Genomic DNA, 56,456 nt, shown 5'->3' with positions numbered 1-56,456 from the left:
CAGCCGGTGAACATGATCAGCACTGCGCCCGCAATCACGGCGGCCGACCCCAGCAGATCGCTCAGCACTTCCAGGTAGGCCGAGCGCACGTTCAGGCTGCCTTCCTGCCCGCCGGCCAGAATGCGCGCGCTCAGCAGGTTGACTGCCAGGCCTAGCACCGCCACCACCAGCATCGGCGTGGTCTGCACGGCGACCGGCTCGCGCAGTCGCTGCACCGCTTCATACAGGATGTAGATGCCCACGGCCAGCAGCGCGGCGGCGTTGATGGCGGCCGCCAGAATCTCGGTGCGGCGGTAGCCGAAGGTGCGCTGCCGGTCGGCGGGGCGCTGCCCGGCCTTGACCGCCAGCAGCGACAGTGCCAGGGCTGCCGAGTCGGTCAGCATGTGCCCGGCGTCTGAGAGCAGCGCCAGACTGCCGGAAATAAAGGCGTAGGCAACTTCCACCACCAGAAAGAGGCTGGTCAGGCCCAGCGCCAGTCCCAGCTGCCGGGTGCTGGCTCCGGCGCCGTGGTTGTGGTCGTGGCTGCCGTGGGCGTGGGAGTGAGCGTGCTGCTCGTGCGGGTGGGGGTCGCTACCAGTCATGGTCAGGTCCAGCCTAGAGCATTGGCTGGCCGCCAGACTGGAACCGCCGACCGGAAAAAGTGCCGCTGAAAAGCCCCGGCAGGCACTCGGCTCAGAGGCCGGCCGACAGCCGCACGGCCAGCGACTCGGGCAGGTCGGCGGCGCGCAGGTCGCGCTGGGTGTGCTCGATGTCGTATGGCACTCGGAACACGTCCAGCGTTCGCAGGTCGCTGTCGTACACGCCGTAGGCGGCCCGGGGGTCGCCGTCGCGCGGCTGCCCCACGCTGCCAGGGTTCAGAATCACGCGGGCTTTGGGCGGCACCGGGTAACGCGTGCAGGGCTGACCTGGGGCCGCCGTGATGGGTTGGTGCCGCATCCACTCGCCTGCCGTGCCCTGCAGCGTGGCGTAGGCGGCCGGAATATGGGTATGCCCCACAAACGCCAGCGACCCGCCCCACTCGCGGAAACTGCGCCGGGCGGCGTCCAAGTCGGTGTATTCGTTCAGCGACAGCGGCGAACCGTGGCGCAGCCGCGCGCCCAGCGGTGCGTCTTCAATCACGTCTTTCCAGCCGCGCACGTAGCGCAGGTCGCGCTGGCCCAGCCGCCCGATCTGCCACACCAGCACCTGCGTGCCGGTGCCTACCGCCGCCGCCCGTTGCCCGTCCACCAGTTGCAGTAGGCCCAGGTCGTGATTGCCCAGCACGCACTGCGCCCGCAGGTCCTGCAGGCTTTCGAGCACCTCGCGCGGGTGCGGGCCGTAGCCCAGGGCGTCGCCTAGGCAGTATGTGGCCGAGTAGCGTGCCGCGTCTCGGTGAGCATGCTCCAGCACGGCGTCCAGTGCAGGCTTGTTGGCATGGATGTCGGAAAGCAGCAGGGCACGCACCCTGTCAGCTTAGCAACGCGGCCGCTGTTTTCGGTGCCGCTCTGCCCTAGACTGCGGCCTATGACCGTTCTGGACCGCGTAGAACAGACCCTGCAGACTCCTGCCGGGTCGAGCGAATGGGCTTTTTTCGAGCCCCGTTATCAGACCCTGCTGGAGCAGCCGCTGACGGCAGCGGACGTGCCCGGCTGGCTGCAGGCCTGGAGTGACGTGGCCGCCGAACTGGAAAGCGTGGGCAACCGCCTGAATGTCTATGCCGACCTGCACACCGACGACCCGGCCGCGCAGGAACGCCGCCGGAAGTTTCAGGCGGAAGTGCTGCCCCCCGCCCGGCGGCTGGAGCAGCAGCTCAAGCAGAAATGGCTGGCGGTGCCCGGCTATACTCCTGACCCTGACACCGAACTGCTGTACCGCCGCGTGCGCGACGCCGCCGACCTCTACCGTGAAGCGAACGTGGACCTGGACGTTGTTCACGCCGAACAGATCAGCCGCCACGGCCAGCTGACCGGCGGCCAGAAGGTGATGCTGGACGGCGAGGAACTGACCGTGCCCCAGACTTTCCAAAGGCTGGAAAGCCCCGACCGTGCCGAGCGCGAACGGGCCTGGCGGGCGCTGGCGCAGAGCGACCTGGCGCTGTCGCAGGACCTGAACCCACTGATGCTGGAGCTGCTGGGCACCCGCCGGCGCTTTGCTGCCAACGCCGACCTGCCCGACTTCCGCGCCTACCGCTGGCGCGAACTGGACCGGGTGGACTACACTCCGCAGCAGTGCCTGGATTTTCACCAGGCGGTGGCCGAAGAGGTGGTGCCGCTGGTGACCGAGCAGGTGCAGGCCGTGGCTGCTGCCTTGGGCCTGGATTCGGTGCGGCCCTGGGACTATAACCGCGGTAACCTGCCCGACCCGCAGGGCCGCCCACCCATGCGGCCTTTTTCCGGCAGCGCCGCGCTGGAAGACCTGGCGCAGCAGGCTTACGCCGGGCTGGACAGCGACCTGGCCGCCCGCTTCGGGCAGATGCGCGAAGCGGGTCTGCTGGACCTGGAATCGCGTCCCGGCAAGATGCCGCACGCCTACTGTGAGTACTTCCCGGCCACCAATCAGCCGTTCGTGCTGATGAACGTGGTGGGCAGCGCCGAGGATATCCGGGTGCTGTTTCACGAGGTGGGCCACGCTTTCCACGGCTTTTATTCCGGCGAGAGCCAGCCGCTGGTCTGGAACCGCTGGAGCCCCATCGAATTTGTGGAGATTCCTTCGATGGCAATGGAATTCCTGAGCCTTGACCACCTCGCGCATGCCCTCAGCCCGGACGAACTGCAGCGCTACCGCCAGCAGCTGCTACTGGGCGTGCTGACTTTCCTGCCCTGGGCCGCGCAGATGGACGCTTTCCAGCACTGGCTGTATGTGGACGCCCCGCAGGACGTGACGGCCGAGGACCTGAACGCCAAGTGGCTGGAGCTGGACCGCCTCTATCACCCTTTCGTGAACTGGGACGGTCTGGACGAAACGGTGCGGGCGCAGGGCTGGCACTACTACCACATCTTTCAGGTGCCGTTTTATTACATCGAGTACGCCATGTGTTACCTGGCGGCCGTCAGCATCTGGCGCGGGGCTCAGGCCGATCCGGCCGCCGCACTGGAGCGCTACAAGGCTGCGCTGCGCCTGGGCAGCACCCGCCCGGTGCCGGAGCTGTACGCGGCGGCCGGCGCCGAGTTCCGCTTCGACGCGGAATATATCGGCGGGCTGATGGGTTTCCTGCAAGAACAGCTGCGGGAAAGCTGAAGGGAAGGGGGCGGGCGGGGGAGAGCCACCGGGATGCTCTTGACTCGGCCCCTGGGGCCGACCTGACCCTTAGGGTGTCTCCAGAAGATCAGCTCCGGAGATGAGGCCCTATGACGACTCCACACCCCTCACCATCAGACCTGCTCAGCCTGGGCGAATTCTCGCGCCGCTCACGGCTCAGCCGCAAAGCCCTGCGCCTGTACGACACGCTGGACCTGTTGCCGCCCGCTTGGGTGGACGAGGCCAGCGGTTACCGCTACTACGCCCCCGGGCAACTGGAACGCGCCCGATTGATTGTCCGGCTGCGGCAGCTGAACCTGCCCCTGGCCGAGATCCGGCAGGTGGTAGACGCCCCGGCTGCCGCTCAGGCAGAGCAGCTGCGCGGGCTGTGGCAGCGAGAGCAGCAGGCTTTCGCCAGCCGCGAGGCTCTGGCGCAGTTCCTGATGGACACCCTCAGCGGAGAGACACCCATGACCTACGACATTCGAGTTCGCCGCGTGCCGGCCCAGCAACTGCTGACCGTGACCCGCCATGTTCTGGCTCCGGACCTGCCACAGGCCATCAGCGAGGGCTTTGCTGCCCTGCACCGCCACTTGACCGAGCACGGTGCTCAGCTGAGTGGCGCACCCCTGGTCATTTATCACGGTGAAGTGACCGAAGACAGCGACGGCCCGGCCGAAATCTGCTGGCCGTACCGGGGAGAGCTGCCGGCCCATCCTGACTTCATGCAGCGGCCCGAGCCGGCCTACACCGAGGCCTACGTCACCCTGACCCGCGCCCAGTTTCAGTTTCCTGAAATCCTGCAGGCCTACGCAGCCGTGCAGGCTTATGCCGAGGCACACGGCGAGCGCAGCCTGCAACCGACCCGCGAGGTGTATCCGCGTTACGGTGGCCGCGACTGGAGCGAACTGGAGCCGGGCGACCCTGCCGGCGAGGTGACCTGGCCGTTCGTCCCCACAACCTGATTCGCCAGCGCCTGATTTGTCGGCGCCTGACTCCCAGAGGCCAGGCAGGGAACCATGCTAGACGGACCTGCCTGGATATGTTATGTTATTTACATAAAAGGAGGCAGGAGAGATGCTGCATATTGAATTTACGACCGATCTGGGCGCCAAAGTCACGGTGGATGTCGAGCGGGCCGATCAGGTGATGGACATTCAGCGCCACTATGGCCGCCTGGGCTGGACCAGCGGCGAAGTGCCTTCTGGCGGCTACGTGTTTCCGCTGGATAACGAACCCGATTTCGACTGGTCGCTGATCGGTGCGCGGCCCTGGACCAACCCCGAGGGCGAGGTTATGGTGCTGCACCGCGGCCACGCTTACCGCCGCCGTGAGCTGGAAGCGGTGGACAGCCGCAAGCTGAAGCTACCGAAGGCCATCAAGTACAGCCGCGGCGCCCGCCCCACCGATCCCGAACACCTGCGCGAGAAAGCCGACGGCGAAATCGAGTACGTCACTCTGGCGATCTTCCGTGGGGGCAAGCGTCAGGACCGCTTTGCCGCGCCGCAGCCGGGCCAGGCCCAGGCCGGCGGGCAGCACGCTCCGCGCGGTGAAGGCCAGGGCCGCGCCACGGCGCCGGCGGGCCGCTACGAACCGCGCCCGCAGCCTGAAGGCCAGTCGGTGAGCCGCCCGCCGGCCCGCGCCGCTGCGGCACCGGCCAGCGAAGACACTCCGTTCTGAGCCTGCCCGGTTTTTAAGCTCTCTCAGTAGCCTGGCCCTGGTATCTATGCCAGGGCCAGTGCTTTCTAATTTTTCTCTGCTCCTGTTTAGCCTTGCGCGTCGGTGCCGGGCAATTCCTGCAGGGTGGTCACCTCGAAATTGCGCTGGCGGCCGCCATAGTGAAACGCGGCCAGGTAACCCACCACCTGCCCGCCGGCCCGCTCAGCCAGCCGGGCCAGCGCTGCGCTGGTGCCGCCCGAAGCCACCACGTCCTGCACAATCAACACCTTTTTGCCCTGCAGGTGCTGGGCGTGCCGGGCGTCCAGCCACAGCGTTTCGTTGACACCCAGGCTCATGCTGGGCACCTCCTGAATCAGCGGCTCCTGCATGTAGGTGCGGCGCTTTTTGCGGACCACCACATACGGCAGGCCCGAGCGGTCGCTGATCTCGTGCACCAGCGGCAGGGCGTTGGTCACCACCGTCAGCATGATTTCGGCCTGGGGGTTCAGCAGCGGCACCAGCGCCTCGGCGGCAGCTTTGGTGAATTCGCTGTCGCCCAGGAACTCGACCAGGGGCACCCGCTGCACCGCGCCGACCTGCACCGTGGGCAGCTCACGGGTTACGGAACCGACAGTCACTTGAATGGGAGTCATGCCTGCAGTCTAGGCGAGTGGGCTGGCCGGGGGAGGGGAGTAAATACCTCCGGCCTCCCGCCTCTCCCGCCTCCGGAAATTACAGCTGGGCGCCGGCGGCCTGGGCAGCGGCGCGCAGGGCGTCTGCCCGGTCGGTCTGTTCCCAGGGGAACTCGGGCCGGCCAAAGTGCCCGTAAGCGGCCGTCTGCGCGTAGATGGGCCGCTGCAGGTCCAGCTGACGGATGATGGCCTGCGGGCGGGCGTCGAATTCCTGCCAGACGATCTCGGCCAGTTGGTCGCCCGGCAGCACGCCGGTGCCGTAGGTGTCGATGCGCAGGCTGACCGGCTCAGCCCGGCCGATGGCGTAGGCGATTTCCACCAGGGCGCGGCGGGCCAGCCCGGCGGCCACGATGTTCTTGGCCACGTAGCGGGCGTAGTAGGCGGCCGAGCGGTCCACTTTGGTGGGGTCCTTGCCGCTGAAAGCACCGCCGCCGTGCGGCACCGCGCCGCCGTAGGTGTCCACGATGATCTTGCGGCCGGTCAGGCCGGTGTCGCCGTGCGGGCCACCGATCACGAATTTGCCGCTGGGATTGATAAAGAACTTGGTGTCCTCGTTCAGGTACTTGGCCGGAATCACCTGGCGAATCACGTGCTGTTCCAAGTCGCGCTCCAGCTGCTCGTTGGTCACGTCTTCGTCGTGCTGGGCGCTGATCACCACGGTGTCCACCAGGGTCAGGGTGGCCTCGTGCGGCTCGCCGTCGCGCACCACCGTCACCTGCGCTTTGGCGTCGGGGCGCAGGTAGGGCAGCTCACCGCTGCGGCGCAGTTCGGCCAGCCGGCGGGTCAGGCCGTGCGCCAGCGAAATGGGCAGCGGCATCAGTTCGGGGGTTTCGTCGGTGGCGTAGCCGAACATTAGGCCCTGGTCACCCGCGCCAATGCGCGATTCGGCGTTGGCAGGGTCCTGGCGTTCCGCGTCCGACATCTCGCGCCATTCCTCGGAGGTGTCTACGCCGCTGGCAATTTCGGGGCTCTGCTCGTGAATGGCGACCAGTACGGCGCTGTATTCGGCGTCGAAGCCGTAGGTGGCCTTGGTGTAGCCCACCCGCTGCACCGCTTCGCGCACGGTGCGCTGGATATCCACGTGGGCCTGCTCGGCCCGCACTTCACCGGCCACCACGGCCATGCCGGTGGTCACCAGGGTTTCGACCGCCACGCGGGAGGTGGCTTCCTGCCGCAGAAATTCGTCCAGAATGCTGTCCGAGATGAAGTCGGCCAGCTTGTCCGGGTGCCCTTCGGACACCGATTCGGAAGTATAAAATTTGCGCATCTTGACTCCTTGGCCGGCCCGGAGCCGCCGCTCACGGCGAGAATCCGGAAGAAGGCCGCTCGCCGGTTCGCAGCGTTTGCTTCTTCTGCCTGTAAGCTCCAGGCCGGCGCCGCCGCAGCCGCTGGGGCCGCAACGCATGCTAGGCAGCTTAGCTCAAGGCCCGCCGCGCCCGCCGAACGAAAAGCCCAGTTGGCGGGCGGCGCGGCGGGCCTCTTCTCTGCCCAGACCTCTCCGGCCTCCTGCGCCGGCAGCTGTACGGCCTGCCGGCGCGAAGTTGGCAACACGCGCCGGAACGCAGCATTAAAGTGAAGTAAAGATTTCCCGCTTCCTGCCTTCATCTTGCCCTTTGCCCCCCCGCCTGCTCCTTATCCCCACTTCCGAGGTACCTCTATGATCACCCCATCCTGGCCGACTCCACCTGTGACCTGTCGCCCGAACAGCTGCGTTTTTCCGGCATCCAGACCATGCCGATCCGCATTCATCACGGGGGTCAGGAGTTCGAGAACTCGGAACTGACGCCGCAGCAGATGCTGGACCGGGTGCGCGCCAGCGGCCAGCCGGCCGTGACCCACGCCCCCAACCACGAGGAGTACCTGGGGCTGTACCGCCGGGTGCTGGAGAACGCGGATTCGGCCATCCATATCACGACCAGCCGTGACCTGACCGGCACCTACGCGGCGGCGGTGCGGGCCGCCGGCGAACTGGGCGGCCGGGTGCAGGTGGTGGACTCGCGCTACGCGTCCTACGCGCTGGGTGCTCAGGCGCTGCGGGCCGCCCGCTGGGCCGATCAGGGCGCCGACGTGATGCAGATTGTCAGCCGCCTGGGCGAGCTGCAAAGCCAGATGCTGTTTCTCTTTGCGGTGGAGCGGCTGGAATTCCTGCGCATCAACGGCCGCATCGGCCCGGCGGCCGCCTTTGTGGGCAACCTGCTGGGCCTGAACCCTTTGATCGAACTGCGCAGCGGCCAGATGATGTCGGCCGGCCGCGCCCGCGGCCAGAAAGCTGTGCTGCGTGAACTGTCCAAATATGCGCTGGAACAGCAACAGACCCGCCAGGGCCCGGTAGAAGTCACCTGCGTCTACACGGCGGGCGGCGACCAGGGCGCGGCGCTGCTGCGCCAGGAGCTGACCTATCTGCACGCCCGCGACGGAGGGATACACCCGCTGGGCGCCGGGATCACCGCCAACGCCGGCCCGGCTTACGGCCTGCTGATGATGCCGGCCGAGTAAGCGGGAACGCAGAGAGCCAAAAGCACCGAGAACCCAGAGCACCGAGAATGCAGGCAGCGGCTGAAAGCCCAGGCAAGAAGCGCCGTTATACTGCCCGCGATGTCCCTCGACGCTGTTCTTCAGGCCACTGCCCACATCCAGTCATGGCTGGACGACCCGCCCGGCGAAGCGGTCGTCCGCCAGTGCATTGTCCTGCGGCTGCTGCAGGCGGCCGGGTTCGATATCTGGAACCCGGCCGAAGTGGTGCCTGAAGAGACCAATGTCACCGGCAACCGCGCCGACTTTCTGATTCGGCGCGGCGCGGGCAAGTTTGCGCTGGAAATCAAGGGCATGGGAATCACGGTGGGACCAAAGGAATACCAGCAGGCCGCCACCTACGCCGTGAATGAAGGCAGCCGCTGGGCCATCGTGACCAACGGCCGGGTGTGGGTGGTGATTGGCGAACATCTGCCCGGCAAGTGGGAAGACCGGGTGGCGCTGAAAATCGAAATGGGGGAAGGCGACAGCTTCGCCGCTGATTTTTTCACCCTGCTGGACGCTGAAGTCTGGGCGGCGGACGCTTTTGCCGCAGCGGTAGAGAAAGTCCGCAGCCAGCAACAACAGCGGCGTGATGAGGCGCGCATTCGCCGTGAGAAGCGGCCGGTGGTGGAGCAGACCCAGGCCGAATTTGAGATTGCCACTTTCGAGAAAGCCGCCGAGGCGGCGGTGAAGATGGGCCGGATCACGGAGGCTGAGCGGGATGTCTTGGTAGGCGACACAGGGGCTAATAAAGCTGGAAGGATGTCACTACCGAGCGGCGCTGACACGGTTTGTCTGTACTTTTCAGTCTCGGGTGCTCAGGCACAGGCTCGTTTCTGTTCCACTACAGGCCGTTTTACAGTACTGGCTGGCAGTCAAGCTGTCGCGCAGGCGCGGACATACGCTGAAGGGATCGAGAAAGCGCGCCAGAAACTCTTGCAAGGTGGAGTGCTGAAGCAGGAAGGCGACTTTCTGGTTTTTCAGCGAGACCATGAGTATCAAACGCCCAGCGGCGCAGCGGCAGCAATTGCTGGCGGCGCCCGAAACGGCTGGGAAGTCTGGAAAGACGCTGAAGGCCGCCCCGCTCAGCAGTACCGCCCCGTATGAACGCCGAGCGTCTCTCCAAGCGCCTCGCTTACCTGCTGCGCCACGCTCCGCACGAAGCGGGCCTGACCCTGGAGCGCGGCGGCTGGGTGCCACTGGCCCCGCTGCTGGCTTTCCTGAACGTGTCGCGCGCGCAGGTTGAGCAGGTGGTGCGGAACGATGCCAAGGGCCGCTACAGCCTCAGCCCAGACGGTCAGAAAATCCGCGCCAATCAGGGCCACAGCGTGCCGGTGGACCTGGGCCTGGAACCGCAGGTGCCGCCTGCCACGCTCTATCACGGCAGCTATCAGGGCGCGCGGGTGGGCATTGCCCGCCAGGGGCTGAAAGCCATGAACCGCCACCATGTCCACCTCAGCGCCGATACTGCTACGGCCCTCAGCGTGGGGCTGCGGCGCGGCTGGCCGCTGCTGTTTGCGGTGGACGCGGGCCGGATGCATGCGGCCGGGTTCACTTTTTACCGCTCGGACAACGGCGTGTGGCTGGTGGACGCCGTGCCGACCGAGTACCTGACCGAGCTGCCTGCGCCTGGGCAAAGTGGGCGGGGCTGACCATCTGTCAGCAGCCGCAGGGAGTAAGATGAAAAGCAGTTCAGGGCCCAGGCCCCGGAGAGACAACCGGAGGCCGTGCACGGACCAGGAACTGACCTCTTTCGGGGCGGGGTGAAATTCCCCACCGGCGGTAAGCCCTTTGGGGGCGCGGGCCGTCCCGCGTCCCCCGAGCGGAGCGAGCAAAAGCAATAGCTTTGGCTTTGGCTCCGCCCAGCAGGGTTCAGCCCGCGAAGCCTGCCGACTTTCCATAACCGGGTGGGCCCGACCCAGTGAGATTCTGGGGCCGACAGTGAAAGGGCCTTTGCCGGCCCTGCAGTCTGGATGGGAGAAAGGGGACACGCCTCAGCCCGCCAGACCCCGGCGGGCCGCGTAGCCGCTGTGAACAATGAACTGACAGGTCACCGCCGTTCTCCGCCCGGCGCGGACGCCCAGGACGAGGCCATGATGGCCCTGGCCCTGGCCGAAGCCCAGCGTGGTCTGGGCCGCACCAGTCCCAATCCGCCGGTGGGCTGCGTCATCGTGCAGCCGGGAGCGGGCGGCGCCGAAGTGGTCGGCCGGGGGTTTCATCCCCGGGCCGGCGAACCTCACGCCGAGGTCTTCGCGCTGCGTGACGCTGGCGAGCAGGCACATGGCGCCACCGCTTATGTGACGCTGGAACCGTGCAGCCACTACGGCCGCACCCCGCCCTGCGCCGACGCCCTGATTGCAGCCGGCGTGGCGCGGGTGGTGGTGGCGGCCGGCGACCCTAACCCGCAGGTAAACGGCCAGGGCATCGCCAAGTTACGGGCCGCCGGAATACCGGTGCAGACCGGCGTGCTGGAAGCCGAAGCTTTGCGCCAGCAGGCCGGTTTCCGCTCGCGCATTCTCAGGGGCCGCCCGCACGTCATCTACAAGTACGCCATGACGCTGGACGGCAAAGTGGCCGCCCTGGACGCCGCCGGCGGCAGTGAGGCCAACGGTGCCGTGACCGGCCCGGCTGCCCGCGCCCGCGTGATGGGGTGGCGCAACGAGTGCGACGCCATCGCGGTAGGCGTGGGCACTGCCCTGACCGACGACCCGCTGCTGACCACCCGCGGCGTTCCTGAGGGCCGCGACCCTCGCCCGGTGATTTTCGACCGTCAGGGTCGCCTGCCGCTGACCGCCCGCGCCTTGCAACCGCGCAATGGTGAGGGGGCCGTGGTCGTGACTGCGCCGGGCACCGATGCTGCCGCACTGGCCGCTGCCGGCGTGACAGTGCTGCCGGCGGACAGTCTGGAGGAAGCCCTGTGCGGCCTGGCCGACCTGGGCGTGTCCACCCTGCTGCTGGAAGGCGGGCCCACGCTGGCTTCAGCCTTTGCTGCCGCCGGCCTGATTGACGAGGTGCGCGCTTTTATCGCCCCCAAGCTGCTGGGCGCCGGCCTGCCCCCGCTGGCCGCGCCGCTGCGCCAGATGGCTGGGGCGCAGCCGCTGAACGTGTATAGCGTGGAGCAACTGGGCCAGGACATTCTCATTCAGGGCCTGATGGGCTGACTGCAAGGCAAAAGGAAGAGAGAGCAAAGATGTTTACCGGAATCATTACTCAGCTGGGCCGGGTGGCCCATTCCGAACAGAAAAACGGCGGGGTCAGCCTGCGCATCGCGCCGCAGCAGCCCTGGACCGACCTGGACTTGGGCGAGTCCATCGCCTGCAACGGCACCTGCCTGACCGTTACCGGCTGGGACGAAGGCACCTTCGGGGTGGACCTCAGCCAGGAAACGCTGGCGAAAACGGCCCCGCACTGGAACGCGGGCGACATTCTCAATCTGGAGCGGGCCATGCGCGCCGGCGACCGCTTCGGCGGGCATATCGTAAGCGGGCATGTGGACGGCGTCGGAGAAATCAGGTCGGTCAGCCCGGCCGAGGGCGCCTACGTGATGACGGTCCGTGCGCCCGAGTTTCTGGCCCCCTACCTGATGCCCAAGGGCAGCATCACCGTGGATGGCGTCAGCCTGACCATCGTGGACAGCGGCGGCCCCGCCGGCAGCCTGCCTGAGCTGCAGGACAACGAATTCACCCTCTGGCTGGTGCCGCACACTCTAGAAGTGACCACCCTACACGCCTGGGCGCCGGGCCGCCCCGTGAACCTGGAAGCCGACCAGATGGCGAAATATCTGGACCGACTGCTGGCCTTCCGTGAACAGCGCCGGGCCGCCCTCCCGCCCACCGACCCCCTCACCATGACCCCCCAGGAGAACGCCTGATGACTCAACTCGCCTCTATTCCCGAACTGCTTGAAGAACTGCGCGCCGGCCGCCCCATCGTGGTGGTAGACGACGAAAACCGCGAAAACGAGGGTGACCTGCTGATTCCGGCCGCAACCGCCACGCCGCAGTGGGTGAACTTCATGGCCCGCGAGGGCCGCGGCCTGATCTGCGTGACCCTGACCGGCGACCGCGCCGAGCGCCTGAACCTGCACCCGATGGTGGACAGCAGCACCGACCCCAACGGCACCGCCTTTACCGTCAGTGTGGACCACCGCTCCAACACCACCGGCATCAGCGCTTTTGACCGCTCGGCCACTGTCGCCGCGCTGCTGTCCGACGACTCGCAGCCGGCCGATTTCCGCCGCCCCGGGCACATCTTTCCGCTGGTGGCCCGCCCCGGCGGCGTACTGCGCCGCGCCGGCCACACCGAAGCCGCCTGCGACCTGGCGCGGCTGGCCGGCTTCGCGCCGGTGGGCGTAATCTGCGAAATCATGGGCGACGACGGCGAGATGTCTCGCCTGCCCGACCTGCTTGAGTTTGCCGAGCGGCATGAGCTGAAGATAGGCAGCATCGAGGCCCTGATCGCCTACCGCATGGAGAACGACCCCTTTATGCAGGTGGAAGCCGAGGCACAGCTGCCCACCCGGTATGGTGACTTCCGCATCGTGGGCTTCCGCGACAGCCTCAGCGGGGCCGAACACGTGGCGCTGGTGATGGGCGAGGTCACCCCCGAGCCACTGCTGGTGCGGGTCCACTCCGAGTGCCTGACCGGTGACGCTTTTCACTCGCTGCGCTGTGACTGCGGGCCGCAGCTGGACGCCGCCATGGCCGCCATCGCTGAAGAGGGCCGGGGCGTCATCGTCTACCTGCGTCAAGAAGGCCGCGGCATCGGCCTGCTGAACAAGATTCGCGCCTACGCCCTGCAGGACCAGGGCGACGACACGGTAGAAGCCAACCTGAAGCTAGGCTTCCCCGCCGATGCCCGCGACTTCGGTATCGGGGCGCAGATGCTGCACCTGCTGGGCGCCCAGCGGCTGCGGGTGATGACCAACAACCCCATGAAGCTGCATTCGCTGAGCGGCTTCGGGCTGGAAGTCAGCGAGCGGGTGCCGCTGCACGTGGGCGAGGCTCCCGAAAATGCCGGCTACCGCCAGACCAAGCGCGAGAAGATGGGGCACTTGGACTGAAGGCATTAAGGTTTGCTGATGAGCAAATGTGCTTGCGGTGAGCAAAAAATTAGTGTGCAATGTGCAGAGAGGAATTTTATGAAAAAAACCGTCTTCTTGATCTCTGCCCTGGCCCTGGCCATTACTTCTTGTGCTCCAAAGTACAATGCTGCAACAGAAAAGCCTGTTTCTGCTCTCGGCTGTACTGAGATCAAGACTGAATTGACTCAACTCCAGCGTATCCGTGCTGAAGCTGAAAGCAAATCTGGACTGAGCAAGGAAAATGTCGGCCTGACCTTGCTTTTCTGGCCGGCTGCTGCTCTCAACGAAATTGATAACCGTGATGTCATCCAGAAAGTAGACACGCGCACAGCGGAACTGGTTAAGGCTAACGCGGCTAAAAGCTGCCCCGACTTGAAGTGACCTAGAGAGGACCCTGGCCTCCACTCTTCATACCTGAAAGAGTGGAGGTCAGTGGTGCAATTCATAGCTCTTTACAGCACCGTATCCGAGGCGTTCCACTGCCCAGCGCTGCGCTTGCCTTCGCGGTCGGCGTGGCGCTTTTCCAGGTAGGCGATGATGGCGTCGGCCACGTCCACGCCGCTGCTGCGCTCGATGCCTTCCAGGCCCGGTGAGGAATTGACTTCCATCACCACCGGGCCATTTTTGCTGCGCAGCAGGTTCACGCCGGCCACGTCCAGCCCCATCACCCGGGCGGCCTGAATGGCGGTCGAGCATTCCTCCTCGCTGAGGCTGACCGGCAGCGCGGTGCCGCCCCGGTGCAGGTTGGAGCGGAACTCGCCCTCGGCAGCCTTGCGCATCATGCTGGCGACCACCTCGCCGCGTGGGCTGAGGGGCGCCAGCAGGCCCACCTGTTGCACCGGCAGGCGGTTGAGCCCGCGCTGCCACAGAATGGCCGCCAGCGCGGTGCCTACCAGTGTCATGAAAGCCAGGGCGCCCCAGCCGGGGGGCACGCCTGCTAGGGCCGGCGCGGCCGGCAGGGCAAACGGCAGCAGCAGTGTCCCGCCGATGGTAAGCTCCCAGGCCACCTGATCCAGTGGGCGGGCGCCGGGCGGCGGTCCCCAGCGGCTGAACAGTACGGTGCCCAGCGCGTTGGTCAGGGCGAAACCCAGCGGCAGCGCCAGCCCTAGCAGGCTGAGGTGCTCGCCCCCGCTCAGGCTGATCAGGGCCACACCGGCCAGCCCGGCGCCGGCCAGGGTCAGATTCAGTGGGGTGGGTTTCTGGCCCAGCAGCGGCCAGGCCAGCAGAATGACCAGCATGGCGCTACTGGCCCCCACCGTGGCTGCCACGCCGCCAGGCAGATGCAGGGCAGCGCCGTACAGCAACACGAAAAACAGCGCCTGGCGTAGCACCGCCAGCACGGTGATGCGGCCCCACCAGCCGGGCGGCGGCAGCCGGCGCGACAGGGCCAGCAGCACCAGCCCGGCCGGCAGGATTCGCAGCGTGCCCAGCAGGAGCGCGGGCAGCTCACTGACAAAAGTGGTGGTCAGCAGGTAGGTGGTCCCCCAGATCAGCGGCGCCAGGGCTGTCAGGAGCAGGTCGCGGTTCATAGAAGGGATTATGCGCCGTGCTGTGTGCAAGTCGGCAGTCACGCACCGCGCTACAGTGGAGCTATGTTCCGGCTGGTGATGGTGAACTTGGTGCTCGGTTGCTTGCTGGGCGCTGCCTTCCTGGCTACTCAGTCGGAGCCTGTGGAGCGTACTCGGCGCATCTGGGCGTAGGCCGGCACGGCGTTTGCGGCCCCCACGCCACAGCCAGTGCAGTTCCCGAACCTGCCACTTCCGGCAGAGTATCTACGGGAGAATTGCCGCGAATGCTTAGAGGCCCCAGCGTTTGCAGGCTCCAGCTACTCGCATGAGGAACGTCAGCTCACCATCTACACCAATACCCGCGACCCGCAGCAGCAACAGGCCGCTTACCGGGCAGCGCTGCGGTTCCGTGGCAAGGACTGGCAAGCTCAGGGCATGAATCTGGAGAGTCCTCATTTCGAGGTCAGGAAGTACAGTCTGCTGCAAAGGTTGCAGGTGCGTTACCTGGCAACCCAGGTGCTGGATCGGCTGGAGGAGGCAGAAACTCAGGTTGGATCATACGGTGAAGAGCAAGTGCCGCTCAAACAGTCGGCCAGCATCCCGCAGGCCCGCGCCTTTATGCGGAGCTACGGGATCCCGGATGAGATGGTGGGATTTGTCCAGGGAGAAGGGCTTTATCCCCTGGAGTATTTACACCCGACAATGGAAGCCGAAATCTTAGCGCCCCGCCTCATGGAGCGAGGCGAACAGATGCCGATACGTCTGAGGCTGCTGTTTGAACGCTCCTTGCCCTTCTGTTTTCCGGCGCCGGTGCCGCCCTGGCGTGTGGTACGGCTGGATACCGAAGAAGTGGTGCGCCTGCGCGCAGAAACGGTCAGCGAAACCTACAGATGCTCTGAATTTTTTGGCCCGCCCCCCACACCTCCCGGCGAATATCTGCTTCCAGAGAGTGGGCCTCTGTTATGGGACATGCGGGGAGATGACGGCCATCCTCTGGCTCCGGGGCGTTACGTACTGCAAATGGAAGCAGCCTATGCGCGGCCCGCCGATTTCCTCTTTGAAGTTGTCGGGCCCGGCGGCAAGACACCGCTCAAGCGGGCGCAGTCGCTCTGGCACAGCTGGTTCTACTAGAGCACTCGAAAGACGCATACCCTGTTCCGCCATGTATAGCCATGTGTAGTGGGTGGGAATATGGCGGAATGTCTGTCCGGCTCCGGCGCAGAATTCCGGCTCTGAGGGTGCCAGAGCCGGAACCTGCCATCACAGCACGCTCAGTTCGCTGCCTTCCAGGTGCTTTAGGTGCCCCGGCAGACCTCCCTCGTCGGCCTCCTGAAAGACCTGCTCGGCCTTGTAGCTGGAGCGGCTCAGCGGGCTGGCGACCACTTCCAAGAAGCCCAGGCTCAGGCCCTCGTCGCGGATTTCGTTGAACTCGGCCGGGGAGATGTAGCGCTCCACCGGCAGGTGGTGCTGGGTGGGGCGCAGGTACTGCCCGAAAGTCACCACGTCCACCCCGGCGGCGCGCAGGTCCTTCATCGCCTGGGTGACTTCCTCGCGGGTTTCGCCCAGGCCCAGCATGATGGAGGTTTTGGTGACCACGTCGGGTCGGTACTGTTTGGCGTGGCGCAGCACCTCGATGGTCTGCCAGTACCCGGCGCGGCGGTCGCGCACCGGGTGGGTCAGCCGCTCCACCGTTTCCAGGTTCTGGGCGTAGGTGTCCACGCCGGTGTCCAGCACCAGTTCCACGCAGGCCTTGTTGCCGCCGAAATCGGGGGTCAGGCTTTCTACGCGGGTGCCGGGGTTCAGCCGCTTGATGGCCGTGATGGTCTTGGCGAAGTGGTAGGCGCCGCCGTCGGGCAGGTCGTCGCGGTCCACCGAGGTCAGCACCACGTATTTCAGGCCCATCAGCTTCACGCTTTCAGCCACGCTCTGCGGCTCGTTCAGGTCCAGCAGGCCGCGCGGGTTGCCGGTGTCCACCGCGCAGAACTTGCAGGCGCGGGTGCAGATGTGGCCCATCAGCATGAAGGTGGCGGTGCCGCGCGACCAGCATTCCCCGATGTTGGGGCACATGGCTTCCTCGCAGACAGTGTGCAGCCCGTGTTCCTTCACGATAGAGCGCACCTCGCCGTACACGCCGCCGGTGGGCAGGCGCACTTTCAGCCACTCGGGCTTCTTGTCGCGGGTCTTGACACTGCCTTTGCGGTAGATGCCGTTCTTGATGAAGGTGGGTTCCTTCTGCTGGGGAGTAGCCGAGTTGGTGGCCGGGTCATTGGTTTGGGTCATTGCAAGGACTCCTTTTGGGCAGGCCCCTTCTGAGCGGGCCCCTGGGAGGAAGATTCTGGAGACGGGAAAGCGGCGGGCAGGCTGAAATCGTAGTCCTGAAAGGTAGCGTTGAAAGCGCGGATCAGGGCGTGTTTGGCTTCGTCCATCTTGGCGCTGCGCCCCAGGCCGCGCAAGTCGTATTCGCGCTGCACGCTGGTCATCTGGGTGTCGCTCAGGCCGCAGGGCACGATCAGGTCGAAGTGGTGCAGGTTGGTGCTCACATTCAGCCCGATGCCGTGCAGCGCCACGTTCCGCTTGACCGCCACGCCGATAGAAGCGATTTTCTGGTTGCGGCTCAGGCCGTTCACGTCGCGCGGCGAGACATACACGCCGGCGTAACCGGGATTGGGGCGGGCGTCGGCCAGGCCCAGCTCGGTCAGGGCCGCCACGGTGGCGGCTTCCAGCAGCCGCAGAAAGTCGCGCACCCGCCGCCCCACCGGAAAAATGGCGTAGGCCACCAGCTGCCCAGGGCCGTGGTAGGTCACGTCGCCGCCGCGCTCCACCTCCAGCACCTCGATGCCTTGCCCGGCCAGATACTCGCGTGTGACCACAATATTCTCGCCCTCGCGGGCCTTGCGGCCCAGCGTCAGCACCGGCGGGTGTTCCAGCAGCAGCAGCGTGGGCGTGCCGCCCGCCGCCACCTGTTCGTGCAGCTGATGTTGCAGGTCCCAGGCCTGGCGGTAGGGCACGGCGCCCAGGTCCAGCACGCCGAACGGCCGGCCCCCGGTGGGCGGCGGAGAGGTTACAGAAGTCAGGGTCACGCCTGGCATTCTAGGACCGCGCCGGGGCCGGGTTGGTAGCGCTGTCCAGCTTGACCGACAGCCTGGGATGGTGAAGCGGCTTAGGCCCAGTGGTGAATCGGGGCCGGCCTCCACTCCACTGGCCCCTGCCTCAACTGGTCAGACCTTCCGCGCAGTATCAAACCTCTTTTCTGGAAGCTGTACAAGAGGCTCAGGCAACGGGTAGCGGCCTAGGTGACACGCTGACGTGGAACATAGACGAAATCAGCGCCGACTTTGACCGCGTATTGCAGCATCTGACCCGCTTTGAGCCACCTGCCGAGCCACCTGCCGGCTTCGTCCACAGCGAGTACCGCTGGCTGGTCGAGGGTAAAACTTATCTGGGCCGCGTGTCTCTTCGCCATACGCTCAATGACCACTTGCGCGAGTCTGGTGGTCACATCGGCTACGAAATCCGGCCCAGCCAGCAGCGCAGAGGCTACGGAACACTGATCTTACGGCTGGCTCTGGAACGAGCGCGGGAGCTTGGGCTGGAGCGCGTGCTGGCGTACTGGAAGGCGAAGTCAGGGTGCCTCAGCAGAAAAAACCCATCCAGCGCTACTGGTTAACGCTCTGATGGGCCTGCCTGTCCCGGAGTGCGCTGGAGCCTGAAAACTAGAAGGCGGGCGGCACCACCGCTCCATAAAAAGTCCCCTGCCGCTATTTCAGCGGGGCAGGGGGGAGGGCCTAAAGGCCCTGGCGCCTCAGAGGTCGCAGCTCAGCTCGCGCTCGCCAGCCGCGCTAAGGGTCACGACCTTGAACTCGGTCTTGCCTTTGCGGTCCTTTTGCCAGGCCCAGATGCGGTTGTTTTCGTAACCGATCTTGTAGGTGTCGCCGTCCTCACGGGCGTCCTCGGCCAGGTCTTCTTTCCAGTCGTTGTAGATCGCCGTGCGCCGGGCCTTCAGCTGCTGGGTGTTCAGCTGCCGGCCGTAGCGTTCGGTGTCCAGGTCGTAGTCGGCGCGGCAGACTTTGCCAGTGTACTGGCGCGACAGGGCATTGGCTTCGCTGCGGACAGCGGCCGTCACGCTTTCGGCAGCGGCGCTGGACACGAGCAGGGCGGCGGCGGTCATTCCAAGGAGTTGCAGTTTCATGCCTCTCAGCATAAAAAAGTTGCAGTCCCGCGCTGATGCGGTGGCCTCGGCCTTTTCTTGCGCTCCTTCGCTGCCGCGCTTCCCCTTGAGCCTGGTCCTGTCCCCACGTATAGTAGGAAGGTCTGCCCCGCGTCGCGAGCGTGGGTGCGTTCTGTCAAGAATGTCTCGGCCTGCCGGGAGCGCTGCCCTTCCCCGGGCGTCCTACCGGCCGGAACACCCCAAATCCCACTTCAGAGACAGTCCGCTGACCCAAGAGGAGAGTTTTTATGACCAAAGTGAACCGTGGCGACATCCTGCGCGCCGTCGAGCAGCCCCACATCCGCCAGGGCCTGCCCAGCTTCCAGCCCGGCGATACCATCCGCGTCACCACCAAAGTGGTGGAAGGCAACCGCACCCGTAACCAGGCCTTTGACGGCGTGGTGATTGCCATCAACGGCTCGGGCAGCCGCAAGAGCTTTACCGTTCGCAAGATCTCCTTCGGTGAAGGCGTGGAGCGTGTCTTCCCCTTCTCCAGCCCCCGCCTGGACTCCATTCAGGTGCTGGAACGCGGTAAGGTGCGCCGCGCCAAGCTGTACTACCTGCGTGAACTGCGCGGTAAGGCCGCCCGCATCAAGTCCGACCGCAACCGCGTGATGAAGGACGCCGAAGTCGCCAAGGAAGAAAAGGCCAAGGCCGACGCCGCCGCCCGTGAAGCCGAAGCCCGCGCTCTGGAAGCCCGCGCCCAGGCCGAAGCTGAAGCTCAGGCTGCCGCCGAAGCCGAAGCCCGCGCTCAGGCCGAAGCCGAGCAGAACGCTCAGAACGACGACCAGAGCGGCGAAGCCGGTACCGACGCTCCGGCTGCCACCGATAACGAAGCCGCCGAGGCCGCTCCCGGTGAAGCTGGTGCCGAAGCCGCCGCCGACAAGGCCTGAAGCCCCTTCTGCCCTTTGCTGAAGATCCCGCCTCCTTCTGGGGGGGCGGGGTTTTCTTTTGGCGGGTAGGGCTGCGCCTGAAGCCCCCTGGTGCTTTCGCCCTTTAAACTCAGGGGTATGCGTGGATTTCAGCCTGTTTCGGAGCCGCACCGTCAGCACCCGGCCGCCGAGGTACAGTTGCCCCGGCGCGGCACCCGGCACTCGGCCGGCTACGACTTCGTGACGCCGGTGGACCTGACGGTTCTGCCTGGCGAACTGGTGCGGGTGGCCACCGATGTCAAGGCGTATATGCAGCCGGGCGAGGTGCTTCAGATTTACGTGCGGTCCAGCGCCGGTCTGCGGGGGCTGATGCTGGCCAACACGGTGGGGATTGTGGACGCCGACTATTATGGCAACCCGGACAACGACGGCAACATCGTGCTGGCGCTGCGGAACCTGGGCGCCGAGCCGTTCGAGGCCCACGCCGGCGACCGCATTGCCCAGGGCGTATTCATGCCGTACCTGCTGGCCGACGGCGACGACGGCTTCAGCAGCGGCGAAGTGCGGTCTGGCGGCTACGGACACACCGGCCGCTGACCCCCTCCAGTCAATAGACTGTCTGTTATGACATCACCTTCCCACCGCCGGCCTGCGGAGTTGCCGCTGCTGCTGGCTTTCGATCTGGACGGCACCCTGGTGCCAGAACTTGGCAACGAGGTGCCGGTGAAAACAGCCCAGGCGCTGCGGCGTCTGCACGGCCTGGGCGTGCACCTGGCCGTGATTACCGGGCGCGATCTGGTGCCGGAAGCTATTGCTCAGGCTGCTCCCTTCAGCGCCCTGGCCTCGCAGAACGGGGGCCGGGTGGTGATTGGAGGAGAGCTGCACACCTCGGCGAGCTTTACCCCCGAAGAACTGGAAGCCATCCTGGCCCACGAGCTGGAAGGGGCGCGGCTGATTCTGTATTCCGACGGCACTCTGTATCTGGACCCGCCTCCAGAAGGCCAGCTGCCCGGCTGGATTGCCACCCGTGGCTACCGGCCGCTGGCCGAGGCACGCGGGCAGGTGATTGAAAAAGTGGGCTTGCACCACGCAGGAGTAGCTGGGCACGCCGCGCGGCTGCGGGCTGGTCAGCCACAGCTGGTGCTGACCGGCGCTCAGCCACCTTACGAGCAGTACCTCACCGTGACGCCGAGCGGGGCACACAAGGGCGCGGCGCTGACCCGGATGGCAGAGGCGCTGAAGGTGCCGCTGTCCCGCACCGCCGTGTTTGGCGACACCGACAACGACATCGCCATGTTTGAAGTGGCCGGCTACGCGGTGCAGCTGGGCACCTTGCCGCTGCTGGCCCAGCATGCCAACGAGCAGCTGGCTGGACCGGCCGAGTTGGGAGCGTGGCTGGACCACCTGGCCGACAGCCTGGAGGCGCAGGCATGAGCGGGCGGCCACGTCCACAGGGACTGCCGCTGCTACTGGCTTTCGATTTCGACGGTACCCTGGTGCCCGACGGCGACCCACAGCTGCCGCCGGACCTGCCTGCGGCGCTGGGGCGACTGCAACAGCGCGGTGTTCGGCTGGCCGCCATTACCGGGCGTGACGTGTTGCCTCCCGGTATCGAAGACGCCATTTCTTTCGACGCGGTCGCCACCCAGAACGGCGGGCAGGTCACGGTGGGCGGTGAGGTGAAGCAGGTCCTCTACTTCAGCGACGAGGAACTGGCGGCAGTGCTGGACCACGCCATGCCCGGCGCACGGCTGGTGATGTTCTCGGGCGGGCAGATGTACGTGGACCTGCCAGAAGATCAGGTGCCCACTGCCCAGCAGCTGGCCCGTAGCCCCCGCCCCACCGCCGAGGTGCCGCGCGGGCGGGTACAGAAGGTGAACTTCTTTCATGAGGGTGTGGCCGCGCACGCCGCGCACCTGCGGCAGCATTGGCCGGATTTGACTGTGACCGGCGCCCAGCCACCCTACGGCCAGATGATGACGGTGACCCCCCGTGGGGCCCACAAGGGAGCCGGCATCACCCTGCTGGCCGAGGCGCTGGAAATCCCGCTGGCCCGCACAGTCGCCTTCGGGGACAGCGACAACGACATCGCCATGTTCAAGGTGGCCGGATACGTGGTGCAGTCGGGCACCCTGCCGCTGCTGCACGATTACGCCGACGAGAGCATTGCCGGGCCGCATGAGTTGGTAGCCTGGCTGGATAGCCTGCTGGTTGACCTCTGAACTTTTCTTTTTCGGCACAAAAAACCCCGCCACCTGGGCGGGGTTTTGCGTAAGCGCCAGCCGGGGGCTGGACACCTGGGCTGAAAAATTAGCGCTTGGAAAACTGGGGCGCGCGGCGGGCCTTCTTGAGGCCGTACTTCTTACGCTCGACTTCGCGGGCGTCGCGGGTCAGCAGGCCCTGGGGCTTGAGCTGGGTGCGGAAGTCAGGGTTGCTCTGCACCAGCGCGCGGGCGATGCCCAGCTTGATGGCGTCGATCTGACCGCTGGGGCCGCCGCCTTTGACAGTGATGACGGTGTCGTAGCGGCCGGCAGTGCCGGTTTCACGGAAGCCCTGCAGGGCCTGGAAAGCGCGCAGCACGCCCTGGAAGTAGCTCTGGAAATCCTTGCCATTCACCGTGATCTTGCCTTCGCCAGGGCGGAGGAACACGCGGGCCACGGCGCTCTTGCGGCGTCCGGTGCCGTAGAACTGCTCAGTCTTATCGGCCATTTTGAACCTCGATCACTTGGGGCTGTTGGGGGGCGTGGGGGTGCTTGTCACCGGCGTAGACCTTCAGGCGGCTGTGCATGGCACGGCCCTGACGGCCCTTGGGCAGCATGCCGTACACGGCACGTTCGATGACGCGTTCGGGGTGCTTGGCCAGCGCTTCACGGGCGGTTTCGGTCTTGAGGCCGCCCTGGTAACCGGTGTAGCGGGTGTACACCTTGTCGTCCAGCTTTTTGCCGGTCAGCACGACTTTGTCGGCGTTCAGTACGATCACGAAGTCGCCGTTGATCATGTTGGGGGTGAAGTCGGGGCGGTGCTTGCCGCGGATACGGCTTGCGACCAGCGTCGCCAGGCGGCCCAGGGGAACGCCGGCGGCGTCCACCACGACCCAGTTCTGCTCATCGTTTTTGGGGATGTAGGTTTTCACCTTGTACTCCAGTGCTTTAGGGGATTTCTGCGCTCCGGGCTTGCCGGATGGCAGATAGGGTTGGCGGTTGGTTTGCACGTCGCTAGCACTTCGGGGCAGAAGTGTCCAAGCGGGAAACCTCCGGGTGCCGGCCCGGCGTCTCGGCCCTACCAAGCGCGAAACACTAAAGGTGAGTCTATCAGGCCCTGGGGAGCGGGGCAAGGCGGGAGGCGGCGGCTGTTTTCCGGGCCACGCTCCCCGAAGGCGAGGCGGCCGACCATCGCTCCTAGGGCCCCCTGCTAGCATCGGGCAATGCCTGCTGGCCGCTCCAGAACGTCCAAAACGTCCAACCTGTCTCCGGCTCGGATTCCGGCGCAGACCCTCAAAGGCACCGGCAACGGCACCCTGCCGCCGATGCTGCAGCAGTACGTTTCCATGCGCGATGAGGTCCAGGAGGAGTTTCCCGGCGCGTTGCTGCTGTTTCAGGTGGGCGATTTTTACGAGACGTTCGGGGAAGACGCCGAGCGGGCCGCGCGGCTTTTGGGCCTGGCGCTGACCCACAAATCCAGCAAGGATTTCTCGACGCCGATGGCCGGGGTGCCGGTCCGCACGCTGGACAGCCAGATCGAGAAGTTGCTGGCGCAGGGGGTGCGGGTGGCGGTGGCCGATCAGGTGGAAGAACCCGGCTCCGGACTGGTGGCCCGCGAGGTGACGCAGCTGCTGACCCCCGGCACTCTGACCGACGCGCGCTGGCTGGGCGCCGACGAGAACTATCTGGCGGCGGTGGCGACCGGCGAAGGCTACGCCCTGAGCCTGCTGGACGTGTCTACCGGCGAGTTTCGCTGCGCCGCCTTTCATACCCGCACGGCGCTCTACGACGAGCTTTCGCGCTGGCGTACCCGCGAGGTTTTGCTGGCCCCGGAGCTCTCGGAGAATGGTGCCCTGCTGGCCGACTTTCAGAGCCGCTTTGCAGTGATGCTGTCGCCGGCCAATTTCGGGGAAGAGGCGGCCGCGGCCGAGTTGCAGGCAGTGCTGGGCGAGGTGCCGGGCACCCTGGATTCGCCGGCGCTGCGGCGGGCCTGCGGCGCGGTGCTGGGGTACGCCCGGCTGACGCAGCAGGGCCGGCTGGAGATGGTGCGCCGACTGACCCGCTTTCAGCCGGGGGCCCACATGGCGCTGCCCGACAGCACGCTGCGGGCGCTGGAAGTCTTTGCGCCCAATTCGCCGCAGGGCCTGAGCCTGATGGACGTGCTGAGCGACACCCGCACCGCCGGGGGCCGCCGCCGGCTGCGGGCCTGGCTGCGGGCGCCGCTGCTGGACGCTCTGAGCATTGCCGCCCGGCAGGACAGCGTGGAGACGCTGGTCCGGCAGCCTGACCTGCGGGCCGGCGTGCGGGCGCTGCTCTACCGCGCCCACGACCTGGAACGGCTGGCGGCGCGGGTGTCTACCCGCCGGGCCACCCCGCGTGAGGTAGCGGCGCTGGCCCGCACCCTGGAGTTGCTGCCCGAGGTGGCCGAGTTGCTGCGCCCGCAGTCTGCCGGGGCCCCGGGCGGCCTGCTGAGCGGCGTCCGCGCCCGGCTGGAAGCGCTCCCGGACGTGGTGCAGGCCATTCGCGGCGCGCTGGTAGACGAGCCGCCCATCCGCGCCGGCGAGGGCGGCCTGATCCGGGAAGGCTATAGCGCCGAGCTGGACGCCCTGCGTGCCGAAGCTCTGGCGCACCGCGCCTACCTGGCCGACCTGGAAGGCAGTGAGCGGGAGCGCACCGGCATTCCGAGCCTCAAGGTGGGTTTCAATCAGGTGTTTGGCTATTACCTGGAAGTGACCCGCGCCCAGCTGGACCGAGTGCCGCCCGATTATCACCAGGTGGCGACCCTCAAGGACCGGGCCCGCTTTACCCGCCCGGACCTGCGCGAGCGCGAGCGCGAGATTGCCCGGCTGGACGCGGCGGCGGCGGCGCTGGAGCTGCAGGTGTTTACCGAACTGCGGGCCACGCTGGCCCTGCACGCCGACGCCCTGGCCGAAGCGGCCGGCGCCCTGGCCGAGCTGGACGTGCTGGCGGCGCTGGCTGAGGTGGCTGCTGGGCGCGGCTGGGTGCGGCCACAGCTCAGCGAGGACGGCGCCCTGACGCTGACCCAGGCGCGGCACCCGGTGGTGGAATACGCGCTGGCCCAGGCGGGGCAGGCCGGCAGCTTCGTGCCCAACGACGCCGCGCTGGGCCAGGGCCGCCACATCCTGCTGCTGACCGGGCCCAACATGGCCGGCAAAAGCACCTACCTGCGCACGGTGGCCCTGACAGCGCTGCTGCATCAGATCGGCGCTTTCGTGCCGGCCGAGGCGGCGGCGCTGCCGGTCTACGACGCCGTTCACACCCGCATCGGGGCCAGTGACGACCTGGCGGGCGGGCGCTCCACCTTCATGGTGGAAATGTCCGAGCTGGCCGCCATCCTGCACGGGGCCACCTCCAGCAGCCTGGTGATTCTGGACGAGGTGGGGCGCGGCACTTCTACCCTGGACGGCCTCGCTATTGCCCAGGCGGCGCTGGAACACCTGCACCGCTGCGGGGCGCACACCCTGTTCGCCACGCACTATTTCGAGCTGACCCGGCTGGACGCCGAGCTGCCGGGGCTGGTCAACCTGCATGTGGCCGCCGAGGAAGAGGGCGGCAGCCTGACTTTCTTCCATCAGGTCATTCCCGGCGCGGCCCGCCAGAGTTACGGGGTGGAGGTGGCGCGGCTGGCCGGACTGCCCACGCAGGTGGTGGAGCGCAGCGCCGAACTGCTGGCCGCGCTGAGCGTGCAGGGCGACGATAAGGCCATCCGCCAGGAGCTGGCAACGTTGGACCTCAGTCGCCTGACGCCGCTGGAAGCGCTGGAGGTGCTGCACCGCTGGAAACGGGGAAGTGCGGCAGAGGAGAGCTGAGCCGCCGCCTGCGGCCGCTCCCGCCGTCAGCCCTGCATCATTTGCCCTGTTTATGCTGGGCAGCATGAACCTCCGCTCACCCTGGCCCCCGCTGCTGCTGACGCTGGCGCTGCTGGCGTCCTGTTTCGTGCCGGGGAGCGTGAGTAATCTGGCCGCCAAGCAGGGGCTGACTCTGCTGGGAGAGGTCGGCCAGGACGACCCTCATGAGTTTGTGACGAACGGCGTAGGGATATATGACTCTGGTGGGAGTGTTTATGTTCCCAGTCTGGTCAGCCATAAGACCATGCAGGATTTGCAGCGGGCGGCGCAGGCCTGGGATGTGGCCAACCCACCCGACCCGGCTGCCCCGCCCGATTTTCACACCAACCCCTACCGCGAGATGCTGGACACCGTGCAGCACGACGTCGACCAATTCGCCGGGGGTGACGTGGACCGGCTGGGCAACCTCTGGGACTACTTCTCCAGCTTCTGGTTCTTTCAGCGATAGGGCCTGGGTTTTTCCGGTCAGCTCGTTACGCAAATAACATACCCGCGCCACACTCCTCTTTGCCTTCTCGCGCTAGTCTGCCCTGGCTGATGCCTCAGGCCGACCACATCCGACTGCTGCCCCCCGAAGTCGCCCGCCAGATTGCGGCTGGCGAGGTGGTGTCGCGTCCGCTGGATGTGCTGCGCGAGCTGCTTGAAAATGCGCTGGACGCTGGCGCCACCCGCCTGGACATCGAAGTGGAAGGCGGCGGCCTGGGCCGGATGGCAGTGCGCGACAACGGGCGCGGCATTCCGGCAGATGAGGTGAGCCTGGCTCCGCTGCGGCACGCCACCTCCAAGCTGGAAGGCGGGCGGCTGGACGAGGTCGCCACCCTGGGCTTCCGGGGCGAGGCACTCTGGGCCGCCGCTCAGGCCGGCACGCTCACCCTGCTGACCCGCCCGGCCGGGCAGGTGGGTGCCGCACTGCTGACCGCCCACGGCGACGCGGTCGAGGTCAGCCGCGCTTCGGCGCCGGCCGGCACGTCGGCGGCGGTGCAGAACCTTTTTGCGGCGATGCCGGCCCGCCGGCAGGCACAGGCACCGGCAGCGGCCGAGGTGCGCGAGATGACGGCGCTGCTGGGCCGCTACGTGCTGCACCACCCGGAGCTGCACTGGCGCTTTAGCGTGGACGGCGAACTGCGGCTGACCCACGCGCCCGGCGACTTTCGCAGCGCGGTGGCAACCGTGTACGGCCCGGTCAGCGCCAACCGGGTGCTGTCGCTGGAGGCACCGGGGATTGCCGGGGCCGTGTCGCGGCCGGAACTGACCCGCGCCCGGCGCGACCGGCTGCACTTTGCGGTCAACGGCCGCCCGGTGCAGGCCCCGCCGGAACTGGAACAGGCGGTGCTGGACGGATACGCCGAACTGTTGCCACCCGGCGCGGCGCCGCTGGCAGTGCTGAATCTCAGCGTGCCGCCGGCCGCGCACAACCCCAACATTCACCCCAGCAAGCAGCAGGTGGCGCTGGCCGACTTGCCGCAGCTGGCCGCACAGGTACGCGGCGCGGTGGCCGCGGCACTGGCCGGAGTGCCGCATGTGCGGGCCCTGCCGGACCTGCGGGCCCTGCAAGAGAGTGGCCTGCCGGACCCTGCTTCGGCGCCGGAGGCCGCGGAAACGGCTCCAGGCCAGGCTCAGGGGGGCAAGGGCACTTTCCCCGATATGCGGCTGCTGGGCGTCTACGCGCAGCTGTACCTGCTGGCCGAGGCGGAAGGTGACCTGTGGGTCATTGACGGCCACGCAGCGCACGAGCGGGTGCTGTACGAGCAGTTACAGCGCGGAGTGGCCGAGCTGCCGCCTTTCGAGCTGCCGGCGCCCGAGCTGCTGCAACTGACCCCCGAGCAGGCCGCCCGGCTGGAAGAGCGGGCGGCGGCGCTGGCCGGTTGGGGGCTGGTGATCGAGCCGTTCGGGGCCGGGCCGGTGGGGGGGCGGCTGGCGCGGCTGCGTTCGCTGCCAGCGGCGCTGGCCGCCCTGCCGGTGGCTGACCTGCATGCCCGGGTGGTGGAGCTTGCCCTGGGTGACAGCGACGAGGACGTGCAGCGCACCCTGCTGGCGCGGCTGGCCTGCCTGCCCGCCCTGAAAGCCGGCCGCCTGGACGAGCAGAACGGGGCAGAGGTTCTGGCAGGGCTGTCCCGCTGCGCCCAGCCGTGGGCCTGCCCGCATGGCCGCCCCACGGTGATGCGCCTGAGCGAACGCGACCTGGCCCATACCTTCGGGCGGCGCAGCGCCCGCGACATCGCCCGTGGGCGCGACGCGGCCGAGCAGGAGCAGGGCCATCAGGGCCAAGAGTAAAGTTCATAATTCGCCCTCTGGCCCCTTGACCCTGACCGCCGCTCTGCCGGCTCCGGTTGCCCTCGCTGCCCTGCCCACTCTGACACTGGACACCGAAGGGCGCACCGGCCGCCTGAACCCACTGGGCGCTGTGGTGCGGTCCAGCCGGGTGCGCTGATGCGTGTCCTGGCTTCCCGTCCCCGCCTGCTGGCCTGGGCCGCGCTGGGCCTGCTGGTCGCGGCAGGGCTAGACCTGGTTGCCTGGCTTGACTTGAGCTCCTTTGGGCAGACACTAGGGCTGCTGGCCGGCATGCGGGAAGCATGGCGGGGGGAAAGAACGCAGGAGCGGGAGGCAGTGGCGGCCGGCTAAAAGCCGTAGTTCTCTGCCGCCTCTTTCGCCACTGCTGCCCCATTCGCCCCGCCCTGCACCAGCTCACCCGCTGCCGTGCGGCACAGCCAGTCCACCGCATACAGCCGCTGCCCACTGCCCGACGGCTTCAAAAAGACCAGCATGGGCGCAAACGGCCCCGCCGCCTGTCGTCCATCGTCAGGGTTGCCCTCGGCCCCACTGTCGTGAAAGCGCAGTTCGCCACCACTGAGCCGCCCTGCCGGGTCTTTGTACACCTTCAATACCCGGCCCATGGTCGCCCAACTCTTTGCCTCGGCATCAAAACTCTGGCGCTGCGGCTGAACCAGGGCGATGGCATCGGCGGCGGCTTCCAGCTTGGGCAGGGGCGCGTAAAGAGGAAGGTCAACCGCAGCAAAACTGGGCGGCGGCGGGCAGAGGCCGGATCTCGGCGCGGCGGCAGACTCTGGCTGCGGCGCGGGCGAGCAGGCCCAACATGGGGAGGAGCAGATACGGAAAGCGCATACCGTCAGCTTAAGTGCACCGGTTGACGTGGAAGTTAAGAGCCTACCTTCTTACATCATCCCTCATCAGCTTTTCATCATCAGGCTACCCTATCTTCCAGACATGCTCACCTCCTTGCTGCTTACTGGTCTGCTGGCTGCTGACCCTGCTCCGCCTTTCAACCGCGCCGTGACCTTGCTGAGTGCGGGCACCGATTACCGCCCCGTGTACGTGGACAGTCAGCGCGCTGTGGTGGAAGGCCAAGAGCGGCTGGTGTTGATTCCCCGCCAGGGTGCCATTCGCAGCGTGCCGGCCAGGGTGACTGGTGGGCCTACCCAGTTCCGTGCTACCCAGGTGCGGCCGTCTGGCCAGGTGCAGAGTGTGCGCCTCAACTTTGCGGGCTGCGGGGCCGAGGTCTGGAATGGAGCGGGCAAGGTGGCGGCCCTGCAGGGTAACTTCCGTAAGGCGCTGTCCTGTGATTTGCCGGGCGAGTATCTGTTCAGCCTGAACTTCAACCCTGTCGGCACCCGACTGGCAGCTGCGGACGGCGCGGCCCTGCGGCTGTGGGACGCGGGTACAGGCCAGTTGCTGAAACAGCAAAAGGGGCACTATGACAGCGTGCAGTTCCGTCCCGACGGCAACTTTCTGGTTGCTGCCGCCTCCACCACGACCGGCACAGGCCGGCAACTGGAACTGTGGCGCAGCGACCTGAGCCGCCGCATCTCTGCGCTGCAACTGCCACGTACCTGCTTGCAGGGGCTGTCGCGCGACTTTGCGCTGGACAACGAACGGGTCGCCCTCGCCTGCCAGGACGAGATCCGGGTCTGGAACTGGCGCAAAGGCAACGTGCAGACGCTCAGGCGCACCCGCCCCGGTGAGGTGCCAGAAGCCGCGCCGGTGCTGTACGGTGATTTTGTGGCCCACAGCGGCAATGGCGAGGGCGTGAGCCTGTGGAACCTGAAGACCGGCCAGCGGCTACTGCAAACAGGAGTGCCCCAGGGCAGGCAGGTCACCGATGTAGCGTTCGCGCCGGGCGGCTTTATGGCGGTGGCCCTCAGTGACGGCAGTGTGCAGACCTACGACGCCTACAAAGGCGGCAAATACCTCCGCACCCAGCAGATTTTCCCGAAATCGGACCGGATTCAGTGGCTACACCTCACTTTTAGCAGCAACTGGGGCCAAATGCTGGTGGTCGAAAGCCAGAGTGCCAGAGCGCGCGTGATTCAGTTGCCCGGCGGCTGACCCTGCCTTTCCACCACGGAGCGGCCTATGATTGCTACTCGCGCCGCACCCGTCAATCCTTAACCCTCTACACTGCCCCCCATGCCCCGCCCTCCCATGCTGCGCGACCAGAAGACCCCAGGCACGGCCCAACTGCTCAGGATTCTGTGGCGCACGCTGCCGGAGCTGTGGCGGTCCTCGCCGCTGCTGGTCAGCCTGCTGGCGCTGATGGCGCTGCTGGGCGGGCTGGTACCGGCCGTCACCCTGCTGATTTCCAAGTGGGCGGTGGACGGGGTCAGCCGTGCGGCGCAGGGCGGAGAAATAAATCTGGCGCTGCTGGCCGGGGCCTGGGCCGGGGCAGCACTGCTGGGCCAGCTGACCGGGGTGGCCCGGCAGGTGCTGCAAGGCTACGCCGCCGACCAGTTCACCGTGCAGACATCACGCCGCCTGATGGACAAGATGAACGACCTGGTGGGCCTGGAAGTGCTGGAAGACCCCCGCTTTCACGACGACATTCAGATTCTGCAGATGGGTGCCCCCAGAAGGCCACTGAACCTGACGGTGACGCTGCTTCAGCTGTTCGGGGTGGTGGTGGGCCTGTTCAGCGTGAGCGGAGTGCTGCTCACGGTGGGCTGGTGGGTGCCGTTCGTCGTCGTTCTGGGCATGGTGCCGCTGACCCTGACCCAGATGCGGCTGTACGAGCTGGGTTGGAGCATGACCATTCAGAACACCCAGGCCTCGCGCGAGCTGAACTACTTCCAGAAAGCCGCGCTGAACCACAACTTTGCCAAGGAAATCCGGCTATATGGCCTGATGCCTTACCTGACCCGCGAATACACCGAACGCACGCTGGCTTATCAGCAGACCATGCGCGGGGTGCGCAACCGGCAGCTGCTGGGGGTGCTGCCGGCGCAGCTGCTGGCGCTGGCGGTCACGGCGGGCGTGTTCGCTTACGCCGTGTGGCAGGCGCAGCAGGGCAACCTGACGCCCGGCGCGGTGGTGCTGGTGGTCGGGGCGCTGAGCCAGGTGCGTGGGCAGTTGCAGGAGCTGGCCGACAGCCTGGGCGTGGGCAGCGAGCATCTGCACTGGTTCGGCAAATACTACGAGTTTCTGGACGCGGTGCCGGCGGTGGCGGCCCCTGCGCGGTCCCAGCCCCTGCCACAGCGGCTGGACCTCACGCTGGAGAACGTGACTTTCGGCTATCAGGGCCACGCGCCGGTCATCGAGAACCTGACGCTGCATATTCCCGAAGGCCAGACGGTCGCGATTGTGGGCGAGAACGGCGCCGGCAAGTCCACCCTGATCAAGCTGCTGCTGCGCTTTTACGACCCCACTGCCGGGCGGGTGCTGCTGGGCGGCTCCGGCGAGCAGACAGACCTGCGCGACCTGGACCCGGAAGAATGGCGCGCGCAGGTGGCGGCGGTGTTTCAGGACTACGCCCGTTTCGAGTGGACCGTGCGCGAAAACGTGCTGCTGGGCCAGCAGGAAGACCCGGCCCGCTTGCGTTACGCCGCCGACGCCAGCGGCCTTACCGCCATGCTGCCCCGGCTGGAGGACGGCATGAACACCCGCATTGGGCAGGCCTACGGCGGGGTGGACCTCTCGGGCGGGCAGTGGCAGAAGCTGGTCACCGCCCGCGCCCTGTACCGCCGCGCCCGCGTGCTGATTCTGGACGAACCGACGGCGGCGCTGGACCCCCGCTCCGAGGCGGAAGTCTTTGACGCTTTTGCCGAGCTGGCTCAGGGTCACACCGCCCTGCTGGTCACGCACCGCTTGGGCAGCGTGCGGATGGCCGACCGCATCGTGGTGATGCGGGCCGGGCGGGTGATCGAGGACGGCACCCACGAGGAGCTGCTGGCACGCGGCGGCGAATACGCCGAGCTGTGGGCCCTGCAGGCGCAGCAGTACGGGGCCTGAAGCCGGCAGGCAGCGCAGGACCGGCGCCCGGGAGAGACATAAAAAAAGCCGCTCACTCGGAGCGGTTATGTTAAATACTTTAGCGCAGTATGCGGTATTCGTCAAGGCTATGCAGCCGATTGAATTTGGGCGAGGCAGGATAGCCGCTCAGCGGTTTCGGCGCCAGAAATTGTTGGGCAGGCGGTACTGCACGCCCACACTGAAGCGGTTGGTGTCGTCCCCGTTTTCGATGTTGAACGATACGGCTGTGCGGTCATTGATGTTGTAGGCGGTGCTGACGCTGGGGCGGAACCCGCGCGACTCGGAAAAGTCGAAGGGCGTGCTCACCTTAAAGGTAAAGCGGCCGTCTGGGGTGTTGTAGGTGGCGTCGATCAGGCCCGCGCCGGTCAGGTCCACCTGGTATTCCAGGTACAGCGTCTCGGTCAGCTGTGACCCGATGGTGAGGGTGGCGCCGCCCTCGCCCACCAGCGCCGGTGTGAAGCGCAGCACATCTACCCCCAGAGCGTCGGCCAGGTTGCGGCTCAGTTCGCCCAGCACGAACACGTTCAGCGCGGTGTTGAGTGCACTGGCGCCCAGGGAACCCAGGTTCTCGGGCAGGTTTTCCACGTTGGGCACGCCGGTCAGCACCAGAGCGTACAGCTGGGATTCGGTGTAAGGCTGCCCGGTCTGCGGGTTGTTGCAGGCGGCCGACTGCTCGGTGCAGCGCAGGGCCGTTTTTAGGTCCAGCTTGGCGGCGCCGCTTCCGTCTTCCAGGAAATTGCCCTGCACGTCCAGCGTGATGGGCACCGGGGCCCCGCCGCTCAGTGGCCGCACCCGGCCCTCAGCCAGCAGGGCAAAGGTGGGGTAGGGCGAGGTGCCGGGGAAGTCCACGTTTACGCTGCGCAGGTTGAATTCGTTGTCGCGCAGCAGCAGGGTGCCGCGCTGACCGCTCAGCTGCCCGGCCACCTGCGGGCGGGCGCCGGTGCCGCTCAGCCGCAGTGCCCCGGTCAGTTCGGCCTGCGCCAGGCTTTCTTGCAGCTGAATGCCGCCCGAGAACCGCACCGGGATGTCTTCCAGCACCAGCCGCTGCAGCAGCGGGAGCGCCGGGCGCGGCGGCACGGCGGCGCCGGCGCCGCTGCCCTCCTCGCCTTCGGGCTTGGGGAAAGTGGTGTACTGCTGCGGCAGCGGACTGACAAAGTTGTCGGCCGTGCCGCCCTGTCCGCCCGGCGCCGGGCTGCGTTCCGGACCCGGCACCAGGGCGTCCAGATTGCTGATGGCGTCCGGGCGGCCCAGAATGGCGCGGGTAAAATCGGCCGAACCGCTGACACGAATGGCGTCGTCGCCCACGTCCTGGCGCAGTGCCAGGCTGCCGTTCAGCGCCGACTCGCGCAGGTAGATGCTGCGCAGCGCCAGGTCGTAGTTGCTGGCCCGCACGCTCAGGTCCCAGTTGGGAATCAGCTGACCGCGCACTTCCAGGGTGCCCTGGCCGGTCACGGCGTTGCGGGTGACCGAGCGGGCGTCCAGCACCCAGCGGTCCGGGTCGGCGCGGTCCTGACTGAGGGTGCCCTGCACGTCCGGCAGGGTGCCCACGCCGCCGGGGGCCACCTGGCCGCGGTAGGTCAGCGCCGAGCCGCTCAGCTGGCCGCTGCGCCACTGGCCCTGGCCCTGCAGCGTGCCCTGCGAGACCAGGTCGCCGCCGGTGCGCACCGCGCCGCCCAGCGTCCACTGGCCCGACGGGTTCAGGCGGCCGCTCAGCTGCGGCACACTGACCAAAACGCCGCCCAGCGAGCCGCTCAGGTTGTGGGCTTCCAGCGTGCCTTCCGGCTGGCCGTACTGACCCACCACGGCGGCGGTCAGGCTGCCCTTGAGCCGGGGGCTCTGCTCGGCCAGGGCCGGAAACAGGGTCAGCAGCGGCGTGAAGGTGGTGTCGGTGAAATTGGCCTGCACATTTACGTTCTCGCGGGTGTACTGCCCGCGAATATCCCAGGTGCCGGCCCCGCCCAGCTGCACGTTGATGTTGCGCAGCTGACGGTTGGCGTAGTCCAGGCTGCCGGAGCCGGTCAGGGTTTCACTGCTGGCAGCCTTTTCGCTGGCGTTGTCGCTGCCTTTCTCGCCGCTGCCGCTGTCCTCACCGGCCGGCGGGTTGGGCAGCGTGGTCAGGCGAATCCGCTCGGCCACCACGGTGGCGCGGCCCGAGAGCGGATCGGCCACCGGCGCCTCGAAGCGGGCCACGCCGGTCACCCGGCCGTCGGCCAGGTTCTGGCCTGCCAGCGCGTTGGCGACCGAACCCAGCGGCAGGCCCTGCAGGTTGGCGTTGCCCGACAGCACCCCGCCGCTGAGGCCGGCGAACACGTCGGTGTCGCCCAGGTAGCCACGGATGCGCCAGTCGCCGCCCACCAGCACGCCCTCGAACCGGGTGGGCAGGGCTTCGCCGGCCAGATTCAGGTCGGCCGAACGCGCCACGAACTGCCCCGCGCCGTCGCGGATATCCAGCTCGCCGCTGATGGTGCCCCTGAGGTCCGGCACCAGATCCAGCTGCTGGAGGTCCACCCGGCTGAGGGTGCCGCTGAGGTTGTAACCGGCGCCGGTGTCGGTTACAGCAGTCAGCCCGCTCAGGGCCGGCAGCGCGGCGCCCAAGCTGCCCGAGCCATTCAGCGACGCTTCGCCGGCCACGCCGGTCAGGTCCAGACTGATGCGGAACTTCTGCCCGCTCAGGTCGGCCGTGCCGTTCAGCGCCAGGGTCTGTTCGGCCAGCTTGACCGGGTAGCCGCTGGACTTGACCTGCCCGCTCAGGCCGGCCGCGTCCGAACGCAGGTCGGCGCTGAGGGTGCCTTCATCCTGCCGCAGCTGGCCCTGCAGTCGGCCGAACCACTGCCCGCCTGGTTGCTGGGTGGCCGAGAGCGTGGCCTGGCCCTGGGCGCTGCCCTGGGTGCCCAGCCGGGCCTGGGCCTGGGCCGCCAGCCGGCCGCCGGCCAGCCGCAGGGTGCCGTTCACGTCGCCGGCCAGCGGCAGGTTGAGGGCGTCCACCCGCCAGGGCGACCGCAACCCCTCGATGCGGAAGGGGAGGGCCCCGCCGTCAGCATTGCTGCTGCCGCTGCCGTCGCTGCTCAGGTCCACACGGCCCTGGGCAGTCAGGCGGCCGGAGAGGCCCCGCCAGCGCAGCCCGGCCAGGTCCAGCCCCGGCAGGTCGGCGGTCACAGCTTGGCCCTGCCAGCTCAGCTGCCCGCGCCGCTCGCCGTCGCTGATGTCCAGCCGGCCATTCTCGCGGCTGACCGAGCCGCTGGCCTGCCAGCTGCCGCGCCCGGCCGACACGCCGACGTCCGGGTCGGCCAGTGGCCCACGCGGCGTCAGGCTGACCCGCATCCGGGGGCCATCCACCTGCGCGCTGCCGGTCCAGCGCCACACGCCGGCCGGGTCCGGGGCCACCTGCAGCTGCCCACTGCCCCGGGCCACCACGCCGTCGGAGAAGGTCAGGGTGGTGCCGGCGTTGGTGGCGTTCAGGGCGGCGCCAGCGCCCAGCAGGCCCAGGGGACCGTTCAGCCGTGGGCTGTTCCAGGGGCCGCTGACGGTTAGATTGGCCGGGGTGGTCAGCACCTCGGTGGCGCCCTCGTTGTCGCGGGCGGTGACGGTGCCGCTCCAGCCACTTGCCTGCGAACCCCGCACGTCCAGCGCGGCGCGGTAGCCCAGGCCTTCCAGGGCGCCGTTGGCGCTCAGGGCGTTGCCAGCGTAGTTTAGGCGCAGCTGCCCCGACAGGTTGCCGCTGGCAGTGGCGGTCAGGTCGGCGGTAAGCGGGCTAAGGTTCACCGGACCGCTGACCGCCAGCTGTGCCCCGGCCGCACTGGCAGTCAGGCCGCTAAGAGTCAGCCGCCCAGCGGCCAGGGTGCCCACCTGGCCGCTGCCGGCTGCTGGACCCTGCGCTGCATTCTGGGGCGCAGCTGCCTGGGTCAAGGTGCCGCTGAGGCCCTGCACCCCGTCTGCCAGCGAGCCGCCGAAAGTGCCACCCAGACCGCGCACCGTGACGCCGCCCAGGCTGACCTCGGGCGCGTTCAGGCTGCCCTGCACGGTCAGGGCGTTCAGCTCGCCGCCGGCATTCAGTTGCAGCCGGGCCTCGCCGCTGGCACCGGAAGTCGCCGCAAAGAAGGTCAGCGGGTTGATGTTAGCCTGGGCGCTCAGCTTGGGCAGCCAGCCCTCGCCGGGGCTCAGCTGCACCGTGCCGCTGCTGGCCTGTGCCGCCGCGCCCTGGGCAGACGAACCCTGGACAGACGAATTCTGGACAGATGAACTTTGGGTGGCGGGGCCGAACAGCGTGAACTGTCCGCCCTGCCCGCGCAGGGTGACCGGCCCGGCCAGCGCCGGCGACTGCAGCTGCACCTCGCCGCCCAGCGCCGGCCAGCGGCCCCGCAGGTTCAGGTTGGCGCTGGTGTCGCCCTGGCGCACCTGCCCGCTCAGCTCGGCGCTGAAGCTGCGGTGCGGCAGGTCAAAGTCACGCGCGCTCAGATTCAGCTGTCCGCTGCGTTCGCCCTTCAGGTCAACTTGTGCTTGGAGGCGCGGATCGTCCAGGCGGCCCAGCAGGTCCAGCCGGGCGTCCGCGTCGCCGCCGGCGGTCCAGAAGCGGCCTTCCAGCGCTGCGCGGTCCAGCGGGCCCCGCAGGGTGGCTGCGCCGTTCAGGCGGCCCGGGTTGAAGCTCTCGCCGCCGAACTGCGCCAGCGACACGTTCGCCACCTGCACATTCAGTCCCTGCGGCAGCGTGCCCCCGATCCGGAAGACCCCGCCCCCGTAGCCGCCGGCCAGCGCGGCGTCCAGCATCTTTTGCTGCGGCAGGTAACGCGCCCGGCCGTAGAGGGTAAAAGGCCCGGCGTCCCGCTGCTGGCCACTGATTTCCAGGCCGCTGGCTTCCAGCTGCTCGATGCCCGCGCCTCCGGCGGTCCGGCCACGCACGCTGAGGGTGCCCGACGCTTTGAGGGAGTCCAGGCCCCACTCGGGCGGCAGCAGCCGGGCCAGGCCCACCGGCTGTGCGTCCGGGCCGCTGCCCAGCCGGGCGTCGGCGGCATAGCGGCCGTCCGCCAGGGTGCCGGACGCTTCTATCCGGGGGCCGCTCAGGCGGAAGCGGCCGCCCTGCTGCGCATTCCAGCTGCCGCTGAGAGTGCTGTTCAGTTCGCCGGTCACGTCGTCCAGCCGGCCGCTCAGCCGGGCCTGCACGCTCTGCCAATCGGGGCCGCCCAGGTCGGCGCGGCCGGTCAGGCGCAGCTGGTCCGGGCGCTGCCACAGGGCGCCAATGTCCCAGCGGTCCAGCGCCACCCAGCCATCCGGGCGCAGCGGGGCCAGCGGCGCCAGTTGGGCTCGCAGCGAGGCGTCGCCTAGCCGGGCGGTCACGCTGAGGGGACCGGCGCCTGTGGCCTGTGCGCTGAGAGTTTCGCCGCGCAGGGTGCCGCGCACCTTCAGGTCGCCGCGCCAGCCCTGGGCGTTCCAGGCCAGCGGGCCGGTCAGGGCCAGGTCGTCTTCTTCGCGGCGGTAGCGGGCGTTCAGGTTCAGGTCGGCGCTTTGCAGGCCCAGCGGGGTGGGCTGGCCGACCACCTGCCCATTCAGCACGCCGCGCAGGGTGCCGCGCACTGCTGGCCCCGACAGCTGCGCCTGCCAACGCCCATCTTGCAGGGCAGCACTGACCCCGGTGCCGCCGATATTCAGTCCGCTGGGGTGCGCGCTGCCGCGTTCGCCGGCCAGCTGTCCGTTCAGCCGGGCGGTGGGGGCAGCGGGCGTGCCGCCCACTTTCAGGTCATAGCGGCCGGCCAGGTCGCCGCGCAGCTCGGCCGCGCCGCTCAGGTTCAGGCGCGGATAGGCCAGCCCGCTGAGGCTGGCGCTGCCCAGCTGCGCTGAGGTGGCGCGGGCCTGCTGTACCCGCAGTTCGCCGCCGGCAAAGGTGGCCGGCACATTTAGGGCCACGTCGTTCACCCGGCCGGTCACGTTCAGCCGGGCGCGGCCCAGGGTCCCGCCCACGCTGCCGCTGAGGTTTCCGCTCAGCCGGGGGTCCAGGGTGCGGGCGTCCGGCACCAGCAGCGAGCCGCTGACGCGCCAGTCCTGCCAGCGGCGGCGGGCGGCGCCGTCCAGGGTCAGGTCCAGCTGGGCGCCGCTTACCGTGCCGGCCACCGTGGCGCGGGCGGGGCGGCCGCTCCCAGCCAGCAGGCCGTCTAGCCGGCCCTGCAGCGCCACAGCGCGGCCCTGATAACTGCCGCTGGCGGTCAGGTTGAGGGTGCCCTCGGCGCGGCCGCTTAGGCGGGCGGTCAGGTCGCCGGTCTGGAGGGTGGCCGCCGCGCGCGGGTACACGTCGCCGCGCAGGGTGAGCGGCGTGCCCTGCAGCTGTCCGCTCACATCGGCCCACAGCTGCCCACCGCGCACCCGCACCCGGCCGCTGGCCGTGGTGGCGTCCAGCTCGGTGGCGCTTAGGTTGGTGGTGATTAGGTCGGCGCGGGCGCTGTCCAGGCTGGGCGCTGTCACATCGGGCAGATAGAGGTCGCCGCGCAGCACGCCACGGGCCGGCAGGTCGAAATAGGGCCGCAGGTCGGCCAGGTCCAGCTGCCCACCGCGCACGGTCAGCGCCCGGCTGGCCAGCGTGAGCGGCAGCCGCGAGCTGCCGGTGATCAGCAGGCCACGGGCCCGTACCTGCTCGACCCGGAAGTTGGGCAGGTCGTTCACGGTCAGGTCGCCGCTGAAAGTGCCGCTGCGGGGCAGCTGGAACTTCAGCTTCAGCCAGCGCATGTCGCGGGCGTCCAGCTGCCCGCCGCGCACTTTCAGGGTGCCGCCTGCGTAAGTCAGCGGCGCCCGCGACCTGCCCGAGGTCAGCAGGCCGCTGAGGCGCAGGTTCCGGGCGTCGAAGCTGCCCAGGTTGCGCAGAAACAGGTCTCCCCGGTACACGGCGCTGGGCGGCAGGTCCAGCCGAATCCAGCGGCGCACGTCGTTCACGTCCACTACCCCGCTGCTGATGCGCAGGGTGTCGTTGGCAATCGTCAGCGGGGCCCGCGAGTTGCCGGAAGCCAGCACGCCGCTCGCCTGCACGTGTTGCAGGTCGAAATTGTTCAGGTCCGGCACGTATAGGTTGCCCTGAAAGGTGCCGCGGGCCGGCAGCGAGGCGGGGTCGTCCACCAGCACCTTCAGGTCGCGCACGTCCAGCAGCCCCTGCCGGATGCGCAGCGCCCCCCGCCAGAGGGTCAGCGGGGCCCGCGAGTTGCCGGAAGCCAGCACGCCGCGTGCCTTGACCCGGGTCAGGCTGAAGTGGCCCAGGTCGGTGACGCTGAGGTCGCCACGGAAAGTGCCGTTGCCGGGCAGGCGGGTGGCTTCGTCCACCAGCGCCCGCACGTCGCGCACGTCTAGCAGGGCATTTTTCAGCGAGAGAGTGCCGCCCCGCAGCGTGAGCGGCGAGCGCGAATGACCCGAAATCAGGGTGCCGCGCAGCGAAAGCGTGTTCAGGCTGACCTGAGCCAGGTCCGGCACGTACAGGTCGCCCTGGAAGGTGCCGCTGGCCGGCAGTTTCTGTTCGACCAACGGTCGGGCGTCGCGCACGTCCACGCTGGCGCCACGGATGTTCAGGGCGCCGCCGCGCAGGGTCAGGGGTGCGCGTGAGCGGCCTGAGGCCAGCACACCATTGGCCCGCACGCGCCGCAGGTCGAAGTGGGCCAAATCTGTGACGCTCAGGTCACCCTGGAAAGTCCCGCTGACCGGCAGCGGAATGCCGCGGTCCACGAAGGGGCGCACGTCACGCACGTCCACACTGGCACCACTGAGGCTCAAGAGGCCGCCGCGCAGCTGGAACGGCAGGCGGGAGCGGCCATTGGCCAGCACGCCGCTGGCCTGCAACTGGTTCAGCCCGAAGCCCCGGCGCCAGTCCAGCTGTGCGTTCAGCCCCAGCGCCTGCCTGCGGTACTGCACTCCGGGCGTGGTGATGCGGGCGCCCTGAGCGGTAAAAACCGCCTGGACCCGCCTGCCTTGCAGGCCCTGCACTGCCCCGGCCGGCAGCAGCGGGCGCAGCAGGGCGGCATCGGCGCTGAGGGTACCACGGATAGACGGCAGCAGTGCCACCCGGCCCGACAGGGCGCCGCTTGATAGGGCGCTCAGCCGGCCGAAGCCGCCGCCCAGCAGCTGCACTTGTCCGCCCCGCGCCGTCTGTGCGGCCGCGCCCCGGGTACGGACCAGATAGCTCAGCGCCGCGTTGCCGTTCCAGCGGCCGCCGGCGTAGGTCAGGCCGCCCACGCTGACCTGCAGCGGGCTGAGGCTGGCGCTGAGGGGTAGCGTCTGCTGCGGCACGATCAGGGCGGCGTCACCGGCCCCAAACTGCTGGGCTTTCAGGGTGACGTTTCCGCGTAGCCGCTCCAGCGACCCGCTGGCCTGCACCGTCAGGTAAGGGCCGTTCACGTTCAATTTCAGCCCGCTTAGGCGCAGCGCACTGCCGGCGCCGGGCAGCCGCAGCAGCCCACTGGCCTGCAGGGTGTGGCCGGCCAGCATTCCGGTTACGTTGACCCGGCCGCGGGTGGCCTGCAGGCGTAGGGTCTGTCCACTCACGCTGGTAACCAGCTGGCCGTCGGTCAGGCCGTTCACGCTGCGCAGGGTGCCGCTGAAGCTCTGGCCGCCCAGCCGCAGCGACTCGGCCCGCAGGCGCAGGTTGTCCAGGCCGTTCAGGGTCAGGAAGGCGCGGCCGCCCTGGCTGTCGGTCAGGGTCAGGTCGCCGTGAGGCTGAAGGCCCTGCCCGCGCACCCGGCCCTGCACCCCGAAGCCCTGGGCGCGGCCCGAAACGGCCAGATCGTAGCCCTGCCGGGGGGCATTGACTGTGCCGGCTGCCCGCAGGCCATCCGGGTGCGAGGCGGTGACGCGCAGGGTGTTCCACGGCCCCCGGGCGCTGACGGCGTATCCATCGGCGGTGCGGCCCTGCAGGTCGGCGCGGCCCTGCCAGCCGGGGCCCCAGCTGGCGCTGCCCTGCACCGTCGCGGCGCGGCCCCGTACGGTGAGGGCCTGCTGGCCGCTCACGCTCAGCAGGCCGCCCGCGCGGTAGCGCAGGTCCAGCGCTCCCCAGCGGCCAGCGAGGTCCAGCGCCGGGGTCAGGCGGCCGCTCAGCGCCAGGTTCTGGGCCGGCAGCTGCACGCCGCTCACGCTCAGCGGGGCGGTGCGGCCGTTCAGGGCTGCTTGCAGATGCCCGTAGTCTCCGTACAGCCGGCCCTGCAGGGTTTGCCCGGCCAGCCCGCCGAAGGAGCCCAGCCGGCCCAGCGTGACCGGGCCCCGCAGGTTCACGTCCGGGTACACTTCACCGCTGGCAACAGCCTGAAATCCGGCCAGCGGACCGCTCTGCCCGCCGCTGGCCCGCAGGTTCTCGGCGCTGACCACGCCACTGCGGCGGCGCAGCGTGCCGGCCAGGGCCACGCCCTGCGCCCGCGCTTCGACCCGCGCGGTGCCGCCCAGGCCGGCCAGATTCAGGTCCAGGCGGCCGCTCAGGTCCGCCAGTGGTGAACTGGGGCCCAGCACGCCGCGCACCACCGGTTGGAGCGCTGCCAGGTCCACCCGGCCGCGGGCGTCCCAGCGGTCCCCGCTGATGCTGCCGCTGGCCCGCTCCTCGGCGGTGCGCAGGTCAAAGTCAAAGCGCAGACCGTTGTCGTTCTGCACCCGCAGGTCGGCGCTGACATCGGCGCCGCTGAGGGCCGCCTGAGTGGCGAAGCCATCCTCCAGCGCAGTCACGCCGCTGAGGGCCACCCGGCGCCGGTTATCCTCGCCCAATTCGCCCTGCCAGCGGACCCGGTCGCCCTCGCCGGTCGCCGTGACCTGAAAGCCCTGCCCCTGGCCGCGCAGGGTGCCGCGCAGGTCATCCAGCCCCAGGCTGGCGTTCAGGGCGCCGTCTAGCCGCACGCCGCTTTGCAGGCGCAGGTCATGCAGCCCCAGCAGCAGACGCTCGCCGTGCCAGCGTAGGCTCTGGTCGCCCGCGTCCCAGCGGCCGGTGCGCTGTTGCCAGTTCAGGTTGAGCGGCCCGCTGAGGGTTTCTGCCAGCAGCCCGCTGCTCGCTTTCAGCTGCCCGCTGAGACCGGCGGCCCGCACGTCCAGCTGGCCCTGGCCGTCCAGCGTGACGCCGCGCCCGCTGAGGCTCCGGGCCGTCCAGCGGCCGCGCCAGTCCGGGTTCAGCGCCAGTTCCAGTGAGCCGCCGTCCGGCTGCCGGAGACTCGCCTCCGTGCCGGCCTCGCTGAAGTGGGCCTGGCCCTCCAGCGGGAAGCCGGCCGCCTGCACGCCGCTGGCCTGCAATGTCAGGTCGCCGGCCCGCCCCGAAAGCGCCAGCGCTCCGCTGAGGCTGTCGAGCTCGGGGTTCAGCCTCACCTCGATCACTTTGCCCGAGAGGGCCACCCGGCCCTGTGCCGGCCCGTTCAGCGCCGCACCGCTCAGGGTGGCGAAGTCGGCCGGCCGGCCTTCCAGCGTCTTGCGGGCAATGGCGGCGCTTAGGTCCAGCGGGGCCTTCAGCAGTTCGCCGCGCCAGTTCAGCCGCCCAGTGCGCCCGAAGTTCCAAAAACCGTCCAGCCGCTGCCGCTCGCCCAGCAGCGCCGTGTCGGCCCCCAGGGTCCAGCGGTTGACTTCCGGGGCCGCGCCTTTCTCCGGGCTGCGCTTGAGGTAGCTGTAGCCCATCGCCAGCCGCTGAAAGGGAATACCGGCCAGCTTGCCTTCTGGGCTGCTGGCGCGGGCCTGCACTTCGACTCCCTGCCAGCCGGGGCCGACGTTGTGGGCCAGAGCGGTCAGGGTCGCGTTGCCTTCGCCGCTGGTGTCCAGGGCACTGGCCAGCGCCGAGAGCTGCGGAGCGGCGTTCAGCCGGGCTTGCCACTGCTTGGCGGCCAGATTCACATCGGCCGTGGCGGTGACCGGCTTGCCGTAGCCCTCGCCGCTCAGGTTCACCCGGATCACGTTGCCGTTCTGGGTGGCCGCGCCGCTGACACTGGTGATCACGGCCCAATCGGCGCCGGGCGCCTGCACGCTGCCGTCACTCAGCTCCACGTGGCCCTGTACCGGCCCCTGGCCCAGCACATACTCGCCGGTCAGGGTGCCGCCCTGCACGCCTTCCCAGTAGTGGCGCAGCACCCGGGCGTCGGCCTGGAAAGCCGTCACGTACTCGGTGCCGCTGGGTGCCTGCCGGAAGCGCAGATGGGCACTCAGGTGGCCGTCTGCGGTCTGTCCCTGGGCCATCAGACCGCCGTCGCGGGCCTGGGTCACCTGAAAAGTACCGTCGGGCACGCTGGCTTCCTGGCCGTTCACCTTCAGCGCTGCGTCGGATACGGTGACCTGCCGCACCTGCACTTTCCAGCCTTCCTGGGTGGTGACGGTCTGCTGGCCCTGCCCCAGCAGCCGGGCCAGCTCCAGCCCCACTTCGGCGCCGCGCAGGTCTACCGAGACATACAGCACCCGCCGCCGGAAGTCGAACCCGTCCAGGCCCACGCCCAGACGTTCAGCCCGGGCGGTGATGCCGGGCAGCTTGACCCGGGTGCCGTACAGCACCGGGTTCCACAGCGGCCCGCCGACCCGCTCGGCGCGGACATCCTCGGTCACGCGCAGCAGAATCCAGCGGCCCAGCATCGCCGGCGCGTAGGCGGCCAGAAAAGCCAGCAGCAACGCCACCATGGCGGCTGTCAGCCCGGCGGCCTGCCAGCGCGAGCGTGGCCGGGACGCAGGAGCAGAGGGAACGGGAGCGGGCTGGCCGGTCGCCCGGCTCATGCCCGCCCCTCCCCGTGTCCTGCGCGCAGCGAATTGTGGTACCACTTAGACCACATCTGACCCGTATTCTAGGGGAAGCGGCAGTGAAAAACTCGCCATCTGCCGGCGCCGTGCTGGAGGGCTTCCTCTGCTGCTTGCCCCCCAGGCTGACCGAGTCCTTAGGCAGCCTGACGCGGGTCACATTGGCCGCCCAGCCGGGCTTTTCTGTGTTCCAGGGGTCTTTGCTCCCGGAGACTGTCCCCGGAGGAAAAACCCCTCAGAAATCACTTTCTGTTCTTCGCTGGGTGGCGATGACCGTGGTGAACGGGTGCGGGCCAGTGGCCGGGAAGACACCTGCTCTAGAATCCTGGGCATGACTTCTTCCTCCCTTCCTTTCCGCGTGGGCTATGGCGAAGACGCCCACCGTCTCGGCGCCGGGCACCCGCTGGTGCTGGGCGGCGTAACGGTGCCGTCAGAGCGCGGCGCCGAAGCCCACAGCGACGGCGACGTGATTCTGCACACCCTGGCCGACGCCCTGCTGAGCGGCGTGGCGGCCGGCGACATCGGCCAGTATTTCCCCGATACCGACGCTGCCTGGAAGGACCTCGACTCGGCCCGCATCGTGAGCCGGGTGCTGGACATCGTGCGGGAGCGTGGCTACGCGCTGGGCAACCTGGCGCTGGTGGTCACGCTGGACCGGCCTAAGCTGGGGCCGCTGCGGGCCGACATCGCCGCAAACGTGGCGCGGCTGTGTGGGCTGGCCCCCGCCGAGGTGGGCCTCAGCTTCAAGACCTCCGAGGGCCTCGCCCCGGACCATGTGCAGGCGCGGGCCACCGTGCTGCTGGTGCGTGCCGATGACTGAGGCGAGCACGCTCACCGGCCCCCTGCTACACGTGGTGCTGTTCGAGCCGGAAAAGGCCGGCAACGTGGGCAATGTGGCCCGCACCTGCGCGGTGCTGGGGGCCACGCTGCACCTGATCCGGCCCTACGGCTTTCACCTGGGCGACCGCGAGTTTCGCCGGGCGGTGATGGATTACCTGACTGGGGTGGAGCTGCACCAGCACGACAGCTGGACCGATTTCCAGGCGTCTTTGCCAGCGGCGGCGCGGGTCTGGGCTTTTTCCACCCACGCCACCATCTACCACACCCAGGCCGGGTTCCAGCGCGGAGACTATCTGCTGCTGGGTCCCGAGTCGCGGGGACTGCCGGTCTGGCTGCGCGACGCCCTGCCTAAGCTGAAGCTGCCGCAGCCCGGCGGTGGCCGCAGCCTGAACCTCAGCGTGGCGGCCGGCGTGGCAGCCTTCGAGGCGGCCCGTCAGATCGAGGGCTGGTAGCTGCCGCCCCAGCAGAGCAAGAACCTGACCCGGCAAAAAAACAGGACCCACGCCGGGGATTCGGCGGGGCCCTATAGTCCTATAGGTTGAGTGGGACTCAGTCGCGTTCGCGTTCGCGCTCGGCGGTCAGCTGCTTTTGCAGTTCGATCTGGCGCTGGCGCTGGTAGTCCTGAAAAAAGCGCTGTTCGTCGATCAGTTCCTGGCCGGTGGTCAGCTGGCCGGTCGCCAGCTCGCGCATCGCCAGGGTCACCACGTTGTGAATCTTGGCTTTCTGGTCGGCGGGCAGCACGCTGGGCGCACCGGCGCTCAGCTGCAGCGCACGCTTGGCGGTGATCACCGACAGGCGGTATTTGCTGTCCGTCATGTCCAGCATGCGGTCAATATTTTTCTCTGCCATTGCTTGTCTCCTCGTAGAAATCGGGCCGGCCAGGCAGGAGCGCGGGGGCAGCCGCGGCCCGGCTGGCCACCTGCCCTCTGCTCCGCGCCGGCGGGGCCCGGGGCTCATAAACATCCTAGTATACTTGCCGCCAGACGGAAGTGCGCTGCGTACCCGAATGTTACGTACCCGAGTGCTGCGTGCCCGAGTGTTCCGCCGCCCGCCGCAAGGCCGGGTTTCCCAGCAGCGCCCCCAAGGAGCCCCCGCATGAAACAACGCATTCACCAGTACCAGGCCAAGTTTTTCAAGGCGCTGGGTCACCCGCTCCGCCTGGCCATTTTGGATGTCCTGCGCGACGGCGAAAAGACCGTGACCCAGCTGCAGGAGCTGACCGGCGGTGAGCAGGCCAGCATCAGCCAGCATCTGGCGGTGCTGAGAACCAACCATTTCGTGACCTACCGCAAGGAGGGCACCCTGGCCTACTACCGCAACGAAGACCCGGACGTGTATCTCTTTTTGGACCTGGCCCGCCGGGTCTACGAGCAGCAGCTGGAGCGCCAGCAGACCCAGCTGGAAGAGCGCCGCCGCCAGTAGGGGGCCAGGGCCAGACGCGGCCTCTCTGCGCCCTGTCCAGCGGGGCCCGGAGGTCCTGTAGAAGCTGCTTTCTGACAGATCTCTTGCGGCCTGCCCAGGTGGCTGGGTGCCGGGTTTCTGCGTGGTGGCCGCAAAAGCTTGCCCTGGCAACTGTAACGAGCTTGTAAGTCACCCCGTGTTTTGATGTCGTCGTTCAGGTGCCGGGGGCCTTCCCCCAGGCCGGCTTCCCCTGCCCGGCTTTCTCCGGCGCCTGCCGAGCCAGACCTCTTTCCCTGGTTCACAAAGGAGCCACAATGACCGCAAGCAAACAGGAACAGTTACAGGCCATCATCTCCGACCTGCGCAGCGCCATCCCCGACCTGCGCGGCGCCCTGATCGCCACCACCGACGGTCTGCCCATCGCGCAGCTGTTTACCGATAACACCGACGGCAACCGCGTGGCCGCCATGGCCGCGACCGCCCTGGGTCTGGGCAAGCGTATCAACGACACCCTGGGCACCGGTGACCTCAGCGAAATGAGCGTGGCGGGTCTGGACGGCCAGGTGTACATCTACGCCGCCGGCCGCAAAGGCGTGCTGGCTGTGGTGGCCCCCAGCGGCATGAACGTCGGTCTGCTGAACATGGAAGCCCGCGACGCTGCTGGACGCGTCACCCAGGTCCTCTAAGGATAAAAGGAGAAAAGACAATGGCATACGAAAGAAAAGAACTGGGTGACTTCACTAGCGTGGTGTGCTTCAAGGCCGTGATTACCGGCGTGGAAGACACCCTGGGCAAGGACGGCGCTGGCGTGGTGTTCACCCGCGCCGGCAAGATGCGCGGCCAGAATCGGGTCAAGGACCTCGGCATGGCCGGCAGCGTGCTGCCGATCAGTGAACTGGCCGGCCGCCTGGACGCCGCGCTGGGCAAGGACGGCACCCGTCTGGCCAACGTTAAGAGCGTGCGCGAAGAGGGCGGCAAGATCATCGTGGACACCACCGAAACGGTGTGCTCCTTCGGTGAAGAAATGGGCTCCGACCGCGAGTGCAGCTTTACCATGGGCGCCATCTGGGGCGCGCTGGAAGCCATCGAAGGCAAGACCTACCTGGGCGAGCAGACCCAGAGCGTGCTGCGCGGCGGCGAGTTCGACCGCTTCGAATTCGAAGAACTCTAAGCAGCCCAGGCTCAGGCGCTTAGCCTGAACAGAAGCTACAGCCAGCGAGCAGACAGAGGATTTTTTCTCCCTGTCCGCTCGCTGGCTGTGTTGCTGGGCCGACCCGTGAGGCCCGACTGCCCGGGCCCCAGCCTGCTTAGGTCAGGGCATCGGGAAAGCGCCGGCGAACTCGTGCACTTCGGCCTTCACGTCTTCGCCCTTCAGCGCCCGGTCGATCAGGTCGGCCACCCGGTCCATGTCGGCTTCCTGCATGCCACGGGTGGTCACGGCCGGCGTGCCGACCCGGATGCCGCCGCCGTGCATGATCTTCTCGGTGTCGTAGGGCAGGGTGGACTTGGAAATGGTGATGTGGCTGGCGTCCAGCCGGCGGGTGGCTGCGGTGCCGTTGAGGCCCTGCGGGCGCAGGTCCACCAGGAACATGTGGTTGTCGGTGCCGCCGGTCACAATGCGGTAGCCACGGTCTTCCATGGCTTTGGCCAGCGCCTGCGCATTCTTGATGATCTGCGCGGCGTACGCCTTGAATTCAGGCTGCAGCGCTTCGCCGAACGCCACCGCTTTGCCGGCGATGACGTGTTCCAGCGGGCCGCCCTGGTAGCCGGGGAACACAGCGCGGTCCAGCTTCTTGGCGATGTCGGCGTCGTTGGTCAGGATGATGCCGCCGCGCGGGCCACGCAGGGTCTTGTGGGTGGTGCTGGTCACCACATGGGCGTGGGGCAGGGGGTTGGGGTGTAGCCCGGCCGCCACCAGGCCTGCGATGTGCGCGATATCAGCGAACAGGTAGGCGCCCACCTCGTCGGCGACGGCGCGGAAAGCCGCAAAGTCGATCTGGCGGCTGTAGGCGCTGGCTCCGGCGATGATCATTTTGGGCCGGTGTTCCAGGGCCAGCCGGCGCACCTCGTCCATGTTGATCAGCTCGGTCTGCTCGTCCACCTTGTAGTCCACCATCTGGTAGCGCATGCCACTGAAGTTGGCCTTGTTGCCGTGGGTCAGGTGACCACCGTGCGACAGGTTCATGCCCAGCACCGTGTCGCCGGGTTCGATCAGGGCGTTGTAGACGGCCAGATTGGCGCTGGAGCCGGAGTGCGGCTGCACGTTGGCCCACTCGGCGCCGAACAGCTGACGCAGCCGGTCAATCGCCAACTGCTCGATCTGGTCAATCACCTCGCAGCCGCCGTACCAGCGCTTGCCGGGGTAGCCTTCGGCGTACTTGTTGGTGGCGATAGACCCCACCGCTTCACGGACAGCTGCCGAGGTGAAGTTCTCGGAAGCGATCAGTTCCAGGCCCAGGCGCTGGCGCTCGGCTTCCTGCTGAATCAGGTCGAAGATGGACGGGTCGGTCTGCTGTAGCGGCGTGGTCATTTGACTCCTACGCTAGCATCTGCCGCCGCTCGGCAGAGAAGCCCTGCGGGCGGGCGCTGTCTCCCCTGTATAGACACTGCGCAGCCATCATGTAGACACTGTGCGGCTGCCGCTCAAACCCAGGCGGGGCCGGACTTTCTCAGCGTCCAGCCGCCGGGGCCGGCCAGACGGTCTGCCGCTCCAGCCACAGCGCCAGCGCCTCGGCCGACGAGCGGTTGGTGGCCAGCGGAATGTTGTGCACGTCGCACAGCCGCAGCAGCGCCGAGACGTCGGGTTCGTGCGGCTGCGCGGTCAGGGGGTCCCGGAAGAAGAACACCGCCAGCACCCGCCCCTCGGCAATCCGGGCGCCGATCTGCTGGTCACCGCCCAGCGGGCCGCTCAGCATCCGCTCCACCTCCAGTCCGGTGGCGTCCATGACGCGCTGCCCAGTGGTGCCGGTGGCGATCAGGGCAAAGGACCGCAACACCTCGCTGTGGTCGCTGGCAAACCGGACCAGGTCATCCTTGCGGTCATCGTGGGCGATCAAGGCCACCTGCGTGCGGTCGGGACTCATGCTCCCTATCTTGCCGCCTGAGTCTGCCCGAATGCCACCAGGTCTGCCTGGGCCGCTTCAAGCCGACGGGGCCTGCAGGCAGCGGCGCAGGTCGTCCAGCTCGCCGGGGCTGGCCAGCACCAGCAGGCTGTCACCGCCGCGCAGTTCGGTGGGGCCTTTGGGAATCAGGTACTCGCCCTGGCGGTGAACCAGCATGATCAGGGCTTCTTCCGGCAGCGGCAGGTCCATGATCATGGCGCCGTCGGCCCCGCTGCCTGGGGCGACTTCCACCTCGACCATGTCGTTTTTGCCGTGGCCGGTGGGGGTAAAGCTGATCGGGTAGCTGGGCGGTTCCTCGAAGTGTTCGCGCACGCCCAGCAGCCCGGCCACCTGCGGCAGGGTGGTGCCCTGCAGCAGCACGCTGGTCAGCACCATGAAAAACACCAGGTTGAACAGGCTCTGGGCGTGCGGCACCCCGGCCAGCAGCGGAAAAGTGGCCAGCACGATCGGCACTGCGCCGCGCAGGCCCACCCAGGCCACCATGCTCACCTCGCGCAGCGGCATGCCGAACGGCAGCAGCGAGACGAACACGGCTAGCGGCCGCGCCAGGAACACCAGCGCCAGCGCGGCCAGCATGGCGGCCCCGGCGGTGGGCAGCAGCTCGTGGGGGTTGACCAGCAGGCCCAGCGTCAGGAACATCAGCACCTGCATCAGCCACGAGAGGCCGTCGTGAAAGGAAATCAGGCTGCGCTTGTGGGCAAAAGTGGCGTTTCCGATGATGACCCCGGCGATATACACCGCCAGAAAGCCGCTGCCGCCGGCCAGTGCCGTGCCCCCAAAAATCAGCAGGGCGATGGCGATGGTCAGCACCGGGTAAAGGCCCTCGAACTGCAGCGGCAGCCGCCGCAGCGCCCACAGTCCCAGCCGGCCCAGGCCGTAGCCCAGCGCGGCCCCGATCAGCATCTGGCGGACAAACAGCGGCGCGATGCTGGCCACCCCCAGCTCGGGATGCTCGATCAGGGTCAGGATGCCTACGGTCAGAAACACCGCCATCGGGTCGTTGCCGCCGGACTCGAACTCCAGCAGCGGGGCAATGTCGCCTTTCAGGGCCAGCTGCCGTTCCTTGAGCACCGAGAAAACTGCGCTGGCGTCGGTCGAACTGACGATGGCGCCCAGCAGCCAGGCCACCAGCCAGGGCAGCTCCAGTACGTAGTGGGCAAAAGTCGCCATCACCCCGGCGGTCAGCAGCACGCCCAGGGTCGCCAGCACCAGCCCACGCGGCACCACCGGGCGGGTTTCGCGCCAGTCGGTGCTGAGACCGCCCTGAAACAGAATGAAGCACAGGGCCAGGGTGCCTAAGCCCTGCGCCAGCGCGTAGTTGCCGAACTCGATCCCCAGCCCGTCGCTGCCGGCCAGCATGCCCACACCCAGAAACAGCAGCAGCCCCGGCACGCCCAGGCGGCCCCCCACCCGGCCCACCACCAGGCTGACCAGCAGCAGCACTCCGGTGGTCAGCAGGAACAGTTCGGTGTTCAAGGGCGCTCCTTCACTGCTTTCACTGTTCCGATGTTAGCAGACCCGGCTTTCGCGGTGGGTCCAGGCCCAGGCCGGGCCTTGCCAGGGCCGCTGCGCAGCCGCTAGGGTAAGAGCCGTGGGTACACGTTCGCCATTTACCAGCGGGGAGAGCGCACCGGGCTGAGGTTTCAGTCCTGTGTGCTTTCCCCGCTGCTGTGTGTGGCGGGGAATTTTTTTATTCGGCTTCTCGGGCATATTCCCATGCCGGGCAAGCTTCAGAGCAGGTTCAGCACTCAGCACATCACGCGGCCGCAGGGCCGGGAGGAAAGAATGCAACAGGAAGCACTCAGCGAAATCGCGGCGGCGCAGGACCTGGACGCTTTGCAGCAGGTCAAAACCAAGTACGTGGGCAAAAAAGGCCTGATTACCCAGCAGCTGGGCGGGCTGGGCAAGCTGCCCCCCGAGGAACGCAAGGCCCGCGGCGCGGAAATCAACGAGGTCCGCACCGCCATTCAGGCCGCGCTCGACGAGAAAGAAACAGCCCTCAAACGCGCGGCCCTGGATGCCAAGCTGGCCAGTGAAGCCATTGACGTGACTCTGCCGGGCCTGGGCCTGCCGGCCGGCGGCCTGCACCCGATTACCCGGGTGTTCGACGACCTGATCGGCATCTACCGCCAGATGGGCTACGCGGTGGTAGAAGGCCCGGAAGTGGAAGAAGAGCACTACAACTTCGAGGCGCTCAACGTGCCGTGGTACCACCCCGCCCGCGACCTGCAGGACACTTTCTGGCTGGAAGACGGCCGGCTGCTACGCACCCACACCTCCCCGATGCAGATTCGTTACATGGTGGAGCACGAGCCGCCCCTCAAGATCGTGGTGCGCGGCAAGGTGTACCGCTACGAGGCGACCGACGCCACCCACGAGAGCATGTTTCACCAGCTCGAAGGCCTGGTGGTGGGCGAAGGCATCAGCATGAGCGACCTCAAGGGCACCATTGCCGAGATGGCGCGGGGCCTGTATGGCGCCAGCGCCCGGGTGCGCTTTCAGCCCAGCTATTACCCTTTTGTGGAACCCGGCGCCGACTTTGCCGTGTACTGGGACAACCCACGCGGCGAAAGCAAGTGGCTGGAGCTGGGCGGCTGCGGCATGATCCACCCCAACGTCTTTAAGGCAGTGGACGATCTGCGCGAGGCGGCCGGCAAGGACCGCATCTATGAGGGCATGACCGGCTTTGCTTTCGGCCTGGGCCCCGAGCGCATCGCCATGCTGAAATACGGCATTCCCGACATCCGCTACTTCTACGCCAACGACCCCCGCGTGATGCGGCAGTTCCGGGGTGAGCTGGAGTGAGCGCCGCTGTCCGGACAGCCACGCAGGAGGACGCTCCGGCAGTCGCCGCTTTGCTGCACGAGTTCAACACCGAATTCGGCGCGCCGGTGCCTGACCTGCCGACCCTGACTCGCCGCTTTGCCGAGCTGCTTGGCCGCACCGACGTGCTGGTGCTGCTGGCCGGGAACGGGGCAGTGCTGTCCGGGTTCGCTTACCTCACTTTTCGCCCGTCCCCCTACTGGGACGGCCCCCTGGCCCAGTTGGAAGAGCTGTATGTCCGGCCTGAGCTGCGGGGACGGGGCACCGGCACGCAGCTGCTGCAGCGGGCCATCGCCCTGACCCGTGAACGGCAGGGGCAGGAGATGCACATCAACGTGGATGAGGTGGACCGGGACGCCCGGCGCTTTTACGAGCGGCACGGCTTTATCAACGTCGAACCCGGCCAGGACGAACGGATGCTCTGTTATCTGCAGGAACTTTGAACCCGCCCCAGCACGGCCGCTGCGCCCGGAGAACATGATGAATGAAACCTTCGCCATTCCCTGTGCTGCTGCCCTGATCACCCGCGTGGTGAATGGGGTGCCCTGCGTGCTGCTGCAAACCCGCTGCAAGCCCGGCGCCGGCGTGGAAAATGGCCTGCTGGAATTGCCCGCCGGCAAGGTGCGCGAGTACGAGGCTGTTCTGGACGCCCTGCGCCGCGAGGTGGCCGAGGAAACCGGTCTGACTCTGACCCAGGTGGCTGGCGAGGCGGACCGCTGGGCCGGCGAAAGCCTTGGCTACCGCATAGGGACGGTGCAGCCTTACTGTGTCACCCAGAACCTGTCGGGCGGCTACTCTATCCTGCTGCTGACTTTTCTGTGCAACGCGCAGGGCGAGCCGCAGGTCAGCAGCGAAAGCCACAGCCCGCGCTGGGTGCCGCTGACTGAAGTGCAGGCGCTGCTGGACAGCCAGCCGGAAGCCTTTTACCCGCTGCACCTGGGCGCCCTGTGGCAGTATCTGGCCGAAGCGCTGGCCACGCCGCATGTCTTCGTGTACGGCACGCTGAAGCCGGGACTGCGCAATGTGGCCTGGGCGTCGGCCGTTACTGAACCACAGGCTCAGCCGGCCGTGCTGGACGGCGCGGCGCTGCACCACCTGGGCGCTTATCCCGGCCTGGTGCCTGCCGAATCTGGGCAGCGAGTACAGGGCTGCCTATACAGCTATCCGCCCGCGCAGCTGGGCGCCGTGCTGGCAAAAATGGACGAGCTGGAAGGCTACCGCGCCCCCGGCGACCCCGCCAACCTCTATCACCGCGAACTGCGTGCAGTGACGCTGGCCGGCGGCGAGCAGCGGCTGGCCTGGACCTATCTCTACGCCCGTGAGCTGCCGGCCGGGTCATACATTCCCGGCGGCGAGTGGCGGGAATACCTGCCGCCTCCCGCTGCCTTTCAAGGAGAACACCGATGAGACAACGTGCTGTGGCCCTGATTTACAACGATTCCGGCGAGGTGCTGCTGATTCTGCGCCGCAAGAACGGCAAGGCCTACGCCACCCTGCCCGGCGGCGGCATCGAAGCCGGCGAGACGCCCGCCGAAGCCTGTGCCCGCGAGGTGCTGGAAGAGGTCAACCTGACCGTGGAGGTGGGCGAACAGCTGCTGGAGCTGGACAACCTGAACAACCACGAACACTACTTCCGCTGCGCCGTCACCGGCGGCGAAATGCAGCTGGGCAATGGCCCCGAAAGCCTGCGCCAGAGCGAGAACAACTTCTACGACCCGCAGTGGGTGGCGCTGAACCGGCTGGAAGAGGTGAACCTGGTACCCGAGGTGCTGCGCGGCCTGGCCCGCGAGCACCGCCCCGGCGTCCCCGCACCCACTCCCCGCACTTCTGACAAGTCCGACGAGGTGAACCCATGAACATCCCCTATTCCTGGCTGAAAGAACTGATTCCTGCCCTGCCCCCCGTCTCCGAACTGGAACCGGTGTTTGCCAACATGGGCCTGCCGCTGGAAGGCACCGAGGACACCCCCAGCGTGCCCGAGGGTGTAATTCTGGTAGAGGTGCTGAGCACCGAGCCCATCGAGGGCACCAAACTCACCAAAATCGTCTTTGACGCCGGCCCCGAACACGGCCAGCACACCATCGCCAGCGGTGCGCCTAACGCGGTGGGCCTGCCGGCCGGCACCATGCTGGCACTGGTCACGCCCGGTACCACGCTTGGCGGCATGACCTACGGCGTGCGCGAGATGCAGGGCGTGCAGAGCTGGGGCATGGCCGCCAGCGAAAAGGAACTGGGCATCGGGGAGCAGAACGCCGGCGTGATGCTGATCCGCGCTGGCGAAGCTCCGGCCGGCACGCCGCTGCACACCCTCTGGCCGGCCGATACCGTGCTGGACGTAGAAGTGACCCCCAACCGCGCAGATGTGCTGAGCGCCCTGGGCCTGGCCCGCGACCTGGCCGCTTTTCTGGAGCTGGAACTGCGTGAGCCGCCTGCCGGCCCCGCAGCGACCGGCGCAGGCGAAATCGCCGTGTCGCTGCCGCTCAAGGGGCTGGTGCTGGAACGCGACACCACCGGCACCTACCGGGACGGCTGCGACCACTTCGTGGCCCGGACCGTCTCGGGCCTGCAGAACGGCCCCAGCCCGCTGTGGATGCAGCGCCGGCTGACCCTGGGTGGCATGCGCCCCCGCGACCTGATTGTGGACGCCAGCAACTACGTGATGCTGGAACTGGGCCAGCCCACCGCCATGTATGACCGGGCCGAGGTGCAGGGCGACCAGATTCTGGTCAGCTTTGGGCTGCGCCAGGGCGAGGAAGTGCGTGACCTGCTGGGAGCGACCCATGCGGTGGGCGGGGAAGACCTGCTGATTCTGGATGGCCGCGACCGTGGCATTTCCAGCGTGGCCGGAGCGTTCGGGTCGGCAGGCAAAGCCAAAGAAGGCCAGGGCGTGCTGGGCATTGCCGGCATCGTGGGCGGTGAGCATGGTCACGTGACTGCCGGCACGTCCAGCGTGGTGATTGAAGCCGCGCACTTCGACCCGGTGCTGCTGCGGCGCACGTCCTCGCGCCTGGGCCTCAAGACCGACGCCGTGTACCGTTTCGAGCGCGGCGTGGACCCCCTGCTGCCGCCCCGCGCCGCCGACCGTCTGGTGGGTCTGCTGGCCGAAGCCGGCGGGCAGCCGCACCCCGGCGCGACCCGGGTGGGCAACCCTGCCCCCAGCCTGCCGGGGGTCATCACCGTGACCGGCGACCAGATTCGCGGCCTGCTGGGCATGCACATTGACACTGCCGAAATGCGCTCCATTCTCACCCGGCTGGGCTGTGAAGTCACCGGCGAGGGCGACAGCCTCACCGTGCAGCCGCCCTCCTGGCGGGTGGACATGCACATCTGGCAGGACCTGGCCGAAGAAGTGGCCCGCCTGCACGGTTTTACTGAATTGCCCGAAACACTGCCTCACCTGCGCGTTCACAGCAGCAACGTGGGTGCCTCGCAGGCCAGCGAGCGCCGCGATGCCCTACGGCGGACCCTCAGCGGCCTGGGCTTTCAGGAGGCCGTGACCTACACCTTTACCAGCGACGAGGAAGCGGCCAAGGCCCGCGCCGAGGCGCCCGGCGTGCGGCTGCAGAATCCCCAGACCCACGAGCGCACAGCACTGCGCACGGCGCTGTTCCCTTCGCTGCTGAAAGCGGCGCAGGCGTATGGCAAGGGCGAGCGGGCGCTGCTGTTCGAAATCGGGCGGATTTTCCCGGCCGGCGGCGAAACCGAGCGCCTGGGCCTACTGATGCGCGGCGACCTGGCGGCCCGCACCTATCAGGACGGCGTCAAGGGCAGCTTCGCGGTGTTCCGGGGTCTGGTAGAGAGCTTCGCGGCGGCCAGCGGCGCTTCTTTCGAGCTACGGCAGCTGCGCGGCGATGAGGTGCCCGCAGCGCTACACCCCGGCATTGCCGGCGAGGTGCTCTGGAACGGTCAGCCGGCCGGCTGGTTGGGCGCCCTGCACCCCGAGATTGCCCAGGAATTCGGGCTGAAGGGAGACACCTTCCTGGCCGAACTGGCGTTGCCGCTGCCCGCAGGCGAGTGGGCCTTCCACGACCCCAGCCGCGCCCCGGCCGCCTGGCGCGACCTGGCCATCATCGCTCCGCAGGACGTGAGCTACGGCGAAATTGCCGCTGTGCTGAAGCGCGAAGGCGGCGAGCTGCTGGAAAGCGCCGAGCCGTTCGACGTCTATCAGGGTGAACAGGTGGGCGAGGGCAACCGCTCGGTGGCGGTGCGCCTGACTTACCGCGGCGCGAAAACCCTAACGGACGAGGAAGTGGACCCGGTGTTTGCCGCGCAGATTGACGCGGTCAAGGCACAGGGCTGGACGGTGCGCGAGAAGTGAGCACTGTTATTGATAGCGGCGTAAGTTGGCGTCCATAAGCTGATGGGGCAGGTGAATATAGCGGACCCGCTGCCAGGCGGTGACAAGCCTCTTTTTCAGCGCTCTGATGGAGTGGGCACAAAAGTTCCCCAACACATTGCGCTTGACGTAGGCCCACACCAACTCGATCGG

47 protein-coding genes, 1 pseudogene and 1 riboswitch (1 of these 49 running past the window's edge) are annotated in these 56,456 nt (G+C 67.9%); of the genes and pseudogenes, 32 read left to right on the top strand and 16 right to left on the bottom strand.

What is annotated here, in order from left to right; translation table 11 throughout:
• Nucleotides 1–581, bottom strand: partial view of a cation diffusion facilitator family transporter gene (locus OCI36_RS07290; RefSeq protein ID WP_261664439.1) — the 5' portion only. Its footprint begins 391 nt before the window's first position; only the first 581 of its 972 coding nucleotides appear in the window; the start codon lies at nucleotides 579–581; the stop codon falls past the left edge of the window.
• A 91-nt stretch (nucleotides 582–672) separates the two neighbouring features.
• A complete protein-coding gene (locus OCI36_RS07285) occupies nucleotides 673–1,443 on the bottom strand; it encodes a metallophosphoesterase family protein (protein WP_261664438.1) in 771 nt (256 codons plus the stop codon).
• A gap of 60 nt (nucleotides 1,444–1,503) precedes the next feature.
• Between OCI36_RS07285 and OCI36_RS07280 the strand changes: the two genes are divergently transcribed.
• The 3 genes from OCI36_RS07280 (at nucleotide 1,504) to OCI36_RS07270 (ending at nucleotide 4,896) form a co-directional block, all read left to right on the top strand.
• Nucleotides 1,504–3,216, top strand: coding sequence for a M3 family oligoendopeptidase (locus OCI36_RS07280; protein WP_261664437.1), 1,713 nt, complete (start codon nucleotides 1,504–1,506; stop codon nucleotides 3,214–3,216).
• Nucleotides 3,217–3,326: 110 nt separating this feature from the next.
• On the top strand, nucleotides 3,327–4,181 hold the full coding sequence (locus tag OCI36_RS07275) for a MerR family transcriptional regulator (protein ID WP_261664436.1): 855 nt from the start codon (nucleotides 3,327–3,329) through the stop codon (nucleotides 4,179–4,181).
• A 112-nt stretch (nucleotides 4,182–4,293) separates the two neighbouring features.
• Entirely contained in the window at nucleotides 4,294–4,896 is a 603-nt protein-coding gene (locus OCI36_RS07270) for a single-stranded DNA-binding protein (RefSeq protein ID WP_261664435.1), read from the top strand.
• Nucleotides 4,897–4,982: 86 nt separating this feature from the next.
• On the opposite strand, the gene OCI36_RS07265 is transcribed toward OCI36_RS07270, so the two are convergent.
• Complete coding sequence (locus tag OCI36_RS07265; protein ID WP_261664434.1) at nucleotides 4,983–5,528, bottom strand: phosphoribosyltransferase family protein; 546 nt, start codon at nucleotides 5,526–5,528, stop codon at nucleotides 4,983–4,985.
• A gap of 79 nt (nucleotides 5,529–5,607) precedes the next feature.
• Entirely contained in the window at nucleotides 5,608–6,834 is a 1,227-nt protein-coding gene (metK, locus tag OCI36_RS07260; RefSeq protein WP_261664433.1) for a methionine adenosyltransferase, read from the bottom strand.
• Between the two features lie 401 nt (nucleotides 6,835–7,235).
• On the opposite strand from metK, the gene OCI36_RS07255 reads away from it, so the two are divergent.
• The 7 genes from OCI36_RS07255 to OCI36_RS07225 all read left to right on the top strand — a co-directional run bounded on the left by OCI36_RS07255 (nucleotide 7,236) and on the right by OCI36_RS07225 (nucleotide 13,544).
• Nucleotides 7,236–8,063 (top strand): DegV family protein, encoded by an 828-nt coding sequence (locus OCI36_RS07255; protein ID WP_315941273.1) that lies wholly within the window; start codon nucleotides 7,236–7,238, stop codon nucleotides 8,061–8,063.
• A 99-nt stretch (nucleotides 8,064–8,162) separates the two neighbouring features.
• Nucleotides 8,163–9,188 carry a DUF4357 domain-containing protein gene (locus tag OCI36_RS07250; RefSeq protein ID WP_261664432.1) on the top strand — a complete coding sequence of 342 codons (1,026 nt, stop codon included), beginning with the start codon at nucleotides 8,163–8,165 and terminating at the stop codon, nucleotides 9,186–9,188.
• Nucleotides 9,185–9,733: an RNA 2'-phosphotransferase gene (locus OCI36_RS07245; RefSeq protein ID WP_261664431.1), complete on the top strand. Its 549-nt coding sequence runs from the start codon at nucleotides 9,185–9,187 to the stop codon at nucleotides 9,731–9,733. Before OCI36_RS07250 ends, OCI36_RS07245 begins: the two co-directional genes overlap by 4 nt.
• A 93-nt stretch (nucleotides 9,734–9,826) precedes the next feature.
• A riboswitch (FMN riboswitch) is annotated at nucleotides 9,827–10,070 on the top strand.
• A 104-nt stretch (nucleotides 10,071–10,174) separates the two neighbouring features.
• Entirely contained in the window at nucleotides 10,175–11,242 is a 1,068-nt protein-coding gene (gene ribD / locus OCI36_RS07240) for a bifunctional diaminohydroxyphosphoribosylaminopyrimidine deaminase/5-amino-6-(5-phosphoribosylamino)uracil reductase RibD (RefSeq protein WP_261664882.1), read from the top strand.
• Between the two features lie 29 nt (nucleotides 11,243–11,271).
• Nucleotides 11,272–11,952 (top strand): riboflavin synthase, encoded by a 681-nt coding sequence (locus OCI36_RS07235; protein WP_261664430.1) that lies wholly within the window; start codon nucleotides 11,272–11,274, stop codon nucleotides 11,950–11,952.
• On the top strand, nucleotides 11,952–13,142 hold the full coding sequence (locus OCI36_RS07230) for a bifunctional 3,4-dihydroxy-2-butanone-4-phosphate synthase/GTP cyclohydrolase II (RefSeq protein ID WP_261664429.1): 1,191 nt from the start codon (nucleotides 11,952–11,954) through the stop codon (nucleotides 13,140–13,142). Before OCI36_RS07235 ends, OCI36_RS07230 begins: the two co-directional genes overlap by 1 nt.
• A 78-nt stretch (nucleotides 13,143–13,220) precedes the next feature.
• Entirely contained in the window at nucleotides 13,221–13,544 is a 324-nt protein-coding gene (locus tag OCI36_RS07225) for a hypothetical protein (RefSeq protein WP_261664428.1), read from the top strand.
• A gap of 71 nt (nucleotides 13,545–13,615) precedes the next feature.
• On the opposite strand, the gene OCI36_RS07220 is transcribed toward OCI36_RS07225, so the two are convergent.
• Nucleotides 13,616–14,692, bottom strand: a complete 1,077-nt coding sequence (locus OCI36_RS07220; RefSeq protein ID WP_261664427.1) for an EamA family transporter — start codon at nucleotides 14,690–14,692, stop codon at nucleotides 13,616–13,618.
• A gap of 207 nt (nucleotides 14,693–14,899) precedes the next feature.
• Here OCI36_RS07220 and OCI36_RS07215 point away from each other — a divergent pair, with 207 nt between their 5' ends.
• Nucleotides 14,900–15,802 carry a hypothetical protein gene (locus OCI36_RS07215; protein ID WP_261664426.1) on the top strand — a complete coding sequence of 301 codons (903 nt, stop codon included), beginning with the start codon at nucleotides 14,900–14,902 and terminating at the stop codon, nucleotides 15,800–15,802.
• Between the two features lie 129 nt (nucleotides 15,803–15,931).
• Here OCI36_RS07215 and lipA read toward each other — a convergent pair whose 3' ends face one another.
• Nucleotides 15,932–16,951, bottom strand: coding sequence for a lipoyl synthase (gene lipA, locus OCI36_RS07210; protein WP_261664425.1), 1,020 nt, complete (start codon nucleotides 16,949–16,951; stop codon nucleotides 15,932–15,934).
• On the bottom strand, nucleotides 16,948–17,751 hold the full coding sequence (gene lipB / locus OCI36_RS07205) for a lipoyl(octanoyl) transferase LipB (RefSeq protein ID WP_261664424.1): 804 nt from the start codon (nucleotides 17,749–17,751) through the stop codon (nucleotides 16,948–16,950). Before lipB ends, lipA begins: the two co-directional genes overlap by 4 nt.
• A gap of 266 nt (nucleotides 17,752–18,017) precedes the next feature.
• On the opposite strand from lipB, the gene OCI36_RS07200 reads away from it, so the two are divergent.
• Nucleotides 18,018–18,338, top strand: coding sequence for a GNAT family N-acetyltransferase (locus OCI36_RS07200; protein ID WP_261664423.1), 321 nt, complete (start codon nucleotides 18,018–18,020; stop codon nucleotides 18,336–18,338).
• Nucleotides 18,339–18,473: 135 nt separating this feature from the next.
• Here OCI36_RS07200 and OCI36_RS07195 read toward each other — a convergent pair whose 3' ends face one another.
• On the bottom strand, nucleotides 18,474–18,860 hold the full coding sequence (locus tag OCI36_RS07195; RefSeq protein WP_261664422.1) for a hypothetical protein: 387 nt from the start codon (nucleotides 18,858–18,860) through the stop codon (nucleotides 18,474–18,476).
• A gap of 266 nt (nucleotides 18,861–19,126) precedes the next feature.
• Here OCI36_RS07195 and rplS point away from each other — a divergent pair.
• From rplS to OCI36_RS07175, 4 genes and pseudogenes are all read left to right on the top strand, one after another.
• A pseudogene (gene rplS / locus OCI36_RS07190) lies at nucleotides 19,127–19,591 on the top strand (50S ribosomal protein L19); the annotation flags it as partial.
• 297 nt (nucleotides 19,592–19,888) lie between these two features.
• The gene (locus OCI36_RS07185) at nucleotides 19,889–20,347 is read left to right on the top strand and encodes a dCTP deaminase domain-containing protein (protein ID WP_261664421.1); all 459 of its coding nucleotides are present in this window, start codon (nucleotides 19,889–19,891) and stop codon (nucleotides 20,345–20,347) included.
• A gap of 27 nt (nucleotides 20,348–20,374) precedes the next feature.
• Nucleotides 20,375–21,184, top strand: coding sequence for an HAD family hydrolase (locus OCI36_RS07180; RefSeq protein ID WP_261664420.1), 810 nt, complete (start codon nucleotides 20,375–20,377; stop codon nucleotides 21,182–21,184).
• Nucleotides 21,181–21,972 (top strand): HAD family hydrolase, encoded by a 792-nt coding sequence (locus OCI36_RS07175; protein WP_261664419.1) that lies wholly within the window; start codon nucleotides 21,181–21,183, stop codon nucleotides 21,970–21,972. Before OCI36_RS07180 ends, OCI36_RS07175 begins: the two co-directional genes overlap by 4 nt.
• Before the next feature lie 88 nt (nucleotides 21,973–22,060).
• Here OCI36_RS07175 and rpsI read toward each other — a convergent pair whose 3' ends face one another.
• Together rpsI and rplM are read right to left on the bottom strand one after the other, a co-directional pair.
• Complete coding sequence (gene rpsI, locus OCI36_RS07170) at nucleotides 22,061–22,459, bottom strand: 30S ribosomal protein S9 (RefSeq protein ID WP_261664418.1); 399 nt, start codon at nucleotides 22,457–22,459, stop codon at nucleotides 22,061–22,063.
• Nucleotides 22,449–22,883, bottom strand: a complete 435-nt coding sequence (gene rplM, locus OCI36_RS07165) for a 50S ribosomal protein L13 (protein ID WP_261664417.1) — start codon at nucleotides 22,881–22,883, stop codon at nucleotides 22,449–22,451. The genes rpsI and rplM overlap by 11 nt, the downstream gene beginning before the upstream one ends.
• 393 nt (nucleotides 22,884–23,276) lie before the next feature.
• Between rplM and mutS the strand changes: the two genes are divergently transcribed.
• From mutS to OCI36_RS07145, 4 genes are all read left to right on the top strand, one after another.
• Complete coding sequence (mutS, locus tag OCI36_RS07160; RefSeq protein WP_409996733.1) at nucleotides 23,277–25,781, top strand: DNA mismatch repair protein MutS; 2,505 nt, start codon at nucleotides 23,277–23,279, stop codon at nucleotides 25,779–25,781.
• Between the two features lie 64 nt (nucleotides 25,782–25,845).
• Nucleotides 25,846–26,268 (top strand): hypothetical protein, encoded by a 423-nt coding sequence (locus OCI36_RS07155; protein ID WP_261664415.1) that lies wholly within the window; start codon nucleotides 25,846–25,848, stop codon nucleotides 26,266–26,268.
• Nucleotides 26,269–26,357: 89 nt separating this feature from the next.
• Nucleotides 26,358–28,094 (top strand): DNA mismatch repair endonuclease MutL, encoded by a 1,737-nt coding sequence (mutL, locus tag OCI36_RS07150; protein ID WP_261664414.1) that lies wholly within the window; start codon nucleotides 26,358–26,360, stop codon nucleotides 28,092–28,094.
• Nucleotides 28,095–28,119: 25 nt separating this feature from the next.
• On the top strand, nucleotides 28,120–28,251 hold the full coding sequence (locus OCI36_RS07145) for a hypothetical protein (RefSeq protein WP_261664413.1): 132 nt from the start codon (nucleotides 28,120–28,122) through the stop codon (nucleotides 28,249–28,251).
• A gap of 187 nt (nucleotides 28,252–28,438) precedes the next feature.
• On the opposite strand, the gene OCI36_RS07140 is transcribed toward OCI36_RS07145, so the two are convergent.
• Nucleotides 28,439–28,696 (bottom strand): hypothetical protein, encoded by a 258-nt coding sequence (locus tag OCI36_RS07140; RefSeq protein WP_261664412.1) that lies wholly within the window; start codon nucleotides 28,694–28,696, stop codon nucleotides 28,439–28,441.
• A gap of 349 nt (nucleotides 28,697–29,045) precedes the next feature.
• On the opposite strand from OCI36_RS07140, the gene OCI36_RS07135 reads away from it, so the two are divergent.
• Complete coding sequence (locus tag OCI36_RS07135; protein WP_261664411.1) at nucleotides 29,046–30,164, top strand: WD40 repeat domain-containing protein; 1,119 nt, start codon at nucleotides 29,046–29,048, stop codon at nucleotides 30,162–30,164.
• Nucleotides 30,165–30,245: 81 nt separating this feature from the next.
• Nucleotides 30,246–32,060 (top strand): ABC transporter ATP-binding protein, encoded by a 1,815-nt coding sequence (locus tag OCI36_RS07130; RefSeq protein ID WP_261664410.1) that lies wholly within the window; start codon nucleotides 30,246–30,248, stop codon nucleotides 32,058–32,060.
• Nucleotides 32,061–32,207: 147 nt separating this feature from the next.
• Here the strand turns inward: OCI36_RS07130 and OCI36_RS07125 are convergent, their stop codons facing one another.
• Nucleotides 32,208–43,760, bottom strand: a complete 11,553-nt coding sequence (locus OCI36_RS07125) for a hypothetical protein (protein WP_261664409.1) — start codon at nucleotides 43,758–43,760, stop codon at nucleotides 32,208–32,210.
• Between the two features lie 352 nt (nucleotides 43,761–44,112).
• On the opposite strand from OCI36_RS07125, the gene ispF reads away from it, so the two are divergent.
• Together ispF and OCI36_RS07115 are read left to right on the top strand one after the other, a co-directional pair.
• Nucleotides 44,113–44,601 (top strand): 2-C-methyl-D-erythritol 2,4-cyclodiphosphate synthase, encoded by a 489-nt coding sequence (ispF, locus tag OCI36_RS07120; protein ID WP_261664408.1) that lies wholly within the window; start codon nucleotides 44,113–44,115, stop codon nucleotides 44,599–44,601.
• Nucleotides 44,594–45,073, top strand: a complete 480-nt coding sequence (locus tag OCI36_RS07115) for a tRNA (cytidine(34)-2'-O)-methyltransferase (protein WP_261664407.1) — start codon at nucleotides 44,594–44,596, stop codon at nucleotides 45,071–45,073. The genes ispF and OCI36_RS07115 overlap by 8 nt, the downstream gene beginning before the upstream one ends.
• A gap of 97 nt (nucleotides 45,074–45,170) precedes the next feature.
• Here OCI36_RS07115 and rpoZ read toward each other — a convergent pair whose 3' ends face one another.
• The gene (gene rpoZ / locus OCI36_RS07110) at nucleotides 45,171–45,470 is read right to left on the bottom strand and encodes a DNA-directed RNA polymerase subunit omega (protein ID WP_261664406.1); all 300 of its coding nucleotides are present in this window, start codon (nucleotides 45,468–45,470) and stop codon (nucleotides 45,171–45,173) included.
• A gap of 246 nt (nucleotides 45,471–45,716) precedes the next feature.
• On the opposite strand from rpoZ, the gene OCI36_RS07105 reads away from it, so the two are divergent.
• The 3 genes from OCI36_RS07105 (at nucleotide 45,717) to OCI36_RS07095 (ending at nucleotide 47,193) form a co-directional block, all read left to right on the top strand.
• Nucleotides 45,717–46,043 (top strand): ArsR/SmtB family transcription factor, encoded by a 327-nt coding sequence (locus OCI36_RS07105; protein WP_261664405.1) that lies wholly within the window; start codon nucleotides 45,717–45,719, stop codon nucleotides 46,041–46,043.
• Between the two features lie 293 nt (nucleotides 46,044–46,336).
• Nucleotides 46,337–46,708 (top strand): roadblock/LC7 domain-containing protein, encoded by a 372-nt coding sequence (locus OCI36_RS07100; RefSeq protein WP_261664404.1) that lies wholly within the window; start codon nucleotides 46,337–46,339, stop codon nucleotides 46,706–46,708.
• Nucleotides 46,709–46,728: 20 nt separating this feature from the next.
• Nucleotides 46,729–47,193, top strand: a complete 465-nt coding sequence (locus tag OCI36_RS07095) for a hypothetical protein (RefSeq protein ID WP_261664403.1) — start codon at nucleotides 46,729–46,731, stop codon at nucleotides 47,191–47,193.
• 141 nt (nucleotides 47,194–47,334) lie between these two features.
• Here OCI36_RS07095 and glyA read toward each other — a convergent pair whose 3' ends face one another.
• The 3 genes from glyA to OCI36_RS07080 all read right to left on the bottom strand — a co-directional run bounded on the left by glyA (nucleotide 47,335) and on the right by OCI36_RS07080 (nucleotide 50,620).
• Nucleotides 47,335–48,552 (bottom strand): serine hydroxymethyltransferase, encoded by a 1,218-nt coding sequence (gene glyA, locus OCI36_RS07090; protein ID WP_261664402.1) that lies wholly within the window; start codon nucleotides 48,550–48,552, stop codon nucleotides 47,335–47,337.
• A 139-nt stretch (nucleotides 48,553–48,691) separates the two neighbouring features.
• Entirely contained in the window at nucleotides 48,692–49,105 is a 414-nt protein-coding gene (locus OCI36_RS07085) for a methylglyoxal synthase (RefSeq protein ID WP_261664401.1), read from the bottom strand.
• Between the two features lie 57 nt (nucleotides 49,106–49,162).
• Entirely contained in the window at nucleotides 49,163–50,620 is a 1,458-nt protein-coding gene (locus OCI36_RS07080) for a potassium/proton antiporter (protein ID WP_261664400.1), read from the bottom strand.
• A 309-nt stretch (nucleotides 50,621–50,929) separates the two neighbouring features.
• On the opposite strand from OCI36_RS07080, the gene pheS reads away from it, so the two are divergent.
• Genes pheS through pheT form a run of 5 tightly spaced genes read left to right on the top strand, consistent with a single transcriptional unit; the run spans nucleotide 50,930 to nucleotide 56,285 of the window.
• Nucleotides 50,930–51,949, top strand: coding sequence for a phenylalanine--tRNA ligase subunit alpha (gene pheS / locus OCI36_RS07075; protein ID WP_261664399.1), 1,020 nt, complete (start codon nucleotides 50,930–50,932; stop codon nucleotides 51,947–51,949).
• A complete protein-coding gene (locus tag OCI36_RS07070; RefSeq protein ID WP_261664398.1) occupies nucleotides 51,946–52,410 on the top strand; it encodes a GNAT family N-acetyltransferase in 465 nt (154 codons plus the stop codon). Before pheS ends, OCI36_RS07070 begins: the two co-directional genes overlap by 4 nt.
• A 37-nt stretch (nucleotides 52,411–52,447) precedes the next feature.
• Complete coding sequence (locus OCI36_RS07065; protein ID WP_261664397.1) at nucleotides 52,448–53,374, top strand: gamma-glutamylcyclotransferase; 927 nt, start codon at nucleotides 52,448–52,450, stop codon at nucleotides 53,372–53,374.
• Nucleotides 53,371–53,823 carry an NUDIX hydrolase gene (locus OCI36_RS07060; protein WP_261664396.1) on the top strand — a complete coding sequence of 151 codons (453 nt, stop codon included), beginning with the start codon at nucleotides 53,371–53,373 and terminating at the stop codon, nucleotides 53,821–53,823. The genes OCI36_RS07065 and OCI36_RS07060 overlap by 4 nt, the downstream gene beginning before the upstream one ends.
• Complete coding sequence (gene pheT, locus OCI36_RS07055) at nucleotides 53,820–56,285, top strand: phenylalanine--tRNA ligase subunit beta (RefSeq protein ID WP_261664395.1); 2,466 nt, start codon at nucleotides 53,820–53,822, stop codon at nucleotides 56,283–56,285. The genes OCI36_RS07060 and pheT overlap by 4 nt, the downstream gene beginning before the upstream one ends.
• Nucleotides 56,286–56,456: the final 171 nt, after the last annotated feature.

Origin of the sequence: Deinococcus sp. Marseille-Q6407, from assembly GCF_946848805.1 — a bacterium.
GTDB lineage: Bacteria > Deinococcota > Deinococci > Deinococcales > Deinococcaceae > Deinococcus.
The sequence above is the reverse complement of the archived record's forward strand: the minus strand, read 5'-3'. Positions and strand labels throughout refer to the sequence as shown.

Coding starts and splice junctions, on each gene's coding strand:
- OCI36_RS07180 (WP_261664420.1), top strand. CDS start 20,375: ATGACATCACCTTCCCACCGCCGGCCTGCGGAGTTGCCGCTGCTGCTG.
- rpoZ (WP_261664406.1), bottom strand. CDS start 45,470: ATGGCAGAGAAAAATATTGACCGCATGCTGGACATGACGGACAGCAAA.
- OCI36_RS07105 (WP_261664405.1), top strand. CDS start 45,717: ATGAAACAACGCATTCACCAGTACCAGGCCAAGTTTTTCAAGGCGCTG.
- OCI36_RS07235 (WP_261664430.1), top strand. CDS start 11,272: ATGTTTACCGGAATCATTACTCAGCTGGGCCGGGTGGCCCATTCCGAA.
- glyA (WP_261664402.1), bottom strand. CDS start 48,552: ATGACCACGCCGCTACAGCAGACCGACCCGTCCATCTTCGACCTGATT.
- metK (WP_261664433.1), bottom strand. CDS start 6,834: ATGCGCAAATTTTATACTTCCGAATCGGTGTCCGAAGGGCACCCGGAC.
- lipA (WP_261664425.1), bottom strand. CDS start 16,951: ATGACCCAAACCAATGACCCGGCCACCAACTCGGCTACTCCCCAGCAG.
- OCI36_RS07195 (WP_261664422.1), bottom strand. CDS start 18,860: ATGAAACTGCAACTCCTTGGAATGACCGCCGCCGCCCTGCTCGTGTCC.
- ribD (WP_261664882.1), top strand. CDS start 10,175: ATGATGGCCCTGGCCCTGGCCGAAGCCCAGCGTGGTCTGGGCCGCACC.
- OCI36_RS07250 (WP_261664432.1), top strand. CDS start 8,163: ATGTCCCTCGACGCTGTTCTTCAGGCCACTGCCCACATCCAGTCATGG.
- OCI36_RS07095 (WP_261664403.1), top strand. CDS start 46,729: ATGGCATACGAAAGAAAAGAACTGGGTGACTTCACTAGCGTGGTGTGC.
- OCI36_RS07060 (WP_261664396.1), top strand. CDS start 53,371: ATGAGACAACGTGCTGTGGCCCTGATTTACAACGATTCCGGCGAGGTG.
- OCI36_RS07225 (WP_261664428.1), top strand. CDS start 13,221: ATGAAAAAAACCGTCTTCTTGATCTCTGCCCTGGCCCTGGCCATTACT.
- OCI36_RS07185 (WP_261664421.1), top strand. CDS start 19,889: ATGCGTGGATTTCAGCCTGTTTCGGAGCCGCACCGTCAGCACCCGGCC.
- pheT (WP_261664395.1), top strand. CDS start 53,820: ATGAACATCCCCTATTCCTGGCTGAAAGAACTGATTCCTGCCCTGCCC.
- OCI36_RS07065 (WP_261664397.1), top strand. CDS start 52,448: ATGAATGAAACCTTCGCCATTCCCTGTGCTGCTGCCCTGATCACCCGC.
- mutS (WP_409996733.1), top strand. CDS start 23,277: ATGCTGCAGCAGTACGTTTCCATGCGCGATGAGGTCCAGGAGGAGTTT.
- OCI36_RS07245 (WP_261664431.1), top strand. CDS start 9,185: ATGAACGCCGAGCGTCTCTCCAAGCGCCTCGCTTACCTGCTGCGCCAC.
- OCI36_RS07280 (WP_261664437.1), top strand. CDS start 1,504: ATGACCGTTCTGGACCGCGTAGAACAGACCCTGCAGACTCCTGCCGGG.
- OCI36_RS07220 (WP_261664427.1), bottom strand. CDS start 14,692: ATGAACCGCGACCTGCTCCTGACAGCCCTGGCGCCGCTGATCTGGGGG.
- OCI36_RS07100 (WP_261664404.1), top strand. CDS start 46,337: ATGACCGCAAGCAAACAGGAACAGTTACAGGCCATCATCTCCGACCTG.
- pheS (WP_261664399.1), top strand. CDS start 50,930: ATGCAACAGGAAGCACTCAGCGAAATCGCGGCGGCGCAGGACCTGGAC.
- OCI36_RS07275 (WP_261664436.1), top strand. CDS start 3,327: ATGACGACTCCACACCCCTCACCATCAGACCTGCTCAGCCTGGGCGAA.
- mutL (WP_261664414.1), top strand. CDS start 26,358: ATGCCTCAGGCCGACCACATCCGACTGCTGCCCCCCGAAGTCGCCCGC.
- OCI36_RS07125 (WP_261664409.1), bottom strand. CDS start 43,760: ATGAGCCGGGCGACCGGCCAGCCCGCTCCCGTTCCCTCTGCTCCTGCG.
- OCI36_RS07270 (WP_261664435.1), top strand. CDS start 4,294: ATGCTGCATATTGAATTTACGACCGATCTGGGCGCCAAAGTCACGGTG.
- rpsI (WP_261664418.1), bottom strand. CDS start 22,459: ATGGCCGATAAGACTGAGCAGTTCTACGGCACCGGACGCCGCAAGAGC.
- OCI36_RS07265 (WP_261664434.1), bottom strand. CDS start 5,528: ATGACTCCCATTCAAGTGACTGTCGGTTCCGTAACCCGTGAGCTGCCC.
- ispF (WP_261664408.1), top strand. CDS start 44,113: ATGACTTCTTCCTCCCTTCCTTTCCGCGTGGGCTATGGCGAAGACGCC.
- OCI36_RS07085 (WP_261664401.1), bottom strand. CDS start 49,105: ATGAGTCCCGACCGCACGCAGGTGGCCTTGATCGCCCACGATGACCGC.
- OCI36_RS07230 (WP_261664429.1), top strand. CDS start 11,952: ATGACTCAACTCGCCTCTATTCCCGAACTGCTTGAAGAACTGCGCGCC.
- OCI36_RS07175 (WP_261664419.1), top strand. CDS start 21,181: ATGAGCGGGCGGCCACGTCCACAGGGACTGCCGCTGCTACTGGCTTTC.
- OCI36_RS07155 (WP_261664415.1), top strand. CDS start 25,846: ATGAACCTCCGCTCACCCTGGCCCCCGCTGCTGCTGACGCTGGCGCTG.
- OCI36_RS07135 (WP_261664411.1), top strand. CDS start 29,046: ATGCTCACCTCCTTGCTGCTTACTGGTCTGCTGGCTGCTGACCCTGCT.
- OCI36_RS07115 (WP_261664407.1), top strand. CDS start 44,594: ATGACTGAGGCGAGCACGCTCACCGGCCCCCTGCTACACGTGGTGCTG.
- OCI36_RS07130 (WP_261664410.1), top strand. CDS start 30,246: ATGCCCCGCCCTCCCATGCTGCGCGACCAGAAGACCCCAGGCACGGCC.